The sequence below is a fragment of the Cohnella mopanensis genome, from assembly GCF_022352055.1.
GTDB lineage: Bacteria > Bacillota > Bacilli > Paenibacillales > Paenibacillaceae > Cohnella > Cohnella mopanensis.
Genome location: NZ_JAKRWM010000008.1, coordinates 115,344 through 171,246, shown reverse-complemented (window position 1 = coordinate 171,246; position 55,903 = coordinate 115,344). Strand labels below are relative to the sequence as shown.

Here is a 55,903-nt window from a genome sequence, read left to right as displayed (position 1 = left end):
TTATATGGTCGTATTCCTGATCCTGACTTTCGTCTATTTCGCAATTAAGAAAAAAGACAATAATGATGTCGATGAACAGTTAATGCCAGTTAAGCTATAGCGGGAATGAAAGATATCGGGATACCGTCAGGGAACTGACGGTATTTTTCGTGGAGGAGAACATCGTTGCATCCGGTTGAAAATCGTGTTACTGTATTAATTAACTAACACAGTAATACTAGAATCACGTCATGAAGCACCGGTAAGGGAGGTCGCCATGGAATTTAACCAGAAGGAACCGATATACGCGCAAATCATAGACGACATCAAAATAAAGTTCATTAACGGTACCTATCGGCCGGGACAGGAAATCCCCTCAAGACGCGAGCTTGCGAAGGAGCTCGGCGTGAACCCGAATACGATTCAAAGGGCGTACAGGGAAATGGAAGACATGAATTTAATCGTTACGGCAAGAGGCCAAGGCAGCTTCATGACCAACGATCTATACGTATTGGATACGCTCCGGGAAGAAGCGATGAACCATGCGGTCAGCCAGAGCGTCGAATTGCTGAGGTCGTTCGGAAAACCCGATGAGGAAATATTGGATGCAATTAGACGTTATTTGGCAAGGGGGAGCTCTTGATGATCAAAGTCGAACACGCGGTTAAAGCCTTTGGACGGAAGAAGGTATTGGATAATCTTTCGTTCGTCGCAGAAGAAGGTCAAATCGTAGGTCTGCTAGGGACGAACGGCGCAGGCAAGTCGACGATGCTTCGAACGATCGCTGGTTTACTGCGCTTGGATCAGGGAGAAATCACGATCGATGGTAAACAACCAAACTTAACGACGAGAGCGATGATCAACTTTCTGCCCGACGTCGATGTTTGGTATTCCTGGATGAAGCTGTCCGACGCTATGAAATACATGAGGGACATTTACTGGGACTGGGATGATAGCAAAGCAAGCCACTTGCTTGACTTCTTCGAGTTAAAGCCGAGTGCGTTGATCTGCGAGGCATCCAAAGGAACTCGGGCTAAGATGAAGCTATTACTCGCATTAAGCCGGCAAGCGAAATACTTGCTTCTGGATGAACCGTTTTCGGGGATCGATCCTTTCGCAAGGCAGCAGATCGCCCAGGCGATCGTGGAAGATTTCGTCGAAGAGGGCCAATCCATTCTAATCACGACGCATGAAGTGTCGGAAGTAGAAATTATGCTGGATGAGGTTTTATTTATCCATGAAGGCAAGCTGCTGCTGAATGGGAACGTCGAGAAGCTGAAACAAGCAAGTAATCAATCTCTGCTCGAAATCGTGAAGGGGGCGTATGAGCTTGCACGCGTTTAGACGATTGTTACTGACCGAGCTCCGCAACCGAAGGAATACGACTTTGATCACGCTCGGTGCTACATTGTTTCTTAATGCCTTGATCATGATCGTGACGTATCAAGCTGATTTGTACCCGGATCAGCTCGGATTCGTAATGACGTTGAACATCGTTGTCTTGGTCGCGATGTTGCTTATCCCTTTCTTGCATGGTTTCACGGCTTGGCGGGAAGAGTGGAAGAATCAATCCATCTATCAGCTGTTAACGCTCCCCGTACTGAGAACTCATCTTTTATTCGCGAAGTATATTTCGATCCTATTGGAATCAGTTCTCATCCTGATACTCACGTTTGCGAGCTTATGGCTTCAGTATGAACTCAGCGATGGACAGTTATATCGAGCTGAGCCGTTAACGACGTTCGATTGGTCAAAAGCGCTTTTCGTAAGCAAGCTCGTCCTCTCAGCGATTGGAATCATTTCTTTGTGCAGCTTAAGTATTCTGTTAGGTAAATGGATCAGAAAGCTCTCACTTCTAGTCACGTTCCTGAGTTTAGCATCAGGCATGCTAGTAAGCGCGGTTATCTATGCGACTCTTCCGTCCGTCTTTTCTTTATTCGTCTTGGTAGTCGCGTTCATTGCCTTAAGTTATTATCTATTGGACAAAAAGGTGGACGTCTCATGAAGATGCCCATCTTCTTTAACGAGTTTCTACAGCACTCGGACCAAGTGGGGAATGTCATCCCAAGCACGGGATTTCTCGTACGCAAAATGCTTCCTCCGGCCGTACCATGGCATAAGATCGAACAGATAGCCGAGCTAGGTCCTGGAAAGGGCATGTTTACCCGGCACATTGAAAGAGAACGTCGCGCTTCAAGCCGATTATTTCTGTTCGAGAAAAACGATCGCTTCAGGGATAATTTGAAGATCCGTTTCCCGCGCCTCCAGGTCCTAGACGATGCGCTGAAGCTGGGGAACGTCGTTTATGAAACGGGGAAGCCATTCGACCTTATCGTCTCGGCACTTCCGTTCGCCAATTATCCGCTGGAGTTGCAAGCGAATTTGTTTCGCGTTATACATGATGCTTTGGCTGCCAATGGGACGTTCATCGCCCTCCAATACACTTTGCGGCTTCAATGCAAATTCGAAGCTTTTTTCCCGGTCATGGAGATGGGGTATACATGGATGAACTTCCCTCCCGCTTGGGTGTTCAAATGCAAGAAACCTTAAGCTTCATTATACTTTTACGCCATCCTCCTATAGACTAGAGCTATTCCGATTAATACAACTAGGATTCACCCGGAGGCTGCATAGATGACCAAATTGAAATATGTTTTTCTCGTCGTACTGACGACGTTCTTGATGGGAGTTGCATTCCCGGTCGGCAAGATCGGCATGGATTATGCTCCTCCGTTTTTGTTAATGGGCATCAGGTTCGTTCTGGCAGGAGGTTTACTTGCGCTGATCCTCGCCAAGAAACCCCGTCCAGAGGGAACGAAACAATGGTTTCAAATAGCGGCAATAGGGTTGCTTCAATCAACAGGCGTGATGGGCTGCAGTTACTATAGCATGCGGTGGATCACATCCGGCGAATCGTCAATCTTAATTTTTACGAACCCGCTTCTCGTCATCATCATGGGTACTTTGTTGACCGGAGTCGTATACCGAGGACGGCAATGGCTTGGCGTTGCGGTTGGCATTCTCGGGGTGGCCATCACGCTAGGCTTTCATATGGGATTGCAGCCAGGTACTTATATTAGCTTTGGCGGCGCGATCTGTTTTGCTTCGGCAACGCTGCTCATTAAACGTTGGGGGCCTCAGTACGATATGAAGGTACTAGCGGCCTATCAAATGATTTTCGGCGGACTTGCTTTATTCGTCTTAAGCGCAATATCCGAGCATCCTCGATTTGAATTCAACGCGGCTTCGGTATTGGTATTGCTCTGGTTGATATTGATGTGCTCAATCGTTCAGTTTACGTTATGGTATTACTTGCTGAGCAAAGGAGATCCGGCTAAGACGAGCGCGTTCCTGTTCTTAGTTCCGTTATTCGGCGTCCTTACGAGTTGGCTGCTCCTGGGCGAGAAAGTAGCTTGGGAAGTCTATGCGGGCGGGGCGCTTATCTGCATCGGTATTTTCCTGGTGAACTGGGAGGGGCGTCATAAGCCTGCATCCCGATCGATTAAGCGCGACCCCGTCTTGAATCAATCCTCGTAAATTAGGTATAGTTAGGATATCATCGTTTTTAATTCGGGGGGGTTCTAAGCTGAGAAAAATTCGTGCAATCGTTACTGGCGCTACAGGCATGGTTGGGGAAGGCGTGCTTCTGGAATGCCTCGCAAATCCAGAAGTCGAGCAGGTGTTGGCGATTAACCGTAAACCTTGCGGCGTAACCCATCCCAAGTTAACGGAGATCATTCATGATCAATTCTATGATTTATCAGCTATAGAAAGTCAGTTAACGAATTATAATGCTTGTTATTTCTGTCTAGGTGTATCCTCGGTCGGCATGAAAGAAGAGGCTTATCGAAGAGTGACGTACGATCTTACTCTCGGCGTGGCGCAATTGTTATCGAGGTTAAACCCGGACATGGTATTCTGTTACGTGACCGGAGCAGGGACGGATAGCACGGAGCTAGGGAAGAGCATGTGGGCAAGAGTGAAAGGCAAGACGGAGAACGATTTGCTCAAGCTTCCATTTCGTAAGGCTTTTATGTTCCGTCCCGGGTACATGCATCCGACAAAAGGGGCAAAAAACACGCAAAAATATTATCGGGCGTTAAGTTGGTTATATCCCGCGTTAAGGCGACTTTTTCCAAAACACGTAATTACGCTTAAAGAGCTTGGCAGAGCGATGATCCACAGCGTGAATACCGACTATCCGAAGTCCGTGCTGGAAGTACAGGATATTATTCAATTGGCGAAAAAATAGAGGGCTGCATGCATAAGCCATTCCGCTTAAGTAAGGAGTAGGTGAGCAGTGGGAGACAGGTTATTTACGCTTCGCGAAGCGACGGAATTGCTACCGCAAATCAAGGCTGAGTTGGCCGTGCTGCAGGAGCTGGCTAGCCGGATTGAAGACGAGCAGTTGGAATTGCAAAAAATGAAGTTGATTCTTATACAGACGCAAATAAATCATGTTAAAGACGGCTTTTTCGAAGCGGAAAGCCGGATTGATTTCATGCGGATGGAAGCGGATATGCTTATTCAGAACTTCGCGCGCAAAGGAGTCCAGTTGAAGATGATCAGCCCGGGTCTTATCGACTTCCCTGCGAATTTGGATGGGGAAGAAGTTCTTCTGTGCTGGAAGGAAGGCGAGGAGTCGATCACTCACTATCACGGCTGGCATGAAGGATTTATGGGACGCAAATTGTTGCCGGAAGATTTCTAGATGGAATGAACAACGGGATTGACAATTGCTTGAATGCACAGTATGATTCAACATGTTGCTTTGTGAAACATTCATAATCGTTATTCATTCGTATAACCTCACGAATTCAGGGTGGGGGTTTCTACGGGAAGCCTTAACTTCCTTACTACGAATATGGGATCATTGTCCCATGTTCATAGTGGGAAGTTTTTTTGTTTTTATTATCGTTTACGAATAGGCAAGGGGGCATCTTAGAAGTTATGAAGTATATGTTATCCGTACTATTGGGTGCGATCAGTTATGGCATCTTATCGACTATCGTCGTTAAAGCATATGGGAAGGGCTACGTATTAGGAGAAGTTGTGGGCAGTCAGTTGCTGATCGGCTTTCTACTCGCGTGGGGATTGGTGCTGTTTACGAAACTTAGGCAAAAGAGTAAGAAAGGAGCGGCCGATCTACGCAGTGATGAATCAGTATCTAGACTGACGTGGAAGCAACGGTTGTACCTCATGGCTGCGGGAACCCCATCATCCATTACGGGGCTGCTCTACTACGAATCCCTTCGTTACATTCCGAACTCGCTCGCGATCTTATTATTGTTCCAGTTTACGTGGATGGGCGTTCTTCTCCACTCTATTATTCAGCGTCGCCGCCCTAACGGGGTAATGTTGTTCACGTTAGTTGTCCTGCTGGGAGGAACCGTGCTGGCCGCGGGAATCGTCGAGCAGGGGATGTCCAGATTTAACTGGATCGGCGTCGCGCTGGGGCTATCCGCGGCGGTGAGTTACTCTATGTTCATATGGCTAAGCGGCAAGGCGGTACCTACTGTACATCCTTCTTACCGCAGCGCTTGGATGATCACGGGAGGAATGCTGATCGTCTTCCTCTTGTTTCCGCCGCAATTTCTGTTCAACGGACAGCTGTGGGGCGATCTGATCCTATTCGGTCTGATGCTCGGACTGTTCGGAGCTTTCTTGCCTCCCGTATTGTTCGCGATCGGAGTTCCTCACATCGGAGAGGGAATGACCGGTATTCTCGGAGCTTCGGAATTGCCCGTTGCCGTACTTCTGTCAGCCATCGTCCTTCATGAACACGTGAGCGCGCTCCAATGGGCCGGTGTTCTACTCGTCATTGTGGGCGTAGCGCTTCCGGAGATGTTAAAACGGATTAAATCGCTTAAATTTGGATGATAATAGGCAGAATCATAGGCCGCCGTTTCGTATGGGTGAAGACGAATTTGCCGATCGATTCTTTGATGGATTGTTTATAGACGTTCCATTGATTCACATTATCCGCGAGCAATTTCTGGACGGCGGCTACGGTCATTCGGTTGACCTCTTCGATCAACCCTTCCGATTCGCGGACATAGACGAAGCCGCGCGAGATCGTGTCCGGTCCGGAGATAATTTTGCCTTCGGCCCGGCTGATCGTTATGACGATAATTAATATTCCGTCCTCCGACAGAACTTTGCGGTCGCGCAAGACGATGTTGCCGACATCTCCGATTCCAAGTCCATCTACGAGCGTGATGCCGGTCGGAATTTTCCGAGTTTGCACTGCAATCTGGTTCTGGATGTCCACAACGTCTCCGTTCTTGACGATAAACGTGTGATTCGGGCTTACGCCGACGGATTCTGCTAACAAACGGTGTTGGTGCAGCATTCTATACTCTCCGTGAACGGGTATAAAATATTTCGGCTTCATTAAGGTTAGCATCAGCTTTAATTCCTCTTGGCTCGCATGTCCGGACACATGCATTCCCGTTACCGATCCTGCCCCATAGATGACCCGAGCGCCAAGCTCATATAGATTGTCCACGATGCGCGCGACGTTGCGTTCGTTTCCTGGAATAGGAGTAGCGGCAATAATAACGGTATCTCCGCGCAAGATTTCAAGCTGCCGATGATTGGAGCTAGCTAATCGGGATAAAGCAGCCATCGGTTCTCCTTGGCTTCCGGTACATAGAACGGCAACCTCATGAGGAGGGAATTTGTTCACTTCAGCCGGATCAATCAACATCTCGTCGGGCATATGGAGATATCCAAGCTCTGTAGCTACGCTAACGACATTAACCATGCTTCTACCTAGAAGAGCGATCTTGCGATTCGTTTGATGGGCAGCGTCAATGACCTGCTGCAAGCGATGGACGTTGGAAGCGAAGGTGGATAGGAAAATCCTCTGCGTAGCTTTCGTGAATGCTTCCGCAATATGTTCACCTACAAGACGTTCAGACGGAGTAAAACCAGGGCGTTCCGCATTCGTGCTCTCGGACAGAAGAGCGAGTACGCCTTTCCTGCCGAGGTCGGCCATTTTATGTATGTCGGGATATTGCTCATTAACAGGAGTAAGATCGAATTTGAAATCGCCCGTGTGTACGACAGTGCCTTCGGGAGTATGGAATGCGATTCCCAAACAATCGGGAATGCTATGATTCGTACTGAAAAAACTAAGGCTAATCGCTCCTAAAACGATGTTGGAATCAGATTGAATCTGATTTAACTGCGCTTCAGCGAGCAGACGGTGCTCTCTTAGTTTGCCTTCAATTAATCCGAGCGTTAGTCTTGTCGCATAGATGGGCATGTTCATCTGCTTAAGGACATAGGGAATCCCTCCGATATGATCTTCATGGCCATGCGTGACGATTAACGCTCTGACTTTATCCTGATTTTCCAGCAAATAAGTGATATCGGGTATGATAACATCAATACCCAGCAAGCTTTCGTCGGGAAATTTGGAGCCGCAATCGACCACGACAATATCGTCTCCATACTGGATGACGTACATGTTTTTGCCGATCTCATTGACCCCGCCAAGAGCTGCGATAGATAACTTATTGTCCACAGTGCTCAACAATCGAACCCCCCGTATGTTAAGAATAAAAGCAGTATTGCCTAGTCGTTCCGGTTTCATCCGAGAGCCGAATCATTCCATACGAATAATCTGTTATGCGAAAGGTAAGGGTTATCCGTTGTTCTAAAGCTTAATCACAGTTACAATTAGGTCAATGGATTGTACAAGCCGTCGATGAAAGGAATGGAAGATCATGTCCAATGCGAGCAAAATTCAATTTTATCCGCCCAAGGGAGAGTACATAACGTTCGAGAACGAAGAGGACTACGGAGATCGTGGAAGAAGCTGGGGGCTATTCGGCAAAACGCCTAAGAAACAATTCTGGTATAAGAGCGCGTCAAGCCAAAGCTTAGTCACGATCATAGGATATGAAGAATATAGAAACCTGAATGTGTTGGTCGTTGAATTCGAGGATGGCAGCTTATCTTGTATTCATCCTTCTTATTTGAAAGAAATGCAGGGCAGCAATTTCGGCAAGGAAATTGTCGTCGAGGATGCGGAAGGCTTGGAAGAAGGGGCTCCGATCGTGGAAGCATCGGAGACAAAACCAGCAGGGGAGAAAGCCGCGAAGGCACCCAAAGCCCCTAAAGCTCCTAAAGCTCCGAAGAAGCAAGCCGAGAAAAAAGAAAAGGTGGAGCTGCCTCTCGACAAGGTGAAGTTCACCGCTAAGGTAAAAGAGTTCACGACCAAGCCCAATCCTTTCTCGGACAACGACGACGAGATTCTCTTATTGGAGGAAGTCGCGATTGTCGGAGATGCGCCGTTAGCGATCGGCGACGCTTGGTGCGGGTATAGCAACACGTTGAAAGGCTTCGGTCTCGAGGTAGGGGACATTCTTTCCTTCGAAGGGAAAGTCGTAGATAAGAAGTTCAACAAAGAAATTTTGTATAAAGTAAACAATCCGTCTAAATTAACTAAGTCTAATTGATAGATTCATTACAACTTAGGAGCGGATTGAAATGTCGGTTGGGCTGAGAATGATGAGTAAAATGCTGTTGGTTTTTTCGGTACTATCGTGCGTGATCAGTCCGACAAGCTGGGCGAAGGATTCCGGGGCGAATGGATTCGTCTCGGATGTTAACGCGGTCAATTCACTTATGACGCAAGCCGAAAAGTCGTTTGGGGCAGGGGACAAGGACAAGGCCCTGATCTTAGTAAGCCAAGCAGAGAAAAAGCTAATCACTGCCCTGCGCTCGAAATATTCAACCGACTCTCGATATGTCGGTTATTTAGCAAATGTGAAAGGCTATTGGAAGACGACGAGCATTCACCCTGAAAATTCAGGAGTCGATTACGTAAAGAGATTCGAGAGCAAGATTAGCTGTTGGGTTGGCGGGTGCCAAGCAACTCCGCTTAGCCACGTGATGCAAATTCGGTTCACGGACGGTACGGTATCCGTGTTTAGATCCCATGGATCGCCGTTTGACGATAATGACGACGATTTTATCGGATCTCTTGATTTAAGGGTACTGAGCCATTTTGGTTTTTTCCAAATGACAAACAAAGAAGTTGTGATGCTGCCTGTCGTTGGGAACTGGCGCGGCGGTGGCTGGAATCTTACGATTATGAATTTGAGCCGAAATTTGAAGGCGGAGAAATATACGAGTTTGTTCAAGAAGCAGGATTTGCCTTCAGAACTAATAAAACATTGGGATGATCGTTATCAATCGTTCCTCAACGTTTGCGATACTTACGATTGCCCGGATGCGGAGTTGAAGCAATTCGATGAAAAAGCCGGGAAAGTTGTGTTCAATTCGATAACGGTGAAGCTCCGGCAAGTGAAGATCAATCAATACCCTCATTCTAATCGGCAAAAGCTTCTCGATCTATTCAACCGCATTTCTACCGAAGGAGCTTCTCCTAGGTATTCGAAGATTGGGTTGAATGATATAAACAATGAAGTGACTTCTATTTCCATTCAGCCGAAAGCTGTAGGTTTGGACCAAATTACCTTGTCTCAAATCGGTCAATTAGCCGGGGTGCGGGTAGAAGGGAAAGCCAATCGTCTAACGATCACCTTTACCATTGCGCATCGGAACGGCAATATGAATCTTACCTTCATGGGCACAAATACCGGAAAACCGATTCGTGCGATTACGATAACTCCCGCCGACACTTTCCCATCCGACAATTTATCTTTAGTTTTTCCTGGTCAATAATGATCGAATTTGAACGGACACCAGAGACCTTATTTGCCGTAAAGACCTCTTTTGATGGATACTTGCGGACACCACAGACTTTATTTCACAAAAATCCATGCATTTTGGGGCCATTACGGGCAAATAAGGTCGCTCATGTCCGTTAGAGTGCGATTGGTCCCTAAAATTCACAAATAAGGGCTTCTGTGTCCGTTTGAGTAAGATGCCTTAACATGTTGTCATGTTCTTATTTGCAAGAAAACTCTATTTTCATGAGGCTTTGTTAATCTTTGATGTTGATCAACTAAGTATTTAGGGAGCAATGGAATTGAAAATAAGCAAACAAAATGCAGAACATTATATTTGGGCTGGAATTTGTGATGGGTGGCATTTAGTTAAAAATCAAGAGTTAAGCATTATTCATGAACGAATGCCAATAAATACTTCGGAAGTAAAGCACTATCATCAAAATGCTCGCCAATTTTTCTTTGTCCTATCTGGTACAGCAACTTTGGAAATTGGTGATAAAGAAATTATCTTAAATCAACAAGAGGGCATCGAGGTTCCCCCTCTGACACCACACCAAATGTTTAATAAGTCAAAAGATGAAATTGAGTTTTTGGTAATTTCTCATCCGAATAGTAAAGGAGATAGGATCATAGTAGATTGAACTAAGACGGATATGATAACTCAATAAACCGCCTTTTCACTAAGGCGGCTCTCGTATTGTCAAATATCAACATTAGGATATAACATAACTTTTCAAAAAAAAAAGCAAAGCCATTTGGCTTTGCTTTTTGCTGTATTACAATGATGATTTGCTTACACAACGCCTTGAGCAAGCATAGCGTCAGCAACGCGGATGAAACCGGCGATGTTAGCGCCTACGACCAAGTTACCTGGATGTCCGTATGCTTGAGCGGCTTTTACGCTGTTTTGGTAGATGTTTTTCATGATGCCGTGAAGCTTAGCGTCAACTTCTTCGAACGTCCAAGAAAGTCTCATGCTGTTCTGGGACATTTCCAGAGCGGATACCGCAACGCCGCCGGCGTTAGCTGCTTTCGCAGGTCCGAACAGAACTTCATTGTTCAAGAACACTTCGATCGCTTCGAGGGTAGAAGGCATATTAGCGCCTTCGCCGATCGCTTTGACACCGTTGGAAACGAGCAGTTGAGCAGCTTCTTCGTCGATCTCGTTTTGCGTAGCGCAAGGAAGGGCGATATCGCAAGGGATGGACCAGATGCCTGCGCAGCCTTCCGTATAAACGGCATGCGGGTGTTCGTCTACATATTCGCTAATCCGTTTGCGTTCAACTTCTTTCAAACGTTTAACGGTTTGAAGGTTGATGCCTTTAGGATCGTAGATGTATCCGTTGGAATCGCTGCATGCGATAACTTTAGCGCCAAGTTGAGTCGCTTTGTCGATCGCATAGATAGATACGTTACCGGAACCGGAAACGACGACCGTGCTATCTTGGAAACTCAAGCCTTTGGCTTCTAACATTTCGTTAACGAAGTAAACGCAGCCGTATCCAGTTGCTTCCGTACGCGTGAGGCTTCCTCCGTAGATGATGCCTTTGCCCGTTAGAACGCCAGCTTCATGCCCGCCTCTGATCCGTTTATATTGTCCGAACATATAACCGATTTCGCGAGCGCCTACGCCGATGTCTCCAGCAGGTACGTCTTCGTCTGGTCCGATATACTTGTACAGCTCAGTCATGAAGCTTTGGGTGAATTTCATGATTTCGTTGTCTGATTTGCCTTTAGGGTCGAAGTCGGAGCCGCCTTTACCGCCGCCGATTGGCAAGCCTGTTAAGGAGTTCTTGAAGATTTGCTCGAAGCCGAGGAATTTGATGATGCTTGCGTTAACGGAAGGGTGGAAGCGAAGACCGCCTTTATAAGGGCCGATTGCACTGTTGAATTGTACGCGGAAGCCACGGTTGACTTGAGGTTTGCCACTATCGTCTACCCAGGGTACCCGGAAGTATACGACGCGTTCCGGTTCTACAATCCGTTCGAGAATCCCTTGATTCATATATTTTGGATGTTTTGCAAATACAGGAGTAAGGGAGTCTAAAATTTCTTTAACCGCCTGATGAAATTCGCTTTCGTGTGGGTTGCGTTTAATAACGGCTTCGTAAACAGATTGAACATATTTTTGCGCGGTTGAAGATTGCTCAGCTGTGATTGTTGTCACTCTTTCATAACACTCCCTAAAATTATTTGCATTAACTGTTACAAACCATGCATTTTTATACTTAATGATTGTAGATTATACACGAAACATTAGCAAATTAAAATTATTTTTATAGGTGAATGATTTAGTTTATATGCGTGTTGACATTTACGTTGCGTAAAGGTGTACGATCAGTGTGCAAGGGGGGATTAAAGATGGAATATACCGTGCAGAAGCTAGCGCAATTGGCTGGAGTCAGTACCCGGACGCTCAGATATTACGATGTAATCGGGATTCTCAAGCCGGCGAGAATCAATTCATCGGGCTACCGCATTTACGGACAGCAAGAGGTGGATCGGCTGCAGCAAATTCTCTTCTATCGCGAGCTTGAAGTAAGCTTGGAAGAGATTCGGGAAATATTGACTTCTCCACAATTCGATGCGGAAAGCGCTTTGAGAAAACACCGGGACAATCTGCTGGCCAAGAGGCAACAATTGGATGCCTTACTAGCGAACATCGATCTCACCTTAGCAAGCCGAGAGGGGAATTTAACGATGAGCGACAAGCAAAAATTCGAAGGCTTCAAACAAAAGTTGATCGACGACAACGATAGGAAGTATGGAGCCGAGATTAGGGCCAAGTATGGAGAGGATCAGATTGCCAAAGCGAACCAGAAGATCAAAGGGATGACGGAGCAGCAATATGACGAAGTCGAGCAGTTAGCCGCGAAAATTCACGCAACTTTGGCAGAAGCTTTTGCCACGGGTAATCCTGCGGGCGAGCTTGCCCAGACTGCTGCGGATCTGCATCGACAATGGCTAACCTTCTATTGGGATTCTTATAGTAAGGAAGCACACGCGGGAGTCGCGCAAATGTATGTCGACGATGAAAGATTCACCGCTTATTACGATAAGGATCAACCGGGAGTCGCGCAATTTCTGAGGGATGCTGTTCTGATCTATACAGGAACATGAATAGGGGGCTGGGCAGAGATTTAATCTGCTCAGTCCTTTGTTATTGTTAGAGACCCGCCGACAAGTACAAAACGGGGTTGACAGCCGGGTGTACTACGGGCATAATACACCTATGAGTGTATGAACTACTTAGTACACACACTTGAAGATTGCGAGGTATCGGGATGAAAACAGGTGAAGGCTGGGAGGAAGTCGCGTTTAACAATCGGGATCCGGTCTATCTGCAGGTCGTTCGGCATTTCAAGGAACAGATCGTAACCGGACGGCTAGCGGCAGGTAAGGTGATCCCTTCGAGAAGAGAGCTGGGCGCATTGCTGAAGATTAATCCCAACACCGCACAGCGAGCTTATAAAGAGATGGAGGAGCGGCAATTGATCGTCACGGAAGGAAATTCGCCTAGCCGAATCACGGTAGACGAGAACGTGCTAAGAGCGATCCGATCGGAGCTGTTAGGCGAAGCCGTTGAAGCTTTCGTCGCTTCGGTCCGGAAGATCGACGTTCCCGTCGAAGAGTTATTGGAGCTAGTTAAAGTCAAATATTCGGAGCAGAGAAGCCAGTCCGCTTTGCCGGAAAGTGGGGGGAATCGGGATGATTGAAGTGAATAACATACGTAAAAGATATCGTCTGCGCAAAGTGTTGAACGGAGTTTCATTCACGGCGGAAAAAGGGCAAATCACCTGTTTGACGGGAATGAACGGTGCCGGCAAATCAACGATATTGAAAGCGATTATGGGACTCACCCCGCTTAGCGGCGGACACATTCTAATCGATGGCCAGCCTCTTAACAAGTTGGCTTATGAGAAAATAGCTTTCATTCCCGATCACTTGACGATGCCGCTGGGCATGAGATTATCCGAAGGATTGCGATTTATGGACGATTTCTATGCCAATTGGGATACCGGGAGAGCGGATGAGCTTATGAGGTTCTTCCGATTGGAGAGCTCGGACAAGATCGGCAATCTCTCCAAGGGAACGGCCGCTAAATTCAACCTGGTGTTAGGCCTCGCGCAGAACACGGATTACGTGCTGATGGACGAGCCGTTCTCGGGCATCGATCTATTTAGCCGCGAGCTTATATCCGAGGTGTTCTCCAGCCATCTTATCGAAGATCGTGGAGTCCTATTAACGACGCACGAGATCGGGGATATCGAGCACTTGATCGATAAGGCGGTCATTATGGACAAGGGAACGATTTTCCGCGATTTTAATTGCGAAGAGGTTCGCAGCGAAGAAGGCAAGTCTATCGTGGACATCATGAGGGAGGTGTATCACGCGTGAACCGCTACTTGAAGCTCGTACATATGGAAGTTCATAGATTCCGATACATCTTGGCCGGATTAATGGGGATTACGCTCATTGTTCAATTCACGGCGTTGATCTGGTACCTTAACGATGAAATAGCCCTGAATGAGAAAGCGATGCAGAAATATGGATTTGCGGAGTCGAACATGTCGTTCGCCCAAACGATAGCAAGCACCCAATTTTGGTTTGCTATTCCGATCTTCCTTAGCATATCCGTCCTATGTTTGTATGCGTTCTTGATCTGGTATCGAGATTGGTTCGGCCGCAATACGTTCGTATACCGCTTACTCATGTTGCCTACGGCGAGAAGTCATATTTACTTGGCTAAGCTAACGGCAATTCTATTGTTCGTATTCAGTCTTATTTCCTTTCAATTGTTGCTTCTTCCTATAGAGCATTTGATTTTTAAGCTTATCGTTCCCGCGGATCTAATCAAACCCTCGTACTTTATGGACGCGGTTTCCGTTAATCAGATTTTCGAAATGTTATTGCCGAGTCACTTGGATCAATTCGTATTTTCGTACGGACTTGGCGCGATGGCATTGGTGGTCGTTTTTACGGCGATATTGCTCGAAAGAAGTTATCGGGTAATCGGGATTGTCTATGGCGTTCTTTATGTTTTGGTTTGTATGTTGGCATTATCCTTTCCGATTTTCGCCGGTATCGATAATTCCGAATCCTATCTTTATCCGGAAGAAGTTTGGGGGATTGAATTAATGATTTGGGCCGTCATCGTCACGGTGTCTTTGTGGCTCAGCTTCCGTTTAATAACGAAGAAAGTAACAGTATAGAAGGGAGGGTACGACAATGAAACGTTATTGGCTATCCGCGTTGTTGGGCGTATTCGTTGTTGCCGCTATCGGCACTTACTACGTGTACGGCACGATGGAACGTCTACCGGATTATAAGTTAAATACGATTGAAGGCAATCCGCAAGAGATGGATAAAGTAGAGATTAACGGGTGGTATGGCGGCGTATTGCATTCCGATTTTTTACACATGAATACGGTTGGGACAACGTATAAAAAGGATTATTCGCTCTATGAGACAAATGTGAAGAATGCCCGTTCTTGGCTCTACGGTCAGGAGGAATTCCAGGATTTAAAGAATAAGCATCGAAATTTCATGAGAGGAAAGATCTCGATGGATGGATTCTACAAAGATGAAGATTGGCTCATCTATGCAGATACGAGATTGGATTATTCTCCGGATAACATACAAGAAGCCGTTCTGAAAATGGATTTCCTGAACGAGAAAACAAGGAAAGTCACCCATTACCGTACGAGCATCATGCAATCTAGCGATTATAATTACATATCTATCGGAGACGTGCAACGGATTGGCGATCAGGTTCATATCCTTGTTTCTTCGCAATCGAATAATAATTACGAGTTTCACGTCTACACGGTAGATTTGACAAACGGGACGATTATTCGAAATGATACGTTATATCAAGTTGAAGCCGAAGAGAAAGATCATTTCAATCTGTCCGTGATCTCCAATGAGATTCGTTCTGAACCGGGCGAGTATGCCGTATTGAGAATTCGCAAAGAGAAATGGAATCAAGAAGGAAGCGGTTCCTATAGGGTAGAGTTGAAGTCAGAGAACCTCATTTCGTACTCCTACCTGACAGGTAAGTTAACGGACTTGCCACTAGAGCGAGATCAGGGTGATATCAAACGTGATTCCGCAAGCTATATATTGAACGGGAGCACTCTTTCGAGCTTTAGAACGGATACGACAGCGATCCTTGTATCTCGCTTCGACGTTGCGAACAATCAAAAGTTATCAGGGGTGTCAGAGGTATCGACTGGGCAGTTCGACGTGGACGAAATGGTTATGGGATCAGTCAGACGAGACAAGGTCTATGTGCTGCTTCGCAAAGCGAATAATCAGTATGTTGCCGTAGTTGATGCAACGAGTGGGAAAGTACTGTACAAAGGTCAAGCAGTCTCCGATGGTCCGGCATCCAAAGTCGAGGATCATATGAAAAACTTGCATTTGATGTACATTAACCTGAAATAACGAAAAACGCTTCTACCCTGCAATCACGGGATAGAAGCGTTTTTCGTTATAAGAGTAATAGTTTCGTCATCGAGGGCGGATCAGGTAGACGCATTTCTTGTCCCCTTTGGCCAAGCAATCGGAACGGCTAACATCCGCTTCGAGCAACGATTCGAACAGGCTTAGCTCGCAAGAACAGGCGTGGTTATATTTATTGGCAACCCGGGAGATCGGGCAATTGTATTCGGTTAGCGTATAGTCGTGCTCACCGCTCTTCTCCCATGTTGCCATATAACCGTTCTCGTTCTGGATTTCGGAGAGGGAGGCAATCTTGCTCTCCAAGTCCTTGTTCGCCATTTTGTCGCTATATCGTTTCATTAGCGTCGTCTTGCGCAGGTCGAAGAGGTGATTAACCATCGTTTCACCGGCCTCGCCTTCCAGTTCCGAGAGCAGGTCGAGCGCCACGGCATGATAATTTTTCGGAAAAAAATCATCCGCGTCATTCGTTAACCGATAAACGGCGGCAGGTCTGCCCATCGGAATTCGGACTTTAGTAAACTGGATCAGGTTTTCCTTTTCCAGAATAGAGATATGGCGTCTTACGGCCATTCCGGTAATCCCCAACTGGTCGGTTAAGTCCTTGGTCGTAAGCTCTCCGGACGTCTTTAACATCTGCATGATTCTATTGCGGGTAGATAAGTCCAACTCGTCTTTCATGTCGTAACCTCCAGATAACCGCAAATGATTACAGAACGGACCCGGAAGCGACGAGATCATGAGTTTCGCAATCCGTTGAACAATATCCCCGTTTAGTCGTTTCGCATTCCTCGCACACCAAATGCTGAAGATGGCAGGTATCGTCTTTGCAGTTGATGTATCGGTCGGTTTTCGTCCCGCAGTGATGACACTCACCGACGAGAATGTGCTCGTCCGTCTGGTTAATCCGCACGGAAACGCGTTCATCGAACACATAACAATTGCCGTCGAAACCTTTGCCTTGTACTTCAGGATCTTGTCCGTAGGTGACAATACCGCCATCTAATTGGAAAACATCATCGAAGCCTTCGTTCTTAAGGACGGCCGTGAGCATTTCGCAGCGAATGCCTCCGGTACAGTAGGTCAGAATCCGCTTGTCTTTATGCTCCGAGAGGTTATTTCTGATCCATTCCGGGAATTCGCGGAAAGTTTCCAGGTCCGGTTTGATCGCATTGCGGAAATGGCCGAGATCGTACTCGTAGTCGCTTCTGCCGTCGAGAATAAGCACGTCGTCCCTGTCCAAATGTTCATGCCATTGTTTGGGCGTAAGCCTGCCGCCGCCGTCTGTATTCGGATCAAGCTTCTTGTCGTATCGAAGAGTGACGAGCTCTTTCTTATGGCGAACGAATAGTTTCTTGAAAGCGTGGCCGCTTGCTTCGTCGATCTTGAAGAGAAGATCGGAGAAGAGAGGATGCGCATGCATCGTCTCCATATAGCGTTCCGTTTGTTCGATCGTGCCGGAAAGCGTTCCGTTGATGCCTTCGCTGGCGATGAGAATCCGTCCTTTGATTCCCAGCTCCTTGCAAAATTGAAGATGCTCGGCAGTGAAAGCTTCAGGATCCGAAATAGGAACGTATTTGTAGTAGAGCAGGATGCGGTAATCAGTCGTCATGATCAAACACCTTTCTAGAATGTATAGGAATAAAGAATAGCGGAAGAGAAAGATAAGATTCTCTTCCGCCTGGCTATTCGGAATATCGAAGTGGCTATAAGCTGTTATTTAGTTATTTTAGCTTTAAGCGGCTACTTAGTCAACATGGATGTTTATTAAGTGATTGACAATTACCGGTTAGCGGCGTTAAAATTAAGTATCGCTTAGTTCTCGGCCTTTCAGAAGGTAGAGAAGCGGGGGAACCAGTTAATAGGGGCGAATCATTCTTCGGAATGAAGGGTACCATCTTACCCGAGTCCGTCAGCTAACCTCGTCAGCAGGAGATGGGTCTGTCTATTGTCTAAACTTCGGACCCTTTCACAAGGGTCTTTTCTGTTTATTTAGGACCCTTCATTATCGGAGTCTCCCTCTCTCGATAACGTACGGGTCTTTTCGTATTTATCGAGATAACGAAGACTGTAACATTAATCTTAGGAGGTGTGTTTATGTACCATACGGATACGGTCAAAGCCACTTACAAGGATCTTATGATGAAGTCCAAGCTGATAATCGATAGTCCGGCCGAGCAATCGGAAAGCCGCCCGACGGAGGAGCATTATACCGTGCTTCACATGACCGTCGAGAACGGCGGCAACAGCCGGAGCGATAATGCTCATGATCTTTCGATAACGCAATCCAGCATCATTCGGTTTATCTCCGTCGTTTCCGAAATCGTAACCGGCTGGGGAGGAACGTTAATCGAAACCAACCTTAACTCCTATACGGCGATCTTCCCGATGTCCGAGCCCGATGCGGCCAGCCGCAGTTGCATTTGCGGGATCCAGATCCTTAACGCGATCTCGAATGTCATTGTGCCTTCTCTGAAAGAGGAGGGAATCGATAAGAGCTTTCAGTGCGGGATCGGCATTAGCATGGGGGCCGTATATAGCTTCCAAACGGGCTTGCAAACGCCGACGAACCAGTTATACCACGGAGAGGCTATCGCAAGCGCGGTCGAATACGCCAATATGTCGAGCGGCGTTGTCATCGTCGATCGCACAGTGAAGGAATCCATCGAACGTTCGGTGACGGAATTCAAAGTTCAGTTCCAGCCTTATCGCTATCATGAATGGGTCGGCTATCAATTAAAAGTCGGTTAATGATCGGTTAGGGCTTTAGCAAAACAAATGAGTCAATCAAAGGACCTCTTCGCAATCCGAAGGGGTCTTTTTTTTGTTGGATGAAAATCCATTTTTAGGGAAACACTCTCCATATATCCTAACCCTAATAAGAAGAGAGGACATTCCGATAATGGCAAATGAACAATCGCAGAAGCCCCAAGATGAATCGAGAAGAAGATTTCTTAAATATTCGGGTACGGCAATCGGTGGCGTTGTCGTTGGCGGCGTTATTGGGGGTATCGTCGGATCAAGCTTGAAGAAATCGGAGAAGGAAGAGGCACCCGTAGAGCCTGGGGCGCCGGCTGCCGCTCCGGATAGAGACTATAATCAGGCGCTGATGTTCTTCACGCAGGATCAATTCTTGATCACGGAAGCGGCATCGGAACGGTTGTTTCCGAAGGACGATCTGGGACCGGGGGCCAAGGAGCTTGGAGTCGCCTTCTTCATCGACCATCAGATGAACAGCGCTTACGGCATGAATGCGCGAGATTACATGATGCCGCCGTTCTACGCTTCTGAGGCATCTCAAGGCTACCAGCTCACCTTTAAGAGAAGAGAGCTCCTGGCACTGGGCTTAGATGCGTTAAACGAATATAGCAACAACACGTACAAGAAACCTTTTACGAAGTTGACGGGCGAGGAACAAGATGCGGTGTTGACCGCCTTCGAGAACAACGACGTGAAGCTAAAGGGCGTACCGGCGGCAACGTTCTTCAACTTGTTACTGAGTCTGACACTTGAAGGCGCCTACGCGGATCCGTTATATGGCGGAAACAAGAATATGGCCGGCTGGAAAATGCGCAATTACCCCGGTAACCAGATGAGCTATTACGATGTAATCGATAAAGAAGAGTTCGTCAAGATGGAACCGCTCAGCTTGCACGATCATCTGGAATTAGGATAGGAGAGAATGAGTTGGCGAACACACTTCCGAAAGTAAATGTCGTCATCGTCGGAATGGGCTGGGTAGGCGGCATTATCGCTGCCGAATTAACGAAGGCAGGCCATCAAGTCGTTGGGATTGAAAGAGGGAAAAGCCGTGGAACGCAAGACTACTACCACGTACATGACGAGTTGCGATATGCGACTCGTTACGAGCTCATGCAAGACTTGTCCAAGGAGACGGTCACTTTCCGCAATACGGAGAAAATGCGGGCGCTTCCTATGCGTTCCTATGGCTCCTTCCTTCTAGGTGACGGATTAGGCGGTGCGGGCGTACACTGGAACGGGCAATATTACCGCTTTCTGCCGTATGATTTTGAAATTTACAGCAAGACTGTCGAGCGATATGGGAAAAACAAGATTCCGGAAGGAATGACGCTAAGGGATTGGGGGATCACTTACGACGAGCTTGAGCCGTACTTCGTGAAGTACGAGCAGATGGCAGGGATTTCGGGAGAGAAGGAAGTACCCGCTAACATCGGTAAAATGTCCGTCCCTTACGCGACCGGTCCGATGAAAAAAACGCCCGCCATGAAGCTGTTCGAGGATTCGGCCAAGAAGCTTGGCTACCATCCCTATATCATTCCGTCCGCCAATTTGTCCGATGCCTACAAAAACCCGGACGGTATCGAGCGAGCAGCTTGTCAATATTGCGGATATTGCGAGCGCTTCGGATGCGAATACGGCGCGAAAGCGGATCCCGTCGTTACCGTGCTTCCCGTAGCTTTGCAGTCAGGCAAATTCGAATTGCGCACCCATTCGAACGTAACAGGTATCATTCACGACGGGAAGAAGGCTTCGGGCGTTAAATACGTGAACACGCCGACCGGAGAGGAATTCATCCAACCTGCCGATGTCGTTATTTTGGCGGGATACGTGTTTACTAACGTTCGGTTGCTGCTATTATCCAAGCTTGGACAGCCTTACGATCCGAAGTCGGATACCGGCTCCATCGGACGGAACTATGCCTATCAAGTGAACGGAGCGAGCACTGCCGCTTTCTATGAAGATCGGGAATTCAATATGGCTATGGGTGCAGGCGCGTTAGGGAGCAGTCTGGACGATTTTAACGGCGATAACTTCGACCACAGCTCGCTTAAGTTTCTTCACGGGGCGAATATTCGCTTTACGCAAACGGGACTTCGGCCGATCCAGTACCAGCCAGTACCCGCAGGCTCGCCGAAATGGGGCAAAGAGTTCAAGCAAAATTCCATCCACAACGCCAACCGAGTACTCGCGGTAGCGGGACAAGGAGCCAGTATGCCTTATCGCCATCACTATCTGGATCTAGATCCGGAGTATAAGGATGCGTTAGGGCTGCCGCTTATTCGAATGACGTTCGATTTCGAAGAACAAGACGTCGAATTGGTGAAGTTCATCGCGCAGAAAACAAAAGAAATCGCGGACGGTATGGGTGCGACGAAGACGGAAATACACGATACGATCAGGCAGTACAATATCGTTCCCTACCAATCCACGCATAACACCGGCGGAACGATTATGGGCAGCGATCCGAAAACCTCGGTCGTAAACAATTATTTGCAAATGTGGGACGCAGAGAACGTATTCATCTGCGGAGCGTCTAACTTCGCCCACAACAGCGGCTACAATCCAACGGCTACCGTTGGGGCGTTTGCTTATCGGACGGCCGAAGGCGTAGAGAAGTATTTACAGAAAGGCGGTTCTCTCGTTTGAGCGCTGAATCGGTCGATAGGGATCTGGTCGTACACTTATCGGAGCTTCGAAAACGGCTCATTTACGTCTCGCTTTATTTTATAGCGGCGCTTAGCTTCGGTCTCTATATTTCGCCCAAAATATTGACCTTCATCAAGGGTCACATGGGCAACGTTCAAGTTGAGTGGAGCGTGTTTGCGCTATCCGACGGTTTAGTCGTGTATATGAAGTGCGCGCTCATGGTTGGAGTCGTTCTTACTTTGCCGGTGCTTTTGTATCATTTGTGGGCATTCGCCCGGCCCGGCATGACCGACTCGGAAGCCAAAAACACTTTGCTCTACGTGCCGACTTCGTTCCTGTTATTCGTGTTCGGGGTCAGCTTCGGCTATACCGTTGCGTTGCCGATGATGATTAAGTTCATGGTGAAGCTCAATCAGGGAATCGGTGCGGATGAGGTATACGGTATTCAACATTATGTGTCTTTTCTGACAAGCTTTCTCTTACCGATGGGGATTGCTTTCGAGATGCCGCTCGTGATGATGTTCCTAACGAGAATCGGTATGTTAACGCCCGGGAAGATCAAGCAGGTTCGTAAGTTCGCTTACGTCGGTTTAGCTATTCTGGGCTCGCTTATCTCTCCGCCGGATTTTGTGTCGCATCTGTCGGTTACGGTACCGCTTATCCTCTTGTTTGAGATTAGCGCGTTCCTATCCGCGCGATATCATCGTCGGAGAGCAAACCTATCCGTCCGTCCGACTTAAAATCCGGTGAGATGATCTAGAAGGAAAGGAGGTGTTCCGTTATGTTTAACAACATTGGCATTTCGGGTTTGATTATTATTCTAGTCATCGCGCTGATCGTCTTCGGTCCTGCCAAGCTACCGCAGCTAGGACGCGCATTCGGCGATACGCTGCGCGAATTTCGCAATTCGACCAAAGGCATCGTCGACGAAGATTCGGATGATCGCGTAACCGTCGTTGAAGTGGACAGCTCGAAGAGCTAACCGATAATCATAAGTGTTGCCGCAAACATGTAAGAGGAGCTTGTTATCCGATCTCGGATAATGGGCTCTTTTGCCTGTGTAGAAACATTTTTCAAATTATGTATTGACTCGATATATATCGAACTGATATATTGTTTGTGGGAATCATTGGAATAATTCATCGTAATAGGTGAATAACGATAGGGAGGTCACGAATTGAACAGCCAAGACGTTATATTAGGAATGCTTATGAAGCAATCGCGTTCAGGTTATGAAATTAAACAAGTGTTGGAGGAATTATTCGCTTATTTCTATCAATCCAGCTATGGAACGATATATCCAACGCTCGGCAAGATGGAGAAGGAGCAGCTAATAACCAAGGAGAACGTACTGCAAGAAGGTAAGCCGAACAAAAACGTGTACACCATCACGGAGCGTGGCAGAGAACAGTTTAACGTCTATATGAACAGTCCCGTGGAGAACGATTCTTATAAATCCGATTTCTTAATGCGGTTATTTTTCGGTGAATATGTCGGATATGACAAAGTCATTTCTTGGTTGAAGCAAGCCCGAGAACAATTACAGAGGAATATAGAGCGTTTAAGCGAAACGTTCGCACAAGAGAGGGAAAGATTGCATCCGGCGAAGATCATCTGTATTCAAATGGGGCTCAAGGGATATCAGGCCAACTTAGAAACGATAGAAGAAGGTTTGGCGCTCATGGAACAATTAGAACAAGGGAAGAGGGATTAGAATGGCGGGAACAGGTTCGAATAAAGGACTAATTATCGTCGCAATGGCGCTTGGACTGTTGATGTCGTCGTTGGACAATACGATCGTTGCTTCGTGCATTAGCAATTTAAGCAAAGACTTTAACGTTTTCGATAAAATCAGTTGGGTATTCACGGCTTACATGCTTGCGGCTACGAGCACGATGCTGGTGTTCGGCAAAATGTCCGATTTGTTCGGGAGGAAACGGTTTTACTTGATCGGAATCGGGATGTTCCTTATCGGTTCCGCTCTGTGCGGAATTGCCAATAACGTGGATCAGCTCATTTGGTTTCGCGTTATTCAGGGAATCGGCTCCGGTGCCTTATTTCCGATTAGCTTTACTATCATATATACGATTTTCAATGATCCGAAGGATGCAGCGAAGATGTCCGGCGTGTTCGGTGCGATCTTCGGCTTGTCTTCCGTCGCGGGACCGCAATTGGGCAGCTTCATTGCCGAGCATTTGGGCTGGAGATGGAACTTCTATGTTAACGTTCCGATCGGTCTGGCATCGATGATCGTTCTAATCATTGCCTTGAAGGAAACCCGCTCCGAGCATAAGCCGAAGATCGATTATCTGGGGACTCTTTTCCTTATCGTGACAACCGTATCGCTGATGCTCGCTCTGGAATGGGGAGGGAAAGATTACGCTTGGGGCTCATGGCAGGAGATTAGCTTATTTGCTACGGCTGGCATAGTTGGTACCTTATTCATTCTTGTCGAGTTGCGTGCCGCCGAACCCGTTCTTCCGCTTAGCATATTTAAGAACAGGATGGTACTTGGAACGAGCATTATCTGCTTCTGCCAAGGCGTGCTCATGTTCTCTGCCATCACTTATTTACCAAGCTTTACGGTCGGGGTATTAGGTCATCCTAACTCAAATGGAACGCTGACTCCGATGATGGCTTCTTTAATCGCAGGTGCCATTTTGTTCGGTTTCTTGCAAGCGAAATTCGCATTCCGTACGCTGATGTTCGTCAGTATGCTGATGTCTATCGTAGTAGCCTCGCTGCTGACCATTGTCAGCAGCGACGCTTCCAGCGGATATATGATCATCCTGATGATCTTGCTTGGCGTCGGTGCGGTTGGACCTTTAATGAGCGTTGCACAGAGTGCCATAGCCGCGAACGTAGATCCTAAATACATGGGGGTCAGTTCCTCGATCGTCGGGTTCTGGCGCAGTATCGGAGGCGTGCTAGGCGCATCCATCATGGCGACCATCGTTAATAATAACCTGAATACTTTAATATCCGATGGCGCTGCGAAGGTAGGTATTCCCGCTGATAAAATCAGCACTTTAGCGAATCCGGAGCTGTTAATGCGGGCCGCCGACAAAATCGATCCTCATATCCGCAGGTTTCTTCAAGACTCGCTGGGTACCGCGATAAATCATGGTTTTATTCTTAGCATCTGCGTGGGCGGCATTGGTTTGATTACGGCTTTATTCGTTGGAGCCGGCAGACTGGAATCCGTGAAGAAACCGCAGTCCGGAGCTGTGCATCTGTAGATTACAACTATTGGCGTAAATTGTTCATTAGGAGGGCACCCGATCGGGTGTCCTTTTGCATGTTCATTAAAGACTCCGATAACGCTTAGCTCGCTAGGGCTATTCTGATCTATTTACTCCGCTCATAGAATAAAGGACAAGCAAAAATGCGGAAACCATCCGTTGAGCGGGAAGAGGGATCGAATTGCACACACTGCGGTTGTATATTACGGGCATGACATGCGCGGCCTGCTCGTCGAGGATCGAGAAAGCAGTCGGGAGGTTGGAGGGCGTTCGGGAGGTGTCAGTTAACCTTGCCACTGCCCAAGCATCCGTTCAGTTGGATCGGGGAGTTGTCAGCGAATCCGATATTTATCGTAAAATCGAGCAGCTCGGCTACGGGATCGAGCGGGGGGGAAGGCCGAAATCAGCGAACGAATCCGAAATCCGCAACTACCGTTTGCGCTTCCTCGTATCGTTGCTTTTATCTATACCTCTTCTATGGGGGATGTTCTCGCATCTGCCGTTGTTATCCATGCTCTGGGTTCCCCATATCCTGCACAACGCCTATTTGCAATGGATCATCGCCACGATTCTGCAATTTTACATCGGTTATCCGTTCTACCAGGGAGCTTATCAGGCATTAAAGCAACGAAGCGCCAATATGGATGTCTTGGTCGTCATCAGCACCTCGGCGGCTTATTTCTATAGCCATTATCAGCTCTTCCGCATGCGGGGCTCTGAGGAGCATATCCCGCTTTATTTCGATTCGATTGCCATGATCTTAACGGTTATTATCCTAGGCAAGCTTCTCGAATCCATCGCCAAGGGAAAGGCATTAAGAGATTTGAACGAGCTATACGATCTGCAAATTCGGCTCGTGCGAGTCGTTCGCGGGCGGGAGGAAACGTGGATTCCGTCCGAACAATTGCGCAGGGGCGACATCGTGCGAGTGAATGCGGGAGAATGGATTTCGGCTGACGGAATCGTCGTTACTGGCGTTTCGGAGATCGATGAATCCGTATTGACGGGCGAAAGCTATCCGGTCATGAAATCGGCCAGGGATCAAGTCTATAGCGGAACCAGAAGCTTGAACGGCAGCTTGCTCATTAAAGCGGGAAGCGACACGCAAGGCTCCCGCATATCGCGCATGATCGCCATGGTCGAAGAGGCGCAGAGCAATAAGCCGATGATCGCACGCAAGGTGGATCGAGTCGCTTCTTATTTCGTCCCCTTCATGCTCTTGGCTGCTATGATTACTTATGCAGCGTGGATGTTCTCCGCTCATGAACAGGCTTCCGAACTGGCTATGCGTCAAGCCTTGTCTGTGTTGTTAGTCGCTTGTCCATGCGCGCTAGGTCTAGCTACTCCCGTATCGATTCTAATCGCAACCGCATTGTCGGCGAAATCCGGCATACTCTTTAAGGATGGCCGCGCGCTAGAAGTACTGCATCGGGTCGATCACGTGTTGCTTGATAAAACCGGAACGCTGACGGAGGGCAAACCTCACTTAATCGCCGTTCATTCCCTGACGGAAACGGATGCTTACTTGGTTCGATTGGCTTCGGCGATCGAACAGCATTCCGCCCATCTGCTCGCGCAGGCGATCGTTCAAGCGGCGGAACAACGGCGAATCCTCATACCGGATGCGTCAGAGATCGTAGAGGTTCCGGGCAATGGTATGAAAGGCATCGTGGAAGGGAAAGTGATCCGAGTCGGACATTACAGATGGATGCAATCGGAGCAGGTTCAAATGTCGGTGCAACCTTCGGCGATTGCGGCTGGGCCGGGAAAGACGATTCTCTATGTTTCTATTCATTCCAAGCTTGCGGGTTGGATGGTCTTAAGCGATCAATTAAGGTATGAGGCTCCGGCTGTTGTTAAGAAGCTTAAAGCTCAAGCCGAAGTGTGGATGCTCACGGGCGATCAGCATCAATCGGCGAATCGGATCGCAATGGAAGCGGGAGTAGGGCATTATCAAGCGGCGATGAGTCCGGAAATGAAGCTGAACGTCGTTCGCGAGCTGCGCAATAAGGGGTGTATCGTCGCGGTAATCGGTGACGGTAACAATGATACCGCCGCCTTAGCCGCGGCAAATGTCGGAATCGCCATGGGGGGCGGGGTGAATTCCGCCAGGGAAGCAGGCGATATTATTTTGGTTAACGACCGGCTAACCGGCATAGTGGATGCGATTAAGATCAGCAAGAGGACGATGGGAAATATTAGACAGAACTTGACGATCGCAGCCGTCTATAACGTTGTCGCCGTTCCCTTCGCCGCGTTAGGATATTTAGATCCGAAGCTGGCATGCATGGGAATGACGTTAAGCTCCTTAACCGTCGTAGCCAATGCCCTCAGATTACAAAGGCTTCGCAACAATTGAAGCTTGCAGAAGGGGAGTGCGCGCGAATGGGCTCGGGCAACATGTTAGTAATAGCGGCAATGTCCGGCATTGCCGGAGCTCCTCATTGCCTCATTATGTGCGGAGGCATCGCCTCGTCATTCGCTTTGAACGCCAAGCAATCTCCTTTGAAATCCGTACTCGCTTATAATGCGGGGCGAGTCACGACTTACTCTTTCATCGGTGCATTCATGGGATTCGCCGGATCTTTCATGAACGTGGCCGGCGGTTTGGTCGGCGTTCAGAGCATTGCCAGCATCATTGGCGGAATACTCATACTGCTATGGACTTACTGGCGATATACGTTACCCATTTTTCATCATCGGTTGCCTGGCAGCCGCTATCTTAACCGGCAAATCGCGGTTATCAGAGAGAGATTTGATTTGGCCGGCATTTATTTAACGGGGTTAATGCTTGGATTTCTTCCTTGCGGATTAACTTATGCGATGCAGATCAACGCAGCGGCTACGGCATCTTGGACGCAAGGGTTTCTCGTTATGCTAGCGTTCGGGCTGTCCACTTTCCCGGTAATGGTGTTGACGGGATTGTTCGCGGGAGGAATCGGGAAGAGATGGAAGAGAGGCATGAGGACGACAGGAGCTACTCTTGCTTATATGATGGGGATTTTATCGCTAATGAAAGGTTTTGTCGCGAATGGATGGATACCGTCTATCCATCCATGGCTTTGGTGAGGTTGTTTATTTAATGACATTAAATTAATGAGTCGTGAACGGATGGTTGAGGTGAATGAGCTTGTCGGGCAATCGAAGCGACACTTGTGCTTCCCAGCTTCCTTGCATGACCGGAATACCCGATATGAGGTAAGTTCCGGGTTTACTCTCGACAATATCCGTCGGGATGTTCCCGCATAGCATGTTCGGCATTTGCAAGATGACTTTAAGATCTGCTTTCTCGATAGGGTTGCCTTCCAAGTCCGTAAGCGTGAGCGTGAATGTGCTCATCTTCATGCGTTCTGCGATTTTCTCGTTGGAGAGGACGGTCATCCGGACATTCCCGTCTTGAAAGTCGGTTTTGGCGGCTGCGTTCGGTGCGGGTGGCAGCAACAAGAACACGCCAGTGATGAGGACAATCAACAGTCCGAGGGAGAGCATGAAGGATTTCATTGTATCCCTTCTTCCCAAGTCTAGTCGTGAATGATTGATATGTATGCTTCATCCCCGGCGGAGATTCGTTTTCTCGGGTTAGGATCGTCCCTTGTATCTGACAAAATGCTACACTATAATGTGTAGTGGAAGGTGGTTGAGAGCTTGAACATCAAGAGCTTTAAATACAATGAGGTCGGGCTTAACCGATTCTTCGGCACATTGGAAGCGAAAGTGATGGAGTTGCTCTGGGAAGCGGACGAGATGAGCATTAAAGATGTTCAGGCTAAGTTAGAGCGGAATAAGCCAGTCAACTTCAATACGGTGATGACCGTCATGAATCGTCTTGTCGACAAGGGAATTCTCGTTAAGCGCACGCAAGCAAGGTTATCTCTATATCGACCCAACCAATCGAAGATGAGGTTCATTGACGAACAATCCAAGAGGCTCACAGAAAATTTATTTGAGGAATTCGGAGGTCTTGTCGTCAATCATATGATCGATGTGTTGAAGGATGTCGATCAGGAATTACTCGACGAATTGGAACTCAAAATTCAACAGTTGAAGAGGAATCCGCAATGAACCATTGGAGAAAACAGTCCTCAATTGTCCTTGGCGTAAGCCTGCTCGCCGCGATAATCGTATTATGCCAAATGGCGTTGTACGTCGTTCACTTGTTATGGGGAGTAAGCTTGCATAAGAACGTATTTGAATTTTGCATTGGGCTATTCAGGCCCAACTCCGTGCCTTATTACGTGATCACATTTATTCTGAATGCCCTTATTGTCTTTACTTTGATTACGATTATGGTCAAAGCCGTACAGCAGTTCCTGCTGCTTCGTAAATTCAAGAAAGATTTGGTTTCCTTGGTCGATCCGCAGCTGTCGGACAAGTTATCCCGTCAATTGAACCGAACCGCTAACAAGCTTATCGTCGTCAATCATGACCGCTTGCTAGCTTTCACGGTCGGATTCCGAAATCCGCGAATCGTAATATCTGGCGCATTGCTTGATATGCTGGAAGAACAAGAGTTAAGAGCGGTTGTCGAGCACGAAACGTTCCACCAGATCAATCGGGATGGGATCAAAATCTTCATAACCCAATTGGTCTCGCAAGCGCTATGGTTTATTCCGATCACTCGCTGGTGTTATCAGAATTACAAAATCATGAGCGAGCTTGCGGCTGATGAATACGCGATTCATCGATCAGGCTCGGAGATCGGCTTGGGAAGCGCCATGGTAAAGCTGCTTAGAAGAGAGTATAAGTCGAAATCCTTGCCCGTTCTCGTCCATTTCGCGGATGGCTCGATTAATTACAGGCTGAAGCAGCTCTTGAATTCCGATCGCTCCATTCCGGTTAAGCTGGACATGGTTTCGATGGTGACGTCTATTCATATGTTGATGTTCGTATTGATCCTAATGATCGCTGCGGGGATGTGATGTCCGGTTTTCGCGTATAAGTTTAGACTACGGTATGTAGTGTGATTGATTATCTAATCTGAAGAAATCTGAAGATATGGAGTGACAATGATGATCGTCGGTATTATTGGGGTTATTATATTATGCGGAGCGCTTGTCGGGTACGGCATGGCTTCGAAATGGAACAAAAGCAATACGAGCAAATTGAAGAAGGGCCAGAAAGCCGAGCTGAAGGAGAAGAGCAAGAAAATGCGGTTGGCCGCCCATTCGATGCTTGGGGTCGCTATCGTTCTTGTCTTGGTCTCTTTGCTGCTTAACTCTTCGAGCAAATATGATTTGCAAAGCCTGAATTACCATGCGCCAATCGAAGTCACGAACGATCACGATTTTGGTGGAGGCCACTCGGAAATGCCCGTCCAATACGAGACGAAGTTTCCAACCTCGGGTACGCACAGCCCTCATGATCTGAAATTCGGCTATTATACGGACAAGCCTACGACGGAAATGCTGGTTCATAACTTGGAACACGGAGATATTCTCATCTATTATCGGCCGGACGCGAGCTCGGCTACGAAAGACGCGGTCGAATACTTGTCCCATTTTACGAAAGCGGGCTCTGGGGTACTCGCCGTTCCGAGTACGGACATTCCGGAAGGCAAGGAAATCATCATGAATGCTTGGACGAAAACAATGGAGCTAACCACATATGATGAGCAGAAGGCTGGAACTTTCATTAACGAGTATATCAACGAAGGCCCGGAGAAAATTCCCGCTAACGTTCGACGTGGCGGCGGAACGATGTAAAGGACATAAGCCTGAGCGGCAGTTCGTATCTTTGAAATTCAAAGGGTACGGACTGTTTTTTTATCCACCCAAGCGGACGTAGAAGCCCTTATTTTAGGAAAAGAAGGATTGACGATTATGTTGTCCGTTGCATAAAATAAAAGTGACCACTCACTTTTTATAAATGAGAGCAGGAGGAACTACGATGGAGTATTCCGTACGGATTCAAGGCGTTAGCAAAAGCTATGGAAAGAAAACCGTGCTGGATCATATCGATCTAGACATTCAAAGAGGGCAAATTTATGGGCTCATCGGTCCTTCCGGTGCCGGCAAGACGACACTGGTGAAAATGTTGGTAGGTATGGATAAGGCGGATAAAGGTACGGTACACGTATTAAACCGGAAAATGCCGAATTTAGAGCTGCTTCAAAATATAGGCTACATGGCGCAATCCGATGCGCTTTATACGGAATTAACGGGGGAGGAGAATCTGAAGTTTTTCGCTTCCCTATTTAAGCTTAACAAGGCGGAGCAGAAGGAACGGATTGCCTATACCGCGGATCTAGTTCACTTGACTGATGAGTTGAAGAAGAAGGTTTCCGCATACTCCGGCGGAATGAAACGTCGGCTGTCGCTCGCGATTGCCCTCATTCAGAATCCTCAAATTCTTATTCTGGATGAGCCGACTGTCGGAATCGATCCGGAGCTGCGATTATCGATCTGGAACGAGTTATTACGGTTGAAAAATTCCGCCGGGAAGACGATCATCGTCACGACGCATGTCATGGATGAAGCAGGGAGATGCGATTACCTTGCGATGGTCAGAGATGGACGCATTATCACCTCCGGATCGCCACGTGACCTAATGGCAAATTACGGCGTTAACAGCCTAGAGGATGTATTTTTGAATGCCGGGGGGAAACGCCAATGAGAACGAGCGCATTAATCAAGAGGATCGGTCAACAGATGCTACGTGACAAGCGAACGCTGGCGTTGTTATTTGTAGCTCCGTTGCTCATTCTTACGCTTATGTACTTCATCTTTAACGGCAATGGAGATGGGGAAAATCCGAAGTTGGGGCTAGTTAACATCATGGCGCCAGTGGCAGAAGCATTGAAGCAAGGAAATATCGACATCGTTGATGTAAACGGCGTAACGAGTGAGGTTATTAAAGAAAATAAGCTTGAGGGCATTCTTGGGTTAGTAGACGGAAAACTAACCTTATTATTAGAGAATAGCGATCCATCGCAAGCGAAGGCTCTGCTCATGAAGATCAATAAGTCGGTCGCTAGCTTAGCGCAGAATGCTACAGGATCTTCATTGCCCATCAGCATAGAGACGGATTATGTATACGGGAGTAGCGAAACGACCTTCTTCGATGTGTTGAGCCCGATACTTGTAGGTTTTTTCGTGTTTTTCTTCGTGTTCTTGATCTCGGGTATCGGTTTGTTGCGCGAGAGGACGACGGGAACATTGGAAAGGTTAATGTCTACTCCGATTCGCAGAGCGGAAGTGATTACGGGTTATTTGGCCGGATACGGGATCTTCGCTATCATTCAGACGATCATAGTTGTCCTGTTCGCCGTTAACGTGCTAGATATTTCGCTCGTAGGCTCCATTTGGAACGTGCTTCTCATTAACTTATTGCTTGCGCTGGTGGCTTTATCGTTAGGAATATTGTTGTCTACGTTCGCTGCGTCCGAATTCCAGATGGTTCAATTCATTCCGGTCGTCGTCATTCCGCAAATTTTTTTCGCGGGTATCGTTCCTCTAGACGGGATAGCGGATTGGCTGCAAGCCGTAGGCAAGATCATGCCGCTCTATTATGCTGCGGATGCCTTAAAAGGCGTTATGTACAGAGGAGTCGGCTTTACGGAAATTACGAAAGATCTTCTCGTACTCGTAGCTTTCGCGGCAATCTTCATCGGGCTTAACGTACTTGCTTTGAAAAAATATCGCAAACAATAAATTCGGCTTAGGGTAAGGAAGGATTGGATTCGGCATGACAACGCATAACATACTGGACAAAATGGCGTCCGACGCCAAATTGTCCAAGAAGGAAACGGCAAAGCAACAAAAGATAGTAGAGGCCGCTATCGCGATATTCGCGGAAAAGGGCTATTCGAATACTTCGACGAGCGAGATCGCCAGAAAATCGGGCGTCGCGGAAGGGACGATCTTTCGTCATTACGGAACGAAGGAAAATCTTCTGCTTTCCGTAATCGTACCGTTCCTGAAACAATCGATGCCGACGCTGGCGCAAGAGTTGAGCCATGAAGTGAACCCGCAGAACAATTTGCATTTTGAAGATTTTATAAGAGCTTTTATCCGTAATCGCTACAACTTCTTAAGGGAAAATAGAGACATTTTCCGAGTGGTGATCAAGGAATTGCTATATCGAGACGAGCTGCGAAAAGATTTGTTTCCTTACATCCTCAAAGAGATGGTTGCCTTTTTCGACATCGCCATCGATCACTATAAGGCTCGCGGAGAGTTGGGGGATCTTCCTAACCAGAAGCTCTTCAGAATGTTCTTATCCGTTATCGGAAGCCATCTCGTCACGCGATTTTTCTTATCATCGGATGATCTCGGCAAGGAGGAAGAGGAGGAACAAATAGAGGACCTTGTACGGTTTCTAACTAATGGAGTGTCATAACGATATCTAAGTAACTTTACAAGGGGATCCAAACGGATCCCCTTTAATATTGGTTAGCCATTAAATATGATTGAGTAGAAACCGACGCCCATACTCTCCATGATCGTGAATAGCCGCATGTTCTATCTGAATCGTGGAATGGCCGATGCCGTACTTACTTCTGAGCATTTCATTAACGGCAAGGATGACGCAGAAAGGCTGAATGTCAGCCCGGACGAACACATGCGCCGTAAGCGAGTAGTGTTCCGTCGATACGGCCCACAGATGCATCTCATGGACGTCTTCCACGCCTTCGATCCGACCAAGATCGGCGCGGATCTCATTCAGGTCGAATTTCTCCGGTACCGACTCCATTAGGATCAAATAGGCTTCACGGATGATCTTATAGCCTCCGATACCGATGATGCCGCCGATCACCATGCTAATCAGAGGATCGAGCATTTGCCAGCCGGTGAAATGGATTAAGATAGCGGAGACGATAACGCCAACCGAACTTAACAAATCGCCGATAAAGTGCCATAGTGCGCTCTTAACGTTTAAGTTCTCTTCGGATTTCATGCTGCGGGACAGGATGAGGGTTAACGTGATGTTTACGATCAATCCGATCGACGCTATGATGAGCACGATGGTTAGATCGACTTGCTGAGGGTGGATCATTCTCTTGATTCCTTCTACGAATATCCATAAGGCGATCGCGATTAGCGCAAGTCCGTTAAGGAAAGAAGCAATTATCTCGAATCTCAGGAAGCCGAATGTGTACTGGTCGTTCGGCTTACGTGTGGCCATGAAGATGGCAAACATGCTTAGGCCTAAGGCGAGCACGTCGGAAATCATATGCGCAGAATCGGAAATTAAAGCAAGCGATTGGGAAAGAACGCCGCCGACCACTTCGAGAATGGTGAATACGAAGGTGAGGATTAAAGTGATCCAAAGAGTTCTCTTCGAAGTGCTCTGTTGTTTGACGTGGTCGAGATGATGGAAGTCGTCGGTCATCTTTGGACACCCCTTAATTATAATAATTATAAGGTAATACTTAATATAAATCATTGCACAAAGATTACGAATAGGCAAATGAACAATATATGGATAACGGAAGTGATAATCATTCCTAACTTGGGTAAGCAAAGTAGTCTGAGATTAGTTAGAGCGGCTATATGTACCCTGAGTTCAAAGCACACAAAAAAAGTCCGTAAGGAATACGGACTTTAACACCACCTGGCGATTATAGCCACGAGCGAAACTGATCATAGCCGTAAGGATGAATACCTCTCTTCTCGCAGCAAAGAATGCATCTGCACGAACTATGATGTTGGCCGCAGGACTTATCCATACCGTGAGACTTTTCATGTCCGCAAGACTTCTCCATGCCGTGAGACTTGTCATGTCCGCAGGATCTGTGCTTGTGTTCGGGTTTGTGATGTTCTTCGGGTTTGTGATGTTCTTCGGGTTTATGCTTGTGATGGGATTTGTGATGTTCTTCGGATTTATGATGGTTGCACCCGCACGATCTTTGGTTATCGGAACCGGATATTTTAGCTTTTTTCATCGTGCCACCTCCTTTTCTTTTGCTTGGAATCAAAATATGTGAAACAAGCTTAACGTGCTTGTACCATTAACGGGTGTAACGTGAATTGGGATTGACATTAACGCCCTAATTAATCCGACTATTTCTGTATGAATAGTTTACAAAATAGCCTGTCTTTTATTAAAATAGAAAAAACGACTCTATCCCCGTAAGGAGAAGGTGAAGAAGTTGAGCGAGAACAACCGCAGAATGATTCTGAATCTGTTCACGCAAAACGGAGGTTCCCACAAAGGAGCCTGGCGTCATCCGAGCACGAACGTCGAGGAGTTCCACAGCGTCCAATACTTTCAGCGGCTTGCGCAGAAAGCGGAAGCCGCGCGAATCGATTCGTTGTTCATCGCCGATGGCCTCTCCGTTGAGGCGAAAGCTGTTCAGCACGGTCCGATTCTCGGGTTCGAGCCGCTCACCTTGCTCGCCGCGATTGCAACGGCGACAGAGAAGATCGGGCTTATCGCCACCGTGTCCACAAGCTTCAACGAGCCGTATAACGTTGCCAGAATATTCGCATCGCTAGATCATATTAGCGGAGGACGCGCGGGCTGGAATATGGTTACGACGGGTGTTGAACGTACGGCCTTTAACTTCGGGTTAGAGACATTGCCTTCGCATTCCGAGCGTTATGAGAGAGCTGCGGAATTTGCCGATGTCGCGCTGAAGTTATGGGATAGCTGGGACGAGGATGCGCTCGTTCAGGATAAGTTATCCGGTATCTATGCCGATCCCCGGAAAGTGCGCGACATTCATCATCGCGGAGAGCATTTCTCCGTACGCGGGGCGCTTAACGTCATGCGGTCTCCGCAAGGGAGACCGTTGCTCGTTCAAGCCGGTGCATCCGAAGCAGGCAAGAATCTGGCGGCTAAGTATGCGGAGCTCATCTTTACGGTCCAGAGTTCGCTGGAAGACGCACAGCTCTTCTATCGGGACATTAAGCGGAGGACGATCGAAGCGGGGCGGTCTGTGGATAGCATTAAAGTGTTGCCAGGACTTCATGTCATCGTCGGCGCTACGAGGGAAGAAGCGGAGCAGAAGGCAAGCGAACTAATGAAGCTAGGTTCGCTCGAAAGGGCCGTTATGTCCATCTCGAATCTTCTCGGTATCGACTTCTCCCGATATGGTTTGGATGACCCGTTTCCCGAGCTGCCCGATTCGAGTGAAGTCAACGCTTACCAGACCTTTAACCAAATGATCAAGAAGATCGTCGAGAAGGAGAAGCCGACGATAAGGGAACTGCTGGAGAAGCACTGGATCGGAAGCGGACAGCTTAGCATCGCAGGAACGCCTGAGCAAATTGCCGACTTGATGGAACATTGGTTCTTGAGCGAAGCGGCGGACGGATTCAGCGTCATGCCGCAGCTGTCGGCGGACGACTTCTTAGAGCTTGTCGTGCCCGAACTGCAACGAAGGGGACTATTCCCCAAAACCTATGAGGGCGGCAATTTACGCGAACGTTTGGGCTTGGTCGCCCCAAAATGAAGGGAACAGGGGGAGTGAATAATATGACGGATACTAAAGTCAACGCTTATCCGAACGGACATTTGCTAGCCGATTTGGAATGGGTGGAGAACAATCTAGATTCGCACGACTTAGTCCTATTGGATGCGAGAGCGCAAGGCTACGAAGTCAGCCATATCCCGGGAGCTATTCCGGTTAACGTCAAGGATCTAAGAGCGAAGACGAGATCCGATTTTGCTGCCGCCGAGGACATCCGAAGGTTATTAGAAAAGTGGGGGATCAGCGCGGATAGCGCGGTCGTCGTTTACGATGACGGAGCCGGAGTTGCGGCCACTCGGGTATTCTACGTTCTGGAAGTATTCGGCCTGAAAGATCGGGTAAAAGTACTGAACGGAGGATATACGGCTTGGACCGCTGCGGGGAAGCCGACCTCGTCTGAAGTCCATACACGGAGACCTGCATCTATCTCAGTTGTTGCTAACGTGCTCGGCTCCGTCAACAAATTCAACATACAAGCCGGTCTCCATCAAGCGATATTGCTGGATGTACGATCCGGCGAGGAATATTCGGGATTGGATAAGCGTTCTAATCGCAAAGGCGGAAGGATCCCCGGAGCCGTAAACAAGGAATGGAAGGAAGCGCTTGGACCCGTCGACGAGAAGGGCGTTATCCGCTTCAAGAAGTATGAGGACCTGAAGAAAGAATTTGAAGCGGCAGGCGTTAGCCAGAAGCATACGATCGTACCGTATTGCCAGTCGAACCAACGTGGTGCCCACACTTATTTCGCTTTGAGGCTGATTGGATATCCTGATGTAAGGCCTTACGAAGGCTCGTGGGAGGAATGGGGCAACGCAGAGGATACGGAAGTAGAAAGCTAATAAGCGATCAATAGGAAGGAGCTGTCTCGAACGATCTGAATAGATCTTTCAAGACAGCTCCTTCTTCGTTCGCGAGATTGCCATTAAGATTTGATCACTTTGTTACATCGTGATTTTTTTCACACATTAAGCATAGAATTGGAATTAAACTTAAGCCATCATACAGAAGTGGGAGTGATCTGTTGTGAAATTACATATCCCGATTGAGAGCCCAATGCCCGGAGCGGATATTCGCGAAGTGCGGCTCGAAACGTGCATTACGCGAGCTAAGCAAGAGCACGATCTGTTGAAAGAGGAACTTCAGGATATATTTGAGCAAGCATGCATTGTAAGGAGCGGCGTTGACGAGTCGCGCCTGAATCGCGAGATCGTCGAATTGAACGAGAACGTGAAGCATTTTATGAAAGATTGGAATGAGCATACTCTGTGGGAAGAATCCGAGTTGTTTCCATATGCCGCATGGCTGCTAGGTTCAGAACCTGACTTGTACGCCCTGATGGAGCAGGAATACGAGCTAGCTGATCGGTCTATTCGTGAGTTCGTTCAAACTCTGGAGCGCACGAGCCTTCCGATTGGCCGGGAGGAAGCCTGCAGAATGACATCTTATTTAATACAAGCCTATGCCATTCTGAAAAATCGGTTCAAAGAAGAAGAGGAAATTATGCTAGAATTATCCTAAGATAGCTATGACACCAATAGGAGGGGTTACAATGAAATATCATCACATCCTAGTCGCTTACGACGGATCCGAGACGTCTAAGAAAGCTTTGGCGCATGCGATAAAAATTGTCGAGAATCAGCCGATTTGCAAACTGACGGTAGCCCATGTCTTGAACCGTCCTCCCTATGCAATAGCAAGTTATGGACTCGTCCTTCCAGAAGGTTATCAGGAAAAGATACAAGAGTATGAGAATGCTCTTATGCAACAAGCCACGGAACAAATTCAAAACTTGCCCTACGCGAAAATCGCGATGTTAAAAGGAAACCCGGCTTCCGCTATTCTGGATCACGCGAACGAGAACGCGTGCGATCTGATCGTTATGGGTAATCGAGGGCTGGGAGCGATCAAGGAATGGATGCTAGGGAGCGTCAGCCACCATGTCGTTCAGCAAGCTCGAATGCCGGTATTGATCGTAAAATAGTGAAGATACCGTTAGCGAAACGGGACGTTTACGGGCGGTCAGACTGTTATTATCGCAGTCCGACCGCTTTTTTTATTGACAACCATTAGTATAGTACATAAACTAAAATCATGAATAATAAACCTAAGATCAACGATCGAACGACTAATCAGAAACAAAGCATCGGCAGATTAATCATGCAATTGAATCGCCTAGAGCGCCAACCCAAAGCGTTCGGGGAAGCGGGCCCGTTAACTCCAAGCGAAATCCATACGATTGATGCGATCGGTAGGGAGGGCGGAGTGCTTATGAGCGAGCTTGCCCAGCGGCTCGCCGTGACCAAGGGCGCCGTAACGCAGCTGATAGGCCGGTTAGAGGCCAAAGATCTCGTCTCGCGCAAATCCCATCCCGTTGATTCAAGAGCGACGGTCCTTTCGCTAACCGGCTTGGGAATGATCGCATTCGAGGCGCACGAAAGCATGAATCAGCAATTCAACGATCTATTGCAAGAGGAGTTCAGTACTCAGGAAATCGAAATATTCGAGAAAGGGTTGGAAAAGTTGATCCGGCTGATGAGCTGATTTTTTTCGCCCTAATAGTATAGTTACTAAACTAATATTCGGAAAGTAGTGAATAGGATGGCAAAAGATCGGATTATGGTTATCGGAGGTTACGGAACAGTAGGCAGTACGATATGCACTCTGCTAGGTAAGAAGTTTCCGGGGAAGATTATCGCGGCAGGACGAAGCTATGACAAGGCAGCCCGATTCTGCCAACAAACGGGGAATATCGTTCTTCCTATGCGGTTAGACATCGAACTGCCGGTAGAAGAATATATATTTAATGGTGTTAAATTAGTAATCATGTGTTTGGATCAGCCCAGTACCCGGATCGCGCAGATGTGCTTGGAGCTTGGTATTCACTACATCGATATCTCCGCGGACATATCAATATTATCGCAAATCGAGAATCAGGCCGCTCACGCCCGGGAGTTTCACGCGACTGCCGTGCTTAGCGTCGGGCTCGCTCCCGGTCTTACGAATTTGCTGGCGAAGAAAGCGATCGAGCAACTCGATGAAATTCGCGAAATCCGCATCTATAATATGCTCGGCTTAGGAGAACAACATGGAGATGCCGCGATCGATTGGACGTTAGATCATTTGCAAACGGGATTCCAACGGAGGAGAAAGACGAACTTGGGCAAGGGGATCGGAAGAAGAACGGCTTATTCGTTCGATTTCTCCGATCAACATGTACTTCCCGTCACCTTGCAAGTCACTTCCGTGACGACTTATCTCATCTTCGATTCGGCGGTCGTCACTACGGGATTAGCTCTGATGAAGCGAATGCGCTTGATGCGAATCCTGAAATACAAATTCGTCAGTCAATGGATCAAAGCGAGTATGAAGCGAATCAGGATGGGGAGCGATAAGTTTGTGATTAAGGTAGAGGCAAGCGGGAAGAAGAAGGGAGTAAACCACGAAGTGGAGTGCTTAGCAGAAGGAAGGAACGAAGGAGATATGACAGCGCGGATCACGGCTCTAATTGGCGAATCCGTCTACGTATCTCCATATCCATTCGGCGTATTTCACATTGAGCAATTGTTCGACCTAGATGATGTAATGCGCAAGGCCGGAGAAGATTCGGTACAAATCCGAATTCTACATTCAACTGCGGCTTTTGGCTCTTATGGCGACGAAGGCGCCCATCATGGCAAATCCGGCAATAGCGCCGCCGACGTGAGCCCAGATATTAATCTGCGAGGATAAGAACGAATAGATCAATCCGAATGCCAACATTCCGTAGATCGTCTTGCGAGTGGCTTCGTCCAATGCGTTTTTTCTGAATATTGCTAAATATAAGAACGCACCGAGAACTCCGTAAATCGCCCCGGACGCTCCTACCGAACCATACTCCGAACCTGCATGGATAGCGGCGCTTAACGCATTGCCGGCTATTCCGGCAACCAGGTAGAACAACAGATAACGAAGGTGTCCCAACATCCGTTCCAGAGGCGGAGCAAATACCAATGTCGAGAAACAATTAAACAAGAGATGATCCCAGCCTGCGTGAAGAATGATGGATGATACGTAACGATACGGTTCACTTAGACCATAGCGATCGAAAACAGGTTCTTGATAGAACATTCCCCAGATCGTTAATTGTCTATCCAGTACAAGGTGGTCCAGGAGAAACATGATAAGGTTAACGGCTAGTATTAGCGCGGTAATAGGATAAAGTCGGAGATAACTCCGGAAATTCTCGTACCGTAAGAACATCATTGCGAACACTCCTCAACTGACGAAATTCTATTCATTATATCATTGATCGGCTTTGGCTTTCATGGTTGCAAAGAATGAACAATTTATGGTAAATTATTATAGGAACGTTTGTTCTGATACGGATTTATATGACGATAGCAGGTGAGGAATGGATACGAATCGATATTCAGAGATTGACGAGGCTATCTCCTACATCCATCAGAATATTTATGAGCCGCTACCCCTTACGCAATTAGCGAATCACGTAGGCTATAGTCCGTATCATTTTACGCGAATATTCAAGGAAAGAATGGGAATCTCGCCGCTTTATTACGCCTCATCGGTTCGATTGCAGAAGGCGAAGGAGCTACTGCTGCGGACGAACATGAGCATTCGTGATGTCGGGCTCGAGATCGGGCAGCAAAGCCTCGGAACCTTCACGACCCGATTCACCGAAAGGGTGGGGGTGACGCCTTCCCATTTTCGCAACTCGACGCTACATGCGGAGAATGATTTAAGATCTCTGCAGAAACTCTCGAATTGGCAGACTTCTAGCACTATCGGCCACCCTTACTCCACGCTTGAAGGAACGGTTCGAGCGGAAGCCGCATTCGAAGGGGTAGTCTTGATCGGCTTGTTTACCAAACCGATTCCGGAAGGCAATCCTCGTTATGGAACGATCCTATCCTCGCTCGGCCATTTCAGTCTTACGGACGTAAAACCGGGGACTTATTTTTTAATGGCTACGTCTGTCTCGTGGGAGATGAAGTCTGCCGAGTTTATGCTGCCTTATACCACTTTACGAACCCGATCGAAGGCGCCGATTACGGTAAGCCCGGAGTCGCGCATTCCCTATCAAGAGGTTGTCTTACATACGCCATTGCCGGACGATCCCCCGATCTTGATTTCGTTGCCTTTGCTGATGAGTAATTTCCTATCCCGCATGATGCAAGCCAATAAAACGAAGAGGTGATTTATTAATGGCACTTAAGGTAAACAATATTTTCGTTAATTTGCCGGTTAAAGACTTAGAGAAGTCCGTCGCTTTTTTCAGTCAAATCGGTTTCGAATTCGACCCGAAGTATACGAATGAAAGCGCGACTTGCATGATCATCGGAGATCATATCTTTGCCATGCTATTAGTGGAGAGCTCGTTCCAAGGCTTTATTACCAAAGAAATCGCGGATACCTCGAGAACCGCGGAAGTCATTCTGGCTTTATCCGCCGATAGCAGGGAACAAGTAGACGAGATTGTAAACAGGGCGTTGGCGGCAGGCGGCAAGCCATCTAATGATCCAATCGACCATGGGTTCATGTATGGCTGGAGTTTTCAAGACATTGACGGCCATTTGTGGGAAGTCTTCTATATGAATCAGGATGAAACCGTATAGTCGATAACGTGAATAGACAGGATTGGTCCGTGGGAAATGCAATAAATAAAGAAACCTCCCCCTTAGTTAATGGTTGTTCGAAACATCCATTTACCAGGGGAGGCTTTTTATTGTTTAATGGTTTACATTCTGCGGCAAACCGGATATATTTAATTTACTTCAAGTTTTGCACTATGGAAACACTTTGTCTCTAGTCCACAATATATTTTTTTTGTGAAATATGTTGCATAAGGTAAAATTATTTTCCCTAAGAAAAGAATGGAGGATACAGGATATGGCATTCGATCCTAAACGACCGGTTTCTAGAAGAGATGTGCTGAAATGGGGAGCCGCCGGAACATTAGGAGTTATTGGAGGGGCATTGTTAAATCCCGGCTCTTGGTTCGGGAAGACCGTAAAGGCGATGGATAAGCATGAACTGCATTCGGCATTGCAAAGCCATAAACATCATATGATGGCTCACGGATACGATCCGAGCACCGAGAAGACGAAAGGCTTGGAAGCTGCCATCCGCGCTTTGACCGAATTCGATTATGGCAAAGTCAGCAAGCGCGCAGACGGTCGCACGGTGCGTGACTACGAATTAGTGGCCATGGATACGGAAGTGGAAATCGCCTATGGCATTAAATTTCCCGGCTGGGCGTTTAACGGCACGATACCTGGCCCAACGATCCGTTGTACCGAAGGGGACATTGTCCGAATCAAGTTTTGGAATGGCTCCAAACATCCGCATTCCATCCACTTTCATGGTATTCACCCAACGAATATGGACGGACTTGAACCGGTTCAGTCGGGCACGGATTTTACTTATGAATTTGAAGCGAAGCCGGCGGGCATGCACTTGTATCACTGTCACATTCCTCCGCTAGCCAAGCATATTCACAAAGGTTTATACGGAAACTTCATCATCGATCCTAAGAAACCTAGAGCCCCTGCCCGCGAGTTGAACATGGTCATGAACGGCTACGATCTGGATCTCGACGGCGAGAATGAGGTGTATACGGTGAACGGATATGCTTTCGCTTTCCAAGCTTGGCCGATTGAAGTTAAAGCAGATGAGCTCGTTCGGATTTACTTAAGCAATTTTACCGAATTCGATCTTATTAATTCTTTTCATCTTCATGCCAACTTTTTTAAATATTACGAGGTCGGTGCAGACCCCGATGCGAGGCCCGTATGGACTGACACGATCATGCAATGCCAAGGGCAGCGCGGTATTCTCGAAATCGTGTTCCCTGAGCCTGGCAAATATATGTTCCATGCGCACCAAAGCGAATTCGCGGAGCTCGGTTGGATGGGCTTCTTCGAAGCCAAATAAGGAGGGGAGATATTCCGATGCAGGGAGAAGCAGTCGTAAACAAATCGAAACCGGCCCGACTCGTATGGATCTGGGGAATCATCCCGCTCTTATTGCTAGCCGTTATGATCTTACTGCTGTCTAGATTCGGTACGGGAATCCAGGACGAACCCGTTGCGCCGATAGAAGTGTTGAACGTAGAGCGGATTACAATGACCGAAGAGGGCTTCATCGTTAAAGTTTTGAACTCTGGACCGAATGAGGTCACGATCGCCCAAGTGGTCGTGAACGATGCGTTCTGGAATGCGACCTTCCAGCCAAGCCAGACGATCGGGCGTCTCGGACATTCGGAAATTTATATCCCTTATGGCTGGATAGAAGGTGATCCGTACTCGATCGTGTTGATTACGACGAATGGAATTATGTTCACGGGAGAAGTCGCCGTAGCCGCCCTTACGCCTGTTGCGGATGCGAACCGTTTTGTCCAGTATGCGTTAATCGGTTTTTACGTGGGGGTCGTACCTGTTGGGCTAGGATTATTATGGTTTCCGTTTCTGCGTAGATTCTCGAACAAAGGGATACAAGGCGTGCTGGCTTTAACCGTCGGTCTATTGTTCTTCCTCGTCGTGGATACTTTGCAAGAAGGGCTGGAGCTAGGAGCCGAAGCGCCGGGTATTTTCCAAGGGACGGGTCTCGTATGGTTCGGAGCCTTGTTAAGTTTCTTGTTCCTATTGGCACTCGATCAAGCGAGCGAGAGAAAGGGCAAGCAGAACGGAAAACAAGTCGCGTACAAAATTGCCGGCGGAATCGGCCTGCACAATCTAGGAGAAGGGTTAGCGATCGGAGCTGCTTTCGCGGCGGGAGAAGCCGCCCTCGGCACGTTCTTGATTATCGGGTTTACATTGCACAACATTACCGAGGGAGTAGGCATCGCGTCACCTCTGCTGAAGGAACGTCCAACATGGAGAACTTTCCTAATGTTAGCGATCGTTGGGGGGGCTCCGGCGATAATCGGGACTTGGATCGGAGGATTCGTGTTCAATGATACGTTAGCGGCGCTTTTCTTCGGCATCGGTGCCGGTGCGATCATTCAGGTTATCTATGTCATCGGTAAAATGATCATTAGAGAAGCTGCGAAGGACGGCAGACCGGCAGTATCCTGGACGAATTTGGCCAGCTTAACAGCAGGGATCGTCATCATGTACGTAACCGCGCTTTTCGTCAGTGTATAAGGAATAGGAGAAGGAGGGATTCAGATGCCGTTAAATATCGGTTGGACGGGGATATTGTTACTCGTATTGATTGCGCTCCTGATCTTCGGTCCCGCCAAGCTGCCGCAGCTTGGCAGGGCGATCGGAACGACGATTAGAGAGTTTAGATCGGGGACAAAAGATCTGATGGAGGGTGATAAGTCAAAAGAAAATAAATCATCAGACTAATCGAATAGTTAATTAGGAGTATGCAATTCAGGAGGTAACTGATAAGTAGCTAAATGAGTGTGATTAGTTAACTCTACTGAAGGGCCATACGAAATCCGATAAGTTAAGCGGTCTTTTCCTACTGGAACATGATGTCCTGCAGTCGGCTCAATTTCAAAAGTGATTTCTAACTTAAAGCCACGGAAGCCATTTATTCTTTTGGTTTCGATCACTTCAATTTTCCATGGTGTAATTTCAGGTGAAAAAGTCTTTAGAATTTTTGGGCGGTAATAGTGATCAAGAACTTCTGTTATATAAGGAGTGAGCAAGTTCATTAGCATATCCTGTAACCTGAGTTCTTCAGAGTCTTCAGTTGGTTGTTTGGCCAATCCCATATTTGTTTGGAAAGAAAAAATAAGAACAAGTGATACTATAAAAGTAAATATGAATTTTTTCATTTCATAAATTCAACTCCTATATGGATATAATTTACCAGCTCCTTTTTATTTATGTGGCAATTGGTAAAGGCACCCTGTTGGGTGCCTTCCGATTTCGCTCTATAGATGTTACGGTGAACCATGCCATAAGTAATAGCGAAATGGGCGATTATTGTCCCAACGTCTTTTCAAGATTGCCGCACCAGTTCGTCCAGCCCCACTTGGCGCCCTCGAGTCCTTGGACAGTCGAGATTCCGGTTTGTTCGAGATGAAGATTAACCTTGCCGCCACCCAGATCCTTTATGGTCCAGGTGACCGTATGCTTTTCCTCCCCGCTAGCCCAAGAATAGGACAACCGGTTCGGCGGTTCCACGGCAAGCACTTCGCCGTCAACAACGCCATTCCAATTGCCGACCGGCTGCAAGCGGAACTGAAAACGATGGCCTACATCGGGCTTGAAATCATTTTCCGTAATCCACTTGGCAAGCTTACCTGAATCCGTCAAGGCGGTCCAAAGCTTCTCGATCGAGGTTTCGTACTGAAAATCCAAAGTTAGCGTTTCACTCATTCTTCTTCCTCCCGCAATCTAAATAGATACTAATTGGTGTCGTGTTTGAGTATAGGACACCATTTGTTCATGCAAGGGGGTGGGTGATGATGGGCGCAGTTGCACAAGCACGGGATGTGTATTATGCCGTGGCCGATCCGACCCGGCGTGAAATCATTCGGCTGCTGGCGGATGCGGATGAATTGCCACTTAATCGGTTGACTCCGCATTTTACGATGGGCCGCACCGCAGTCTCCAAGCACTTGACGATTTTGAAGGAAGCCGGCCTCGTGACCGAGCGTAAAATCGGCCGTGAGACTAGAAACCGTCTCAATCCCGTACCGCTGAAGGAGCTTCAGGATTGGTTGTCGTACTACGAGAAATTTTGGAAGCAAAATATGCTTCGACTGGATCAACTTCTCAAGGAGGAACAGGAATGAAGCAAGATCTGTCGCTCGATTTTTAGTTTAAAAGCTCGGTCAAGCAGGTATGGGACGCCTTGACCGACTCCGATAAGCTGGCGAAATGGGTCATGGACAATGATTTCAAACCGATTGTCGGCCATCGTTTCCAATTCCGAAGGGAACCGATCAACGGGTGGGACGGCATTATCCATTGCGAAGTGTTGGAAGTGGACGAGCCGCACCGATTGTCTTATACCTGGGACAGTCTCGGAGAAAACACGACGATCGTCTGGACATTAGAAGAAGATAAGGACGGAACGGTCCATCTGCATCTTGATCAAACCGGCTTCAGCGCACAGCAAGCGTTCGCGGGTGCAAAATACGGCTGGACGAACATGTGCAAACAGCTTGAAAAGGTGCTAGTCGAACCGTAATACATTTTGTTAGCGAATAAAGGGGTAGAAGGAGGAAGAAAATGTCCTATATTGTCGATTTTAAACAGGTGTCAACGGTTGGTTTGGAGTCTTCGCCTGCAGCAGATGCGCTTGCTGGTTTACGCGCTAATGAAGCCCGTTATTTCATGAACAAATACAAGCATGAATTTACTGTCGTGCCGGCCAGCGAAAGCCAGGAAACACTTGATTATGTGAACCGAGTTTTGAAGGAAGAACGCGATATTGTGTTTGCGGCAAAGCCGTTAGAAACGTCGCTTTTTCAAGTGGAGAATATCAGATGGGCCTTCGTCTTTTATGAGGACGGTCTAGGAGTCAACGTCTTGTATACGGTTGATGATCCTAAGAAGCGGGCCGTCGGCTTCAAGCTTTCCGAAGGGATTGAAGTACCCAAGGAGCTGGAAGAGAAGAAGTTTAAGTTCGCCAGGCAGAAATCCAAGCTGGCTGGAACCATTCGGGGCACGTACTTTGTGATCAAAGGTGAATATTAATTTCACGATTAACCGCCTACCCAAGTTGGTATGGCGGTTTTTTTGTTATCCATTTTGACAAAATACGATGGAGGGGGATGCCGCGGGGGGATATAATCAGCCGAAGCACCCTGCAAAAGTCGTTTAAATATTAGTTAATTTCTGTTGTTGACATACCATAGGGGGGTATCGTAAAATTGCATTACAGAGATTGCATATGACATGAAAAAGGTGAAGAAGATGAGCAACGCTAAACAAACAGTTCCTGCGGAGCTAGTGACGTTACAAATTACCGGTATGACTTGCGCGGCTTGCGCGAACAGAATCGAAAAAGGCTTGAACAAACTTGATGGCGTCGCCCAAGCGAATGTTAATTTCGCAATGGAACAAGCTTCCGTCAACTTCGATCCGTCACAAGTCAATATGTCGCAATTGGAGCAGAAAATTCACGATCTGGGTTACGGCACGGTCAAGGAATCCATCGATTTCGACATTATCGGAATGACTTGCGCAGCCTGCGCTACAAGGATTGAGAAAGGCTTAAATAAGCTAAACGGCGTGCAGGCTTCGGTCAATCTGGCTTTAGAGACTGCCCATGTCGAATACAATCCGTCCCTCGCAAGCTCGGCGGAGATGATCAAGAAGGTCGAGCAGTTAGGCTATCAGGCGAAGCCGAAGAGCGACAAAGCAAGCGAAGGTGTAATCGACCATAAGAAAAAAGAAATTCGCATGCTGCAATTGAGATTGCTGATCTCCGCGATACTTTCTTTCCCGCTTCTATGGGCGATGGTGGGTCACTTCTCTTTTACGCAGTGGATATGGGTACCTGATCTGTTCATGAATCAGTGGTTTCAATTAACTTTAGCCACGCCGGTTCAGTTCATTATAGGAAGCCGCTTCTATGTCGGGGCTTACAAAGCGCTTCGTAACGGCAGCGCGAATATGGACGTACTTGTCGCTTTAGGTACGTCTGCCGCTTACTTCTACAGCCTATACTTAACTATTGAATCGTTGAATGCGCATGGCCATCATCAAGTCGAAATGTATTACGAAACGAGTGCCGTCCTTATTACGTTGATCTTGCTTGGCAAAGTATTCGAGACGTTAGCGAAAGGTCGTTCTTCCGAGGCGATCAAAGCGCTAATGGGTCTACAAGCCAAGACGGCTATCGTAATAAGAGAAGGCCAGGAAGTCAGTATTCCGGTAGAAGATGTCGTCACCGGAGACGTAATCATGGTGAAACCGGGAGAAAAAGTGCCGGTCGACGGCGAAGTGCTGGAAGGGATGTCTGCAGTCGACGAGTCGATGCTGACCGGGGAAAGCATCCCGGTAGACAAGCAGAAAGGCGATCTAGTGATCGGGGCAACGCTGAACAAAAACGGGGTTCTCCACGTGAGAGCAACGAAAGTAGGCAAAGAAACGGCTCTCTCGCAAATCATTAAAGTCGTCGAAGAAGCGCAAGGCTCCAAAGCACCGATTCAAAGAGTAGCGGACGTTATCTCCGGGATATTCGTTCCGATCGTCGTGGCGATCGCTGTCGTTGCGTTCCTAGTCTGGTACTTCGCGGTCGAGCCCGGAAATTTCGCGGAAGCATTGGAGAAAGCGATCGCGGTGCTCGTCATTGCATGCCCTTGCGCGCTAGGTTTAGCGACTCCGACTTCGATCATGGCCGGTTCCGGACGTTCAGCCGAGCTCGGAATTTTGTTTAAGGGCGGAGAACATCTGGAAACGACTCATCATGTGGATACGGTCGTATTGGATAAAACCGGCACGGTAACGAAAGGGAAACCGGAGTTGACCGATGTGCGAATCGAGCTAGGTTATGATCGGGAGCAGCTTCTTTCTTGGATCGGAGCGGCTGAGAAAAATTCGGAGCATCCGCTCGCGGAAGCGATTGTGGCGGGCATTCAAGAGCAGGGAATATCGTTACCGCCTTCTGATTTCTTTCAAGCGATCCCGGGCTTCGGAATCGAAGCGACTGTCGAGGGTAACGAATTGCTTGTCGGAACCCGGAAGCTGATGGCTCAACGTAACGTGAATGCAGAATCAGCATTAGAAGAGATGAGCAAGCTGGAATCGATCGGTAAAACAGCGATGCTGGTCGCGGTTAATGGCCAATATGCGGGAATGGTCGCCGTTGCGGATACGATTAAAGAGACTTCGATGTTGGCGGTTGCCAGAATGAAGCAATTGGGCTTGCACGTCGTCATGATTACGGGGGACAACGAACGTACGGCAAAGGCGATAGCCAGCCAAGTCGGAATTGATCACGTACTCGCGGAAGTGTTGCCGGACGGCAAAGCAAACGAGGTCAAAAAGCTGCAGCAAAGCGGCAAGAAGGTTGCCATGGTCGGTGATGGAATCAATGATGCACCGGCCTTGGCGACAGCCGATATCGGCATGGCAATTGGAACGGGAACGGACGTAGCGATGGAAGCAGCGGATGTTACCTTAATGCGCGGAGACTTGAACAGCATCCCGGATGCGATCGCGATGAGCCAGAAGACGATGACGAACGTGAAGCAGAATCTGTTCTGGGCGCTCGCTTATAATGTCATCGGCATTCCGATAGCGGCGCTTGGTTTCCTTGCGCCTTGGCTTGCCGGAGCGGCAATGGCGTTGAGCTCCGTATCCGTAGTCTTAAATGCTTTGCGTCTGCAAAGAGCAAAAGTATAGAATTAAGAAAGCGTTGGTGGGATCGTATGAAACGAATCTCTTTGTTAGCTTTAATGGCGGTGATGTTATTCATCGCCGCTTGCGGCAAACAGGATAAGCAAGTCTCTGGCGGGCATGGTGCGCATGGCGGAGAACATAGCGAAGAGCAAGCGAGCGAGCAGATGCCGATAACGAACGTGGTTTGGACGTTATCGTCCGAATCGCCGAAATCGGGAGAGAACATAGGAATAACGATTCAAATACAAAGCTCAGGCGGACAACCCGTCGAACAGTTCGATATCAATCATGAGAGGAAGCTTCATCTCATTGTCGTTAGTCGTGATTTGAGCTATTTCGATCATCTACATCCCGAGTACAAGGGCAAGGGCCAGTTTGAAGTTTCGACGGTACTTCCAGCCGGAGGCGACTACAAGCTCATAGCGGATTACATTCCTACGGGGGGAGAGGCGACTACGAATTCGAAGTGGATTAAGGTGAGCGGTCCATCTGCTTCGCCTACTCCGATCAAGCCGTCGAGTGAGCATTCCGTCATCGTGGACGGAATACAAGCGACTCTGGACAACGACCGTCCCGAAGCAGGAAAGGAGTTTGAATTGAACTTCAAGCTTGCCGATGCGAAGAGCGGGAAGCCGATCACGGATCTAGAACCGTACTTAGGCGCAGTCGGCCATGTAGTCATTATTAGCGAGGATACGGAACGGTATCTGCATGTCCATCCGATGGATGAGAAGGCGGTAGGTCCGGATGCGAAGTTCATGACGACTTTCCCTAGTGCCGGAATCTATAAGATATGGGGCCAATTTCAACGTAACGGAAAGACGTTCATCGCTCCGTTCGTCGTGGATGTGAAATGATGAGGCAGAAGGTTGATCCATTAAGCTATTGCGATAGCCGCGGATCAGCCTTCTGCTTATTTCTGTTTCATTATCTTGCTGTTATACTCGAATAACCGTACATATAGGCACGCATGGGGTATAGTGAATGTGTGTCTGAATAGGGGGAGATGCGTCATGCGAACAGCTAGCACGAAATACTTCGACTATGGGCAAGATGAGATAGATTACTTGGCGAGCGCAGACCCTTTACTCGGTGCTGCGATGATTAGAATCGGCAAGCTTGAGCGGATTATCCATTCCGATTTGTTCGAAGCGCTTGTCCATGCCATTGTTGGACAACTCATTTCTGCAAAAGCCGTAAATACGATATGGGCTAAAATGCAAAATCGATTAGGCGAAATGACTCCTCCTAATTTGGTTCAGTATTCCGCCGACGAGATTCAAAGCTGCGGGATTACGATGAAAAAAGCCGTTTGTATCCGGCATATCGCCGAGAGCATAGTAGACGGCACGTTTCGTCTGGACGAATTGCAGAATATGAACGATCAAGAGGTTATTCGACAATTAACGGCATTAAATGGCGTTGGCCAATGGACGACGGAAATGCTGCTTATTCATGCCTTGGAACGTCGCGATGTCGTCAGTTGGGGAGATATCGCCATCCGCCGGGGGATGATGAAGCTATATGGCTTACAGACGATAACGAAAGAGCAATTCGAACATTACCGCAAGCGGTATTCGCCGCTTGGTTCGATCGCCTCTATTTATTTATGGGAAATTTCTAGCGAGTGATGATAGGGAGCATAAGATATGTTGGAGAAAACGATCAAAAACCGGCTGTTCGAACTAGCAGAACCGGAATATCAGAAATTCGCCGCGGCGCTCATTCCGAACATCGACAACGTGCTGGGCGTTCGGTTACCCGAAGTGCGTAAGCTCGCTCTTAGGATCGCGAAGGGGGATTGGCGTTCGTATCTTAAGCAAGCGGAAGACGAGTATTTCGAAGAAGTGATGCTGCAAGGAATGGTGATCGGTTACCTTCAAACGGATATCGAGGAAATCCTCGACGCGATCGCTGCGTTTGTTCCGAAGATAAATAACTGGTCTGTCTGCGATAGCTTCTGTATCGGTCTCAAATTCACGAAAACGAACAAAATCCGCGTATGGAGTTTCTTACAGTCTTATTTACTGTCCGAGCAAGAATACGAAATCCGTTTCGGAGTCGTGATGCTCTTGGATTATTACGTCGAAGAGGAATACATCGGTCGAGTTCTGCAACGATTGGATGCCATTAAGCATAACGGTTATTACGTTAAAATGGCGGTCGCTTGGGCCATATCGATCTGTTACGTCCTCTTACCTGAACCGACCATGGCTTATTTGACAAGCCGGACCTCATTAGATGATTTTACTTATAACAAAGCGTTGCAAAAAATAACGGAATCAACCCGAGTTGACCAATCTACGAAGCAGCGGATCCGAAGCATGAAACGAAAATAACGAGTGTCGTTAAGGCTCGAACCCTTCTTGGCTAATATGGATTTCATCCTCATCGAAAACTCGCTTTAACCCCTCGTATACTTTGCGGTAAGCGGAAGGGTGATACCATTCTTGCATGCTTTTCTGTTCATACAACGATTCGATGCCCAATTGGCGAGTGCGTTTGCCGCTGCTGCCGTCTCCCATGAAATAATCATCCAAGCATACCCGAGTGACTAGCGGACGCAGTTTATCCGGGAAAGCCGGACTGCTCGGTAGCAGAGGGGCAATCGCGGCTTGCGTCGGAACCCCGGCTTCAGCTAATAACTGGAGTGTCTTAAATCTGGCTGCAAGAGGTGGGGCGTTCGGCGTAAAATGTTTACGAATATCCTCCAGATCGGTTTCGATCGTCATACTGACGCGAACCTTGTCCTTAAGCTGCAACAATAGATCGATATCTCTTCGTACAAGAGGGCTTCGGGTTTGCACCAACAGAAAATCGGGCGGTTCGTTGACCATTACCTCTAATAAGGAGCGAGTGATTGCTTCCTTGTGCTCGATGGGTTGATAAGGATCGGTGCTCGATGACATGAAGAGGGTGACGCGGCCTTTCGCTTTAGCTTTCCGTAGCTCCTTGCCGAATACGTCCGCAGCATGTTGCTTGATGTCGACCCACGTTCCCCACTCGGCGTTCCGGAATATCGAGACCGGCATCTGCCTGACATAACAATACGAACAGCCGAAAGAGCAGCCCGTATAAGGATTTAATGAATGAGTATAACCGCTTAGAAAACCGGTACCTTTATTCAGCAGCGTTTTCGGAGTTTTGTATAAGTATTGCGGATTCATTGGATTGTCCCTCAATTTCGCATCATTTGGCATCATGAAAAATAATGCCTAAGCTATATCTCGTCCCCGATGTGATCGTACTTACGCCATGGCGGAGCGTTGTGCGATAATGACCCCGGGAACCCGACACCGGTCGATACTGTGTTGGAAAAATCAGTCCTTCGCCTTGTTCAAGCGTAATGACGTGCCCGCGGCTTTGCGCTCGCGGTCGTTGTTCAACAAGCAGGAATTCGCCCCCGGAGTAGTGTTCATTCCTTTGATTAAGGGCAAACACGATTTGAAAGGGGAAAGCAACGTCACCGTATAAATCTTGATGCATGCAGTTATAGCCGCCGGTCTCGTACTTCAATACCAGTGGAGTAGAACGGGTTTGGCCTTCGCTATGGCAATGCTCAAGAAACTGCGACAACGTCGGCGGGTATACGGCCGTGCGGCCAAGCTGTGAAAGCCATCGATTCGCCGTCTGAGCAAGCTCGGGGTATAATCCTTCGCGTAGCTGCTGCAGCAAGGAAGGGAGGGGTGCATCGAAATACTTGTACTCCCCTATGCCGAAACGATATCTAGCCATATCGATCGTTTTCCGAAATAGGCTTGGTTGCTCATAGGTACCTATGATGTCATTACACTCGGATCGGTTAAGCAGAGATGGGATTTTGGCAAATCCGACTTCGTCTAAGCTTTGCTGCAGCGAATTCCAATCGAGCTGCGCGATCCGTATAGCCAGTTGTTCCGTCATCCTGGTTACCTCATCTCCGGTAAGGATACTCCTTCTAGATCCAACAGCTTCGTCTTCATGTCCATGCCGCCACGATAACCCGTTAAGGCACCGTTTTTTCCAATCACGCGATGGCAAGGGATCGTGATGAGTACAGGGTTAGCGCCTATGGCAGCACCGACTGCGCGAACCGCGGCCGGCTTACGGATATGCTCGGCAATATCCGAATAGGACTTGGTTTGTCCGTATGGAATGTCGCGCAGAGCGTTCCAGACGGCGAGTTGAAAGGGAGTGCCACGAACGTCAATAGGCATCGCGAAGTTCAAGCGCGTTCCTTCCAAATATTCGACGAGTTCATCCGTAAAGGGTTTAAGCTTCTCGTTATCTTGAATTAACGTGTAGCCAGGGAAGCGGGACTGAGTCCAATCTACGAGTTGCTGCAAAGGGTAATTAGGGGAGCCGACGTAACAAAGACCAACGGAAGTAGCCGAGAGGTGCAGGTTCCAATCCCGATATGTTAAAGTTGTCCAGTACATAGGTAATTTAGTTAGATCGCTCATCTGAGTTTATCTCCTTTGTATGATCGAATCGAGTTTGTCTATAAGATTCGGGAGTTTGTCCGGTTCGTTGTTTAAATAAAGTAATGAAATACGGCGCGTTCGGCAGTCCAACGTCCTTGCCGATCTCGGCAATGGATTTGTCCGTTGTATCTAGCAGCGTTTTGGCTTGAGCGATCCGAATTTGTTGGATGTATTCTACAGGCGTGAGGCCTCGGACTTTCTTGAAAATCCGATGAAGATGATAGGGACTGCCATGGCTCATGTCGGCTAGATGTTGGAGCGTAAGTTTCTCCCTATAATAATGATCAATATAATGGGTAACCAAGCTGACCCATTCGTCATCCGGCAATCGTTGACCCGTCGGTTTGCATCTCTTGCAAGGGCGATAATTAGCGGCTAACGCTTGCTCCGCGGTTTGGAATAACCCGATATTTTCCTTGTTGGGCGGTTTTGATTTGCAAGAAGGCCTGCAGAAGATGCCAGTCGTCTTCACTGCATAATAAAACTGTCCGTCGAAGGAAGCATCGTTGTTGATAATGGCCAGCCATCTGTCGTCCGTTAGTGTTACCGGTTCGTATCCCATGAACAATCACCTCCACGAACAGTATAACCGCAATAATAAGCGTTTGTACGGTTTCTCGAATGGAATAGCAAGATATCGAAATGCAGGCTTTGCCTGAAGGAGGTCGCGGATTGTGTATGTACTAGCCGAAGAATCTAGCGAATATAACACTGAGATTAAGGTGGTTGAGACAACTCAGTTATATGGAAAGCTGGGCAAATTTCGATGCCTGCAATTCGCGGACGATGCGATACAAGGAGCGATCGACCTTAAAGATCCGAAAAGGATCGTATTGGACTATCAGAAAGCCGTCATTCAATTAATGGCATTAATTGAACCGTTATTCGACCAAGTATTCATAATTGGACACGGGATTGGGACGATCTCTAGCCATCATCCGGATAAGAGAGTAAAGGTTGCCGAAATCGATGCAAAGGTCGTGGAATTAAGCAGACGGTTGTTCGATTATCAATTAGATAACGTGGCTGTCGGAGACGGACGCGAGATGCTGAACAACGAACATTCCGATTGTTACGATTATATTGTTTTGGATGCATTTACGCCTAAGGGAACACCGTTTCATTTCACCACATTACCATTCTTGCAGATGACAAGCGGGAAATTGAATGCTAGGGGAACCCTTCTGATGAACGTATTCGGTAAACCGAAAAACGATAGGCTGATTAATGCGATCTTTTCGACGCTTAGAGAAGCGTATCCCTACACGAAAGGGTATACCCTTCCCGCGAAGAACGACTCCGAAATTCGAAATATGATCCTATTGGGGAGCAAACAGCCGATTAAGCTTTCGGAGGGTACTGTGCCTGGTTTAATGGAAATAGAGCTAGAAGAGGGTCATCTTCTCATGGACAGCGACTCTAAGTTTCTTGAACGATTTGATTGATTTACCGATAAATAGAAGGGATTGTCACATTCTGATCACATTTACCGAATACGAATAAGCCGTATCCGCAAGTCCTGCAACATTCCAACAGTAGCTACGTCTAGGACGTTGTTAGCAAGCAAGATTTAACAATAGTTTTTGCGGCATTTGCGATACTCCATACTCGTATGATGCTCACCTACACAACTTACTGGAGGAATGACAAATGAAAAAAATGCAAAAGGTGTTAACGACGGCTTCCATTCTAGCGATGACAGTGATGCCGATGGCAGCGACCGCGCAGGACGTTCCGCCTCCGACGATTCATAACGGGCAAGGCTTCATCGTTAATCAAACGAAAGCAGCTCCGGCAACTATGGGGCAAATCACGAATTTCGTAAACGATAAATCAGGCAAGTTTATTACCGTTACCGGTCGCGGACTTGCCGTGAACGATCAAAGCGAAATCATTCTATCCATTACCAAAGATACTA

At 47.7% G+C, this 55,903-nt stretch carries 66 protein-coding genes and 2 riboswitches (2 of these 68 only partly in view); of the genes, 53 read left to right on the top strand and 13 right to left on the bottom strand.

Going from position 1 to position 55,903, the window contains the following annotated elements; all coding sequences use genetic code 11:
- The 9 genes from L3D05_RS13765 to L3D05_RS13725 all read left to right on the top strand — a co-directional run.
- On the top strand, nt 1-100 hold the 3' end of the coding sequence (locus L3D05_RS13765; protein WP_239616668.1) for a YhgE/Pip domain-containing protein. 2,087 nt of this gene lie to the left of the window's left edge; only the last 100 of its 2,187 coding nucleotides appear in the window; the start codon falls outside the window, past its left edge; it ends in the stop codon at nt 98-100.
- Nucleotides 101-256: 156 nt separating this feature from the next.
- On the top strand, nt 257-622 hold the full coding sequence (locus L3D05_RS13760) for a GntR family transcriptional regulator (protein ID WP_239616666.1): 366 nt from the start codon (nt 257-259) through the stop codon (nt 620-622).
- Nucleotides 622-1,323 carry an ABC transporter ATP-binding protein gene (locus L3D05_RS13755; RefSeq protein ID WP_239616665.1) on the top strand — a complete coding sequence of 234 codons (702 nt, stop codon included), beginning with the start codon at nt 622-624 and terminating at the stop codon, nt 1,321-1,323. The genes L3D05_RS13760 and L3D05_RS13755 overlap by 1 nt, the downstream gene beginning before the upstream one ends.
- On the top strand, nt 1,310-1,984 hold the full coding sequence (locus L3D05_RS13750; RefSeq protein ID WP_239616663.1) for an ABC transporter permease: 675 nt from the start codon (nt 1,310-1,312) through the stop codon (nt 1,982-1,984). The genes L3D05_RS13755 and L3D05_RS13750 overlap by 14 nt, the downstream gene beginning before the upstream one ends.
- Nucleotides 1,981-2,529, top strand: coding sequence for a class I SAM-dependent methyltransferase (locus L3D05_RS13745; RefSeq protein ID WP_239616661.1), 549 nt, complete (start codon nt 1,981-1,983; stop codon nt 2,527-2,529). The genes L3D05_RS13750 and L3D05_RS13745 overlap by 4 nt, the downstream gene beginning before the upstream one ends.
- An 84-nt stretch (nt 2,530-2,613) precedes the next feature.
- Entirely contained in the window at nt 2,614-3,516 is a 903-nt protein-coding gene (locus tag L3D05_RS13740; protein ID WP_239616659.1) for a DMT family transporter, read from the top strand.
- Nucleotides 3,517-3,604: 88 nt separating this feature from the next.
- Nucleotides 3,605-4,231 (top strand): Rossmann-fold NAD(P)-binding domain-containing protein, encoded by a 627-nt coding sequence (locus tag L3D05_RS13735; RefSeq protein WP_239616658.1) that lies wholly within the window; start codon nt 3,605-3,607, stop codon nt 4,229-4,231.
- Between the two features lie 48 nt (nt 4,232-4,279).
- On the top strand, nt 4,280-4,690 hold the full coding sequence (locus tag L3D05_RS13730; protein WP_239616656.1) for a DUF2203 domain-containing protein: 411 nt from the start codon (nt 4,280-4,282) through the stop codon (nt 4,688-4,690).
- Nucleotides 4,691-4,758: 68 nt separating this feature from the next.
- Nucleotides 4,759-4,858: riboswitch (purine riboswitch) on the top strand.
- A 71-nt stretch (nt 4,859-4,929) separates the two neighbouring features.
- Nucleotides 4,930-5,859: an EamA family transporter gene (locus L3D05_RS13725; protein WP_239616655.1), complete on the top strand. Its 930-nt coding sequence runs from the start codon at nt 4,930-4,932 to the stop codon at nt 5,857-5,859.
- Here the strand turns inward: L3D05_RS13725 and L3D05_RS13720 are convergent.
- On the bottom strand, nt 5,846-7,519 hold the full coding sequence (locus L3D05_RS13720; RefSeq protein ID WP_239616653.1) for a ribonuclease J: 1,674 nt from the start codon (nt 7,517-7,519) through the stop codon (nt 5,846-5,848). The two genes, L3D05_RS13725 and L3D05_RS13720, sit on opposite strands and share 14 nt — an antisense overlap.
- Nucleotides 7,520-7,712: 193 nt before the next feature.
- Between L3D05_RS13720 and L3D05_RS13715 the strand changes: the two genes are divergently transcribed.
- The 3 genes from L3D05_RS13715 to L3D05_RS13705 all read left to right on the top strand — a co-directional run bounded on the left by L3D05_RS13715 (nt 7,713) and on the right by L3D05_RS13705 (nt 10,327).
- Entirely contained in the window at nt 7,713-8,447 is a 735-nt protein-coding gene (locus L3D05_RS13715) for a hypothetical protein (RefSeq protein WP_239616651.1), read from the top strand.
- A gap of 31 nt (nt 8,448-8,478) precedes the next feature.
- The gene (locus tag L3D05_RS13710; protein WP_239616649.1) at nt 8,479-9,678 is read left to right on the top strand and encodes a hypothetical protein; all 1,200 of its coding nucleotides are present in this window, start codon (nt 8,479-8,481) and stop codon (nt 9,676-9,678) included.
- Between the two features lie 307 nt (nt 9,679-9,985).
- Entirely contained in the window at nt 9,986-10,327 is a 342-nt protein-coding gene (locus tag L3D05_RS13705; RefSeq protein ID WP_239616648.1) for a cupin domain-containing protein, read from the top strand.
- Between the two features lie 152 nt (nt 10,328-10,479).
- Here L3D05_RS13705 and gdhA read toward each other — a convergent pair whose 3' ends face one another.
- Nucleotides 10,480-11,853, bottom strand: a complete 1,374-nt coding sequence (gene gdhA, locus L3D05_RS13700; protein WP_239616646.1) for an NADP-specific glutamate dehydrogenase — start codon at nt 11,851-11,853, stop codon at nt 10,480-10,482.
- Between the two features lie 194 nt (nt 11,854-12,047).
- Here gdhA and L3D05_RS13695 point away from each other — a divergent pair, with 194 nt between their 5' ends.
- The 5 genes from L3D05_RS13695 (at nt 12,048) to L3D05_RS13675 (ending at nt 16,133) form a co-directional block, all read left to right on the top strand.
- Nucleotides 12,048-12,806, top strand: coding sequence for a MerR family transcriptional regulator (locus L3D05_RS13695; RefSeq protein ID WP_239616645.1), 759 nt, complete (start codon nt 12,048-12,050; stop codon nt 12,804-12,806).
- 164 nt (nt 12,807-12,970) lie between these two features.
- Entirely contained in the window at nt 12,971-13,402 is a 432-nt protein-coding gene (locus tag L3D05_RS13690) for a GntR family transcriptional regulator (RefSeq protein ID WP_239616643.1), read from the top strand.
- Nucleotides 13,395-14,084, top strand: a complete 690-nt coding sequence (locus L3D05_RS13685; protein ID WP_239616641.1) for an ATP-binding cassette domain-containing protein — start codon at nt 13,395-13,397, stop codon at nt 14,082-14,084. The genes L3D05_RS13690 and L3D05_RS13685 overlap by 8 nt, the downstream gene beginning before the upstream one ends.
- The gene (locus L3D05_RS13680; RefSeq protein ID WP_239616639.1) at nt 14,081-14,899 is read left to right on the top strand and encodes a hypothetical protein; all 819 of its coding nucleotides are present in this window, start codon (nt 14,081-14,083) and stop codon (nt 14,897-14,899) included. Before L3D05_RS13685 ends, L3D05_RS13680 begins: the two co-directional genes overlap by 4 nt.
- 16 nt (nt 14,900-14,915) lie before the next feature.
- Nucleotides 14,916-16,133 (top strand): hypothetical protein, encoded by a 1,218-nt coding sequence (locus L3D05_RS13675; protein WP_239616638.1) that lies wholly within the window; start codon nt 14,916-14,918, stop codon nt 16,131-16,133.
- A 66-nt stretch (nt 16,134-16,199) separates the two neighbouring features.
- Here the strand turns inward: L3D05_RS13675 and L3D05_RS13670 are convergent, their stop codons facing one another.
- Nucleotides 16,200-16,829, bottom strand: coding sequence for a helix-turn-helix transcriptional regulator (locus tag L3D05_RS13670; RefSeq protein ID WP_239616636.1), 630 nt, complete (start codon nt 16,827-16,829; stop codon nt 16,200-16,202).
- A gap of 28 nt (nt 16,830-16,857) precedes the next feature.
- Complete coding sequence (gene trhO, locus L3D05_RS13665) at nt 16,858-17,760, bottom strand: oxygen-dependent tRNA uridine(34) hydroxylase TrhO (RefSeq protein ID WP_239616634.1); 903 nt, start codon at nt 17,758-17,760, stop codon at nt 16,858-16,860.
- Between the two features lie 190 nt (nt 17,761-17,950).
- Nucleotides 17,951-18,092, top strand: a riboswitch (cyclic di-AMP (ydaO/yuaA leader).
- Between the two features lie 153 nt (nt 18,093-18,245).
- Between trhO and L3D05_RS13660 the strand changes: the two genes are divergently transcribed.
- The 9 genes from L3D05_RS13660 to L3D05_RS13620 all read left to right on the top strand — a co-directional run bounded on the left by L3D05_RS13660 (nt 18,246) and on the right by L3D05_RS13620 (nt 27,868).
- Entirely contained in the window at nt 18,246-18,899 is a 654-nt protein-coding gene (locus L3D05_RS13660; protein ID WP_239616632.1) for a hypothetical protein, read from the top strand.
- A 151-nt stretch (nt 18,900-19,050) separates the two neighbouring features.
- Nucleotides 19,051-19,824, top strand: a complete 774-nt coding sequence (locus L3D05_RS13655) for a gluconate 2-dehydrogenase subunit 3 family protein (protein ID WP_239616630.1) — start codon at nt 19,051-19,053, stop codon at nt 19,822-19,824.
- 11 nt (nt 19,825-19,835) lie between these two features.
- Complete coding sequence (locus tag L3D05_RS13650) at nt 19,836-21,557, top strand: GMC family oxidoreductase (RefSeq protein WP_239616629.1); 1,722 nt, start codon at nt 19,836-19,838, stop codon at nt 21,555-21,557.
- A complete protein-coding gene (gene tatC / locus L3D05_RS13645; RefSeq protein WP_239616627.1) occupies nt 21,554-22,297 on the top strand; it encodes a twin-arginine translocase subunit TatC in 744 nt (247 codons plus the stop codon). The genes L3D05_RS13650 and tatC overlap by 4 nt, the downstream gene beginning before the upstream one ends.
- Nucleotides 22,298-22,338: 41 nt before the next feature.
- On the top strand, nt 22,339-22,539 hold the full coding sequence (gene tatA / locus L3D05_RS13640) for a twin-arginine translocase TatA/TatE family subunit (protein WP_239616626.1): 201 nt from the start codon (nt 22,339-22,341) through the stop codon (nt 22,537-22,539).
- Nucleotides 22,540-22,734: 195 nt separating this feature from the next.
- Entirely contained in the window at nt 22,735-23,271 is a 537-nt protein-coding gene (locus L3D05_RS13635; protein ID WP_239616624.1) for a PadR family transcriptional regulator, read from the top strand.
- Nucleotide 23,272: 1 nt separating this feature from the next.
- The gene (locus L3D05_RS13630) at nt 23,273-24,796 is read left to right on the top strand and encodes a DHA2 family efflux MFS transporter permease subunit (protein ID WP_239616623.1); all 1,524 of its coding nucleotides are present in this window, start codon (nt 23,273-23,275) and stop codon (nt 24,794-24,796) included.
- Nucleotides 24,797-24,980: 184 nt separating this feature from the next.
- A complete protein-coding gene (locus L3D05_RS13625) occupies nt 24,981-27,158 on the top strand; it encodes a heavy metal translocating P-type ATPase (RefSeq protein WP_255807510.1) in 2,178 nt (725 codons plus the stop codon).
- 26 nt (nt 27,159-27,184) lie between these two features.
- The gene (locus L3D05_RS13620; protein ID WP_239616621.1) at nt 27,185-27,868 is read left to right on the top strand and encodes a sulfite exporter TauE/SafE family protein; all 684 of its coding nucleotides are present in this window, start codon (nt 27,185-27,187) and stop codon (nt 27,866-27,868) included.
- 24 nt (nt 27,869-27,892) lie between these two features.
- Here the strand turns inward: L3D05_RS13620 and L3D05_RS13615 are convergent, their stop codons facing one another.
- Nucleotides 27,893-28,300 carry a FixH family protein gene (locus tag L3D05_RS13615; RefSeq protein ID WP_239616619.1) on the bottom strand — a complete coding sequence of 136 codons (408 nt, stop codon included), beginning with the start codon at nt 28,298-28,300 and terminating at the stop codon, nt 27,893-27,895.
- A gap of 144 nt (nt 28,301-28,444) precedes the next feature.
- Here L3D05_RS13615 and L3D05_RS13610 point away from each other — a divergent pair, with 144 nt between their 5' ends.
- The 6 genes from L3D05_RS13610 (at nt 28,445) to L3D05_RS13585 (ending at nt 33,136) form a co-directional block, all read left to right on the top strand.
- Nucleotides 28,445-28,861: a BlaI/MecI/CopY family transcriptional regulator gene (locus L3D05_RS13610; RefSeq protein WP_239616617.1), complete on the top strand. Its 417-nt coding sequence runs from the start codon at nt 28,445-28,447 to the stop codon at nt 28,859-28,861.
- A complete protein-coding gene (locus L3D05_RS13605) occupies nt 28,858-29,718 on the top strand; it encodes a M56 family metallopeptidase (protein WP_239616616.1) in 861 nt (286 codons plus the stop codon). The genes L3D05_RS13610 and L3D05_RS13605 overlap by 4 nt, the downstream gene beginning before the upstream one ends.
- An 87-nt stretch (nt 29,719-29,805) precedes the next feature.
- Complete coding sequence (locus tag L3D05_RS13600) at nt 29,806-30,501, top strand: DUF3105 domain-containing protein (protein WP_239616614.1); 696 nt, start codon at nt 29,806-29,808, stop codon at nt 30,499-30,501.
- A gap of 184 nt (nt 30,502-30,685) precedes the next feature.
- Entirely contained in the window at nt 30,686-31,411 is a 726-nt protein-coding gene (locus L3D05_RS13595) for an ABC transporter ATP-binding protein (RefSeq protein WP_239616612.1), read from the top strand.
- Entirely contained in the window at nt 31,408-32,448 is a 1,041-nt protein-coding gene (locus L3D05_RS13590; RefSeq protein WP_239616611.1) for an ABC transporter permease, read from the top strand. Before L3D05_RS13595 ends, L3D05_RS13590 begins: the two co-directional genes overlap by 4 nt.
- A 34-nt stretch (nt 32,449-32,482) precedes the next feature.
- Entirely contained in the window at nt 32,483-33,136 is a 654-nt protein-coding gene (locus L3D05_RS13585) for a TetR/AcrR family transcriptional regulator (RefSeq protein ID WP_239616609.1), read from the top strand.
- Nucleotides 33,137-33,196: 60 nt separating this feature from the next.
- Here L3D05_RS13585 and L3D05_RS13580 read toward each other — a convergent pair whose 3' ends face one another.
- Nucleotides 33,197-34,129, bottom strand: coding sequence for a cation diffusion facilitator family transporter (locus tag L3D05_RS13580; RefSeq protein WP_239616607.1), 933 nt, complete (start codon nt 34,127-34,129; stop codon nt 33,197-33,199).
- 388 nt (nt 34,130-34,517) lie between these two features.
- On the opposite strand from L3D05_RS13580, the gene L3D05_RS13575 reads away from it, so the two are divergent.
- The 7 genes from L3D05_RS13575 (at nt 34,518) to L3D05_RS13545 (ending at nt 39,941) form a co-directional block, all read left to right on the top strand.
- Nucleotides 34,518-34,724, top strand: coding sequence for a hypothetical protein (locus L3D05_RS13575; protein ID WP_239616606.1), 207 nt, complete (start codon nt 34,518-34,520; stop codon nt 34,722-34,724).
- 165 nt (nt 34,725-34,889) lie between these two features.
- Nucleotides 34,890-36,194 (top strand): LLM class flavin-dependent oxidoreductase, encoded by a 1,305-nt coding sequence (locus L3D05_RS13570; RefSeq protein ID WP_239616604.1) that lies wholly within the window; start codon nt 34,890-34,892, stop codon nt 36,192-36,194.
- Between the two features lie 23 nt (nt 36,195-36,217).
- Nucleotides 36,218-37,051: a sulfurtransferase gene (locus tag L3D05_RS13565; protein ID WP_239616602.1), complete on the top strand. Its 834-nt coding sequence runs from the start codon at nt 36,218-36,220 to the stop codon at nt 37,049-37,051.
- 184 nt (nt 37,052-37,235) lie between these two features.
- Nucleotides 37,236-37,730 carry a hemerythrin domain-containing protein gene (locus L3D05_RS13560; RefSeq protein WP_239616600.1) on the top strand — a complete coding sequence of 165 codons (495 nt, stop codon included), beginning with the start codon at nt 37,236-37,238 and terminating at the stop codon, nt 37,728-37,730.
- A 31-nt stretch (nt 37,731-37,761) separates the two neighbouring features.
- The gene (locus L3D05_RS13555; RefSeq protein WP_239616599.1) at nt 37,762-38,193 is read left to right on the top strand and encodes a universal stress protein; all 432 of its coding nucleotides are present in this window, start codon (nt 37,762-37,764) and stop codon (nt 38,191-38,193) included.
- A 110-nt stretch (nt 38,194-38,303) separates the two neighbouring features.
- The gene (locus L3D05_RS13550) at nt 38,304-38,753 is read left to right on the top strand and encodes a MarR family winged helix-turn-helix transcriptional regulator (RefSeq protein ID WP_239616597.1); all 450 of its coding nucleotides are present in this window, start codon (nt 38,304-38,306) and stop codon (nt 38,751-38,753) included.
- A 57-nt stretch (nt 38,754-38,810) separates the two neighbouring features.
- Nucleotides 38,811-39,941 carry a saccharopine dehydrogenase family protein gene (locus L3D05_RS13545; protein WP_239616588.1) on the top strand — a complete coding sequence of 377 codons (1,131 nt, stop codon included), beginning with the start codon at nt 38,811-38,813 and terminating at the stop codon, nt 39,939-39,941.
- Here L3D05_RS13545 and L3D05_RS13540 read toward each other — a convergent pair.
- Nucleotides 39,840-40,454: a rhomboid family intramembrane serine protease gene (locus L3D05_RS13540; protein WP_239616587.1), complete on the bottom strand. Its 615-nt coding sequence runs from the start codon at nt 40,452-40,454 to the stop codon at nt 39,840-39,842. The genes L3D05_RS13545 and L3D05_RS13540 overlap by 102 nt on opposite strands.
- Before the next feature lie 148 nt (nt 40,455-40,602).
- Here L3D05_RS13540 and L3D05_RS13535 point away from each other — a divergent pair, with 148 nt between their 5' ends.
- The 5 genes from L3D05_RS13535 (at nt 40,603) to tatA (L3D05_RS13515) (ending at nt 44,560) form a co-directional block, all read left to right on the top strand.
- The gene (locus L3D05_RS13535; protein ID WP_239616586.1) at nt 40,603-41,406 is read left to right on the top strand and encodes a helix-turn-helix transcriptional regulator; all 804 of its coding nucleotides are present in this window, start codon (nt 40,603-40,605) and stop codon (nt 41,404-41,406) included.
- A gap of 7 nt (nt 41,407-41,413) precedes the next feature.
- On the top strand, nt 41,414-41,824 hold the full coding sequence (locus tag L3D05_RS13530) for a VOC family protein (RefSeq protein ID WP_239616585.1): 411 nt from the start codon (nt 41,414-41,416) through the stop codon (nt 41,822-41,824).
- Nucleotides 41,825-42,098: 274 nt separating this feature from the next.
- Nucleotides 42,099-43,142 carry a multicopper oxidase domain-containing protein gene (locus L3D05_RS13525; protein WP_239616584.1) on the top strand — a complete coding sequence of 348 codons (1,044 nt, stop codon included), beginning with the start codon at nt 42,099-42,101 and terminating at the stop codon, nt 43,140-43,142.
- A gap of 17 nt (nt 43,143-43,159) precedes the next feature.
- Complete coding sequence (locus L3D05_RS13520) at nt 43,160-44,353, top strand: ZIP family metal transporter (RefSeq protein ID WP_239616583.1); 1,194 nt, start codon at nt 43,160-43,162, stop codon at nt 44,351-44,353.
- Nucleotides 44,354-44,377: 24 nt separating this feature from the next.
- Nucleotides 44,378-44,560: a twin-arginine translocase TatA/TatE family subunit gene (gene tatA, locus L3D05_RS13515; protein WP_239616582.1), complete on the top strand. Its 183-nt coding sequence runs from the start codon at nt 44,378-44,380 to the stop codon at nt 44,558-44,560.
- An 8-nt stretch (nt 44,561-44,568) separates the two neighbouring features.
- On the opposite strand, the gene L3D05_RS13510 is transcribed toward tatA (L3D05_RS13515), so the two are convergent.
- The gene (locus tag L3D05_RS13510) at nt 44,569-44,997 is read right to left on the bottom strand and encodes a DUF3888 domain-containing protein (RefSeq protein WP_239616581.1); all 429 of its coding nucleotides are present in this window, start codon (nt 44,995-44,997) and stop codon (nt 44,569-44,571) included.
- 148 nt (nt 44,998-45,145) lie between these two features.
- The gene (locus L3D05_RS13505; RefSeq protein ID WP_239616580.1) at nt 45,146-45,544 is read right to left on the bottom strand and encodes an SRPBCC family protein; all 399 of its coding nucleotides are present in this window, start codon (nt 45,542-45,544) and stop codon (nt 45,146-45,148) included.
- Nucleotides 45,545-45,633: 89 nt separating this feature from the next.
- On the opposite strand from L3D05_RS13505, the gene L3D05_RS13500 reads away from it, so the two are divergent.
- The 7 genes from L3D05_RS13500 to L3D05_RS13470 all read left to right on the top strand — a co-directional run bounded on the left by L3D05_RS13500 (nt 45,634) and on the right by L3D05_RS13470 (nt 51,861).
- Nucleotides 45,634-45,963, top strand: a complete 330-nt coding sequence (locus tag L3D05_RS13500; protein ID WP_239616890.1) for an ArsR/SmtB family transcription factor — start codon at nt 45,634-45,636, stop codon at nt 45,961-45,963.
- A gap of 59 nt (nt 45,964-46,022) precedes the next feature.
- Nucleotides 46,023-46,361 (top strand): SRPBCC family protein, encoded by a 339-nt coding sequence (locus L3D05_RS13495; RefSeq protein ID WP_239616579.1) that lies wholly within the window; start codon nt 46,023-46,025, stop codon nt 46,359-46,361.
- A gap of 41 nt (nt 46,362-46,402) precedes the next feature.
- Nucleotides 46,403-46,870, top strand: coding sequence for a DUF8821 family protein (locus tag L3D05_RS13490; protein ID WP_239616578.1), 468 nt, complete (start codon nt 46,403-46,405; stop codon nt 46,868-46,870).
- Between the two features lie 219 nt (nt 46,871-47,089).
- Nucleotides 47,090-49,525, top strand: coding sequence for a heavy metal translocating P-type ATPase (locus L3D05_RS13485; protein WP_239616577.1), 2,436 nt, complete (start codon nt 47,090-47,092; stop codon nt 49,523-49,525).
- A 26-nt stretch (nt 49,526-49,551) separates the two neighbouring features.
- Nucleotides 49,552-50,379: a DUF8832 domain-containing protein gene (locus tag L3D05_RS13480; protein WP_239616576.1), complete on the top strand. Its 828-nt coding sequence runs from the start codon at nt 49,552-49,554 to the stop codon at nt 50,377-50,379.
- 156 nt (nt 50,380-50,535) lie between these two features.
- Nucleotides 50,536-51,153 carry a DNA-3-methyladenine glycosylase family protein gene (locus L3D05_RS13475; protein WP_239616575.1) on the top strand — a complete coding sequence of 206 codons (618 nt, stop codon included), beginning with the start codon at nt 50,536-50,538 and terminating at the stop codon, nt 51,151-51,153.
- A gap of 21 nt (nt 51,154-51,174) precedes the next feature.
- Nucleotides 51,175-51,861, top strand: coding sequence for a DNA alkylation repair protein (locus L3D05_RS13470; RefSeq protein ID WP_239616888.1), 687 nt, complete (start codon nt 51,175-51,177; stop codon nt 51,859-51,861).
- Between the two features lie 9 nt (nt 51,862-51,870).
- On the opposite strand, the gene L3D05_RS13465 is transcribed toward L3D05_RS13470, so the two are convergent.
- From L3D05_RS13465 to L3D05_RS13450, 4 genes are read right to left on the bottom strand one after another with little or no spacing between them, the layout of a single operon-like run.
- The gene (locus L3D05_RS13465) at nt 51,871-52,689 is read right to left on the bottom strand and encodes an SPL family radical SAM protein (protein WP_239616574.1); all 819 of its coding nucleotides are present in this window, start codon (nt 52,687-52,689) and stop codon (nt 51,871-51,873) included.
- Between the two features lie 22 nt (nt 52,690-52,711).
- Nucleotides 52,712-53,425, bottom strand: coding sequence for a 2OG-Fe(II) oxygenase (locus tag L3D05_RS13460; RefSeq protein ID WP_239616573.1), 714 nt, complete (start codon nt 53,423-53,425; stop codon nt 52,712-52,714).
- A 5-nt stretch (nt 53,426-53,430) separates the two neighbouring features.
- Complete coding sequence (locus L3D05_RS13455) at nt 53,431-53,964, bottom strand: methylated-DNA--[protein]-cysteine S-methyltransferase (protein WP_239616572.1); 534 nt, start codon at nt 53,962-53,964, stop codon at nt 53,431-53,433.
- Nucleotides 53,948-54,547: a bifunctional transcriptional activator/DNA repair enzyme AdaA gene (locus tag L3D05_RS13450; protein WP_239616571.1), complete on the bottom strand. Its 600-nt coding sequence runs from the start codon at nt 54,545-54,547 to the stop codon at nt 53,948-53,950. The genes L3D05_RS13455 and L3D05_RS13450 overlap by 17 nt, the downstream gene beginning before the upstream one ends.
- A gap of 112 nt (nt 54,548-54,659) precedes the next feature.
- Here L3D05_RS13450 and L3D05_RS13445 point away from each other — a divergent pair, with 112 nt between their 5' ends.
- The gene (locus L3D05_RS13445) at nt 54,660-55,430 is read left to right on the top strand and encodes a spermidine synthase (protein WP_239616570.1); all 771 of its coding nucleotides are present in this window, start codon (nt 54,660-54,662) and stop codon (nt 55,428-55,430) included.
- A gap of 205 nt (nt 55,431-55,635) precedes the next feature.
- A protein-coding gene (locus L3D05_RS13440; protein ID WP_239616569.1) for a peptidase crosses the window boundary here: on the top strand, nt 55,636-55,903 show its start. Its footprint extends 965 nt past the window's final position; the window shows 268 of its 1,233 coding nt (coding positions 1-268); the start codon lies at nt 55,636-55,638; the stop codon falls past the right edge of the window.

Bases quoted from the DNA above. Each gene is read 5' to 3' on its own strand.
- L3D05_RS13525 (WP_239616584.1), top strand. From the start codon at position 42,099: ATGGCATTCGATCCTAAACGACCGGTTTCTAGAAGAGATGTGCTGAAA.
- L3D05_RS13460 (WP_239616573.1), bottom strand. From the start codon at position 53,425: ATGACGGAACAACTGGCTATACGGATCGCGCAGCTCGATTGGAATTCG.
- L3D05_RS13490 (WP_239616578.1), top strand. From the start codon at position 46,403: ATGTCCTATATTGTCGATTTTAAACAGGTGTCAACGGTTGGTTTGGAG.
- L3D05_RS13450 (WP_239616571.1), bottom strand. From the start codon at position 54,547: ATGGGATACGAACCGGTAACACTAACGGACGACAGATGGCTGGCCATT.
- L3D05_RS13695 (WP_239616645.1), top strand. From the start codon at position 12,048: ATGGAATATACCGTGCAGAAGCTAGCGCAATTGGCTGGAGTCAGTACC.
- L3D05_RS13455 (WP_239616572.1), bottom strand. From the start codon at position 53,964: ATGAGCGATCTAACTAAATTACCTATGTACTGGACAACTTTAACATAT.
- L3D05_RS13575 (WP_239616606.1), top strand. From the start codon at position 34,518: ATGTCCGCAGGATCTGTGCTTGTGTTCGGGTTTGTGATGTTCTTCGGG.
- L3D05_RS13725 (WP_239616655.1), top strand. From the start codon at position 4,930: ATGAAGTATATGTTATCCGTACTATTGGGTGCGATCAGTTATGGCATC.
- L3D05_RS13605 (WP_239616616.1), top strand. From the start codon at position 28,858: ATGAACCATTGGAGAAAACAGTCCTCAATTGTCCTTGGCGTAAGCCTG.
- L3D05_RS13740 (WP_239616659.1), top strand. From the start codon at position 2,614: ATGACCAAATTGAAATATGTTTTTCTCGTCGTACTGACGACGTTCTTG.
- L3D05_RS13475 (WP_239616575.1), top strand. From the start codon at position 50,536: ATGCGAACAGCTAGCACGAAATACTTCGACTATGGGCAAGATGAGATA.
- L3D05_RS13745 (WP_239616661.1), top strand. From the start codon at position 1,981: ATGAAGATGCCCATCTTCTTTAACGAGTTTCTACAGCACTCGGACCAA.
- L3D05_RS13480 (WP_239616576.1), top strand. From the start codon at position 49,552: ATGAAACGAATCTCTTTGTTAGCTTTAATGGCGGTGATGTTATTCATC.
- L3D05_RS13710 (WP_239616649.1), top strand. From the start codon at position 8,479: ATGTCGGTTGGGCTGAGAATGATGAGTAAAATGCTGTTGGTTTTTTCG.
- L3D05_RS13550 (WP_239616597.1), top strand. From the start codon at position 38,304: ATGAATAATAAACCTAAGATCAACGATCGAACGACTAATCAGAAACAA.
- L3D05_RS13530 (WP_239616585.1), top strand. From the start codon at position 41,414: ATGGCACTTAAGGTAAACAATATTTTCGTTAATTTGCCGGTTAAAGAC.
- L3D05_RS13565 (WP_239616602.1), top strand. From the start codon at position 36,218: ATGACGGATACTAAAGTCAACGCTTATCCGAACGGACATTTGCTAGCC.
- L3D05_RS13715 (WP_239616651.1), top strand. From the start codon at position 7,713: ATGTCCAATGCGAGCAAAATTCAATTTTATCCGCCCAAGGGAGAGTAC.
- L3D05_RS13585 (WP_239616609.1), top strand. From the start codon at position 32,483: ATGACAACGCATAACATACTGGACAAAATGGCGTCCGACGCCAAATTG.
- L3D05_RS13655 (WP_239616630.1), top strand. From the start codon at position 19,051: ATGGCAAATGAACAATCGCAGAAGCCCCAAGATGAATCGAGAAGAAGA.
- L3D05_RS13580 (WP_239616607.1), bottom strand. From the start codon at position 34,129: ATGACCGACGACTTCCATCATCTCGACCACGTCAAACAACAGAGCACT.
- L3D05_RS13660 (WP_239616632.1), top strand. From the start codon at position 18,246: ATGTACCATACGGATACGGTCAAAGCCACTTACAAGGATCTTATGATG.
- L3D05_RS13535 (WP_239616586.1), top strand. From the start codon at position 40,603: ATGGATACGAATCGATATTCAGAGATTGACGAGGCTATCTCCTACATC.
- L3D05_RS13540 (WP_239616587.1), bottom strand. From the start codon at position 40,454: ATGATGTTCTTACGGTACGAGAATTTCCGGAGTTATCTCCGACTTTAT.
- L3D05_RS13505 (WP_239616580.1), bottom strand. From the start codon at position 45,544: ATGAGTGAAACGCTAACTTTGGATTTTCAGTACGAAACCTCGATCGAG.
- L3D05_RS13600 (WP_239616614.1), top strand. From the start codon at position 29,806: ATGATGATCGTCGGTATTATTGGGGTTATTATATTATGCGGAGCGCTT.
- L3D05_RS13555 (WP_239616599.1), top strand. From the start codon at position 37,762: ATGAAATATCATCACATCCTAGTCGCTTACGACGGATCCGAGACGTCT.
- L3D05_RS13465 (WP_239616574.1), bottom strand. From the start codon at position 52,689: ATGAATCCGCAATACTTATACAAAACTCCGAAAACGCTGCTGAATAAA.
- tatA (WP_239616626.1), top strand. From the start codon at position 22,339: ATGTTTAACAACATTGGCATTTCGGGTTTGATTATTATTCTAGTCATC.
- L3D05_RS13760 (WP_239616666.1), top strand. From the start codon at position 257: ATGGAATTTAACCAGAAGGAACCGATATACGCGCAAATCATAGACGAC.
- tatA (WP_239616582.1), top strand. From the start codon at position 44,378: ATGCCGTTAAATATCGGTTGGACGGGGATATTGTTACTCGTATTGATT.
- L3D05_RS13735 (WP_239616658.1), top strand. From the start codon at position 3,605: ATGGTTGGGGAAGGCGTGCTTCTGGAATGCCTCGCAAATCCAGAAGTC.
- L3D05_RS13510 (WP_239616581.1), bottom strand. From the start codon at position 44,997: ATGAAAAAATTCATATTTACTTTTATAGTATCACTTGTTCTTATTTTT.
- L3D05_RS13595 (WP_239616612.1), top strand. From the start codon at position 30,686: ATGGAGTATTCCGTACGGATTCAAGGCGTTAGCAAAAGCTATGGAAAG.
- L3D05_RS13485 (WP_239616577.1), top strand. From the start codon at position 47,090: ATGAGCAACGCTAAACAAACAGTTCCTGCGGAGCTAGTGACGTTACAA.
- L3D05_RS13690 (WP_239616643.1), top strand. From the start codon at position 12,971: ATGAAAACAGGTGAAGGCTGGGAGGAAGTCGCGTTTAACAATCGGGAT.
- L3D05_RS13520 (WP_239616583.1), top strand. From the start codon at position 43,160: ATGCAGGGAGAAGCAGTCGTAAACAAATCGAAACCGGCCCGACTCGTA.
- trhO (WP_239616634.1), bottom strand. From the start codon at position 17,760: ATGACGACTGATTACCGCATCCTGCTCTACTACAAATACGTTCCTATT.
- L3D05_RS13615 (WP_239616619.1), bottom strand. From the start codon at position 28,300: ATGAAATCCTTCATGCTCTCCCTCGGACTGTTGATTGTCCTCATCACT.
- L3D05_RS13500 (WP_239616890.1), top strand. From the start codon at position 45,634: ATGGGCGCAGTTGCACAAGCACGGGATGTGTATTATGCCGTGGCCGAT.
- L3D05_RS13670 (WP_239616636.1), bottom strand. From the start codon at position 16,829: ATGAAAGACGAGTTGGACTTATCTACCCGCAATAGAATCATGCAGATG.
- L3D05_RS13545 (WP_239616588.1), top strand. From the start codon at position 38,811: ATGGCAAAAGATCGGATTATGGTTATCGGAGGTTACGGAACAGTAGGC.
- L3D05_RS13620 (WP_239616621.1), top strand. From the start codon at position 27,185: ATGGGCTCGGGCAACATGTTAGTAATAGCGGCAATGTCCGGCATTGCC.
- L3D05_RS13630 (WP_239616623.1), top strand. From the start codon at position 23,273: ATGGCGGGAACAGGTTCGAATAAAGGACTAATTATCGTCGCAATGGCG.
- L3D05_RS13675 (WP_239616638.1), top strand. From the start codon at position 14,916: ATGAAACGTTATTGGCTATCCGCGTTGTTGGGCGTATTCGTTGTTGCC.
- L3D05_RS13685 (WP_239616641.1), top strand. From the start codon at position 13,395: ATGATTGAAGTGAATAACATACGTAAAAGATATCGTCTGCGCAAAGTG.
- L3D05_RS13755 (WP_239616665.1), top strand. From the start codon at position 622: ATGATCAAAGTCGAACACGCGGTTAAAGCCTTTGGACGGAAGAAGGTA.
- L3D05_RS13590 (WP_239616611.1), top strand. From the start codon at position 31,408: ATGAGAACGAGCGCATTAATCAAGAGGATCGGTCAACAGATGCTACGT.